General features: G+C 72.0%; 52 protein-coding genes (1 of these 52 running past the window's edge). 35 read left to right on the top strand and 17 right to left on the bottom strand.

Annotated features, from left to right (window positions below; all coding sequences use genetic code 11):
* From JXZ78_RS36410 to JXZ78_RS36380, 7 genes are all read left to right on the top strand, one after another.
* Positions 1–324 carry the 3' portion of a helix-turn-helix domain-containing protein gene (locus tag JXZ78_RS36410; RefSeq protein ID WP_030025205.1) on the top strand. It extends 57 nt beyond the left edge of the window, so 324 of the gene's 381 nt are visible here — the last part of the coding sequence; its start codon lies beyond the left edge, outside the window; the stop codon is at positions 322–324.
* 171 nt (positions 325–495) lie between these two features.
* Positions 496–1038: a 2-oxo-4-hydroxy-4-carboxy-5-ureidoimidazoline decarboxylase gene (gene uraD / locus JXZ78_RS36405; protein ID WP_030025204.1), complete on the top strand. Its 543-nt coding sequence runs from the start codon at positions 496–498 to the stop codon at positions 1036–1038.
* Entirely contained in the window at positions 1035–1451 is a 417-nt protein-coding gene (gene uraH, locus JXZ78_RS36400; RefSeq protein ID WP_030025203.1) for a hydroxyisourate hydrolase, read from the top strand. The genes uraD and uraH overlap by 4 nt, the downstream gene beginning before the upstream one ends.
* Before the next feature lie 7 nt (positions 1452–1458).
* On the top strand, positions 1459–2415 hold the full coding sequence (pucL, locus tag JXZ78_RS36395; protein WP_030025202.1) for a factor-independent urate hydroxylase: 957 nt from the start codon (positions 1459–1461) through the stop codon (positions 2413–2415).
* Between the two features lie 86 nt (positions 2416–2501).
* Positions 2502–3905 (top strand): nucleobase:cation symporter-2 family protein, encoded by a 1404-nt coding sequence (locus tag JXZ78_RS36390; RefSeq protein ID WP_030025201.1) that lies wholly within the window; start codon positions 2502–2504, stop codon positions 3903–3905.
* A 75-nt stretch (positions 3906–3980) separates the two neighbouring features.
* The gene (locus JXZ78_RS36385) at positions 3981–5384 is read left to right on the top strand and encodes an 8-oxoguanine deaminase (RefSeq protein WP_030025199.1); all 1404 of its coding nucleotides are present in this window, start codon (positions 3981–3983) and stop codon (positions 5382–5384) included.
* A gap of 303 nt (positions 5385–5687) precedes the next feature.
* Positions 5688–7103, top strand: coding sequence for a nucleobase:cation symporter-2 family protein (locus JXZ78_RS36380; protein ID WP_030025197.1), 1416 nt, complete (start codon positions 5688–5690; stop codon positions 7101–7103).
* Positions 7104–7183: 80 nt separating this feature from the next.
* Here the strand turns inward: JXZ78_RS36380 and JXZ78_RS36375 are convergent, their stop codons facing one another.
* The 3 genes from JXZ78_RS36375 to JXZ78_RS36365 all read right to left on the bottom strand — a co-directional run bounded on the left by JXZ78_RS36375 (position 7184) and on the right by JXZ78_RS36365 (position 9672).
* A complete protein-coding gene (locus tag JXZ78_RS36375) occupies positions 7184–8050 on the bottom strand; it encodes a chitosanase (RefSeq protein WP_030025195.1) in 867 nt (288 codons plus the stop codon).
* A 130-nt stretch (positions 8051–8180) separates the two neighbouring features.
* Positions 8181–9023: a GNAT family N-acetyltransferase gene (locus JXZ78_RS36370; protein ID WP_050503116.1), complete on the bottom strand. Its 843-nt coding sequence runs from the start codon at positions 9021–9023 to the stop codon at positions 8181–8183.
* A gap of 67 nt (positions 9024–9090) precedes the next feature.
* Entirely contained in the window at positions 9091–9672 is a 582-nt protein-coding gene (locus JXZ78_RS36365; protein ID WP_030025192.1) for a TetR/AcrR family transcriptional regulator, read from the bottom strand.
* Between the two features lie 67 nt (positions 9673–9739).
* Between JXZ78_RS36365 and JXZ78_RS36355 the strand changes: the two genes are divergently transcribed.
* The 3 genes from JXZ78_RS36355 to JXZ78_RS36345 all read left to right on the top strand — a co-directional run bounded on the left by JXZ78_RS36355 (position 9740) and on the right by JXZ78_RS36345 (position 14049).
* Positions 9740–10819, top strand: coding sequence for an FAD-dependent monooxygenase (locus JXZ78_RS36355; protein WP_275128566.1), 1080 nt, complete (start codon positions 9740–9742; stop codon positions 10817–10819).
* 102 nt (positions 10820–10921) lie between these two features.
* Complete coding sequence (locus tag JXZ78_RS36350; RefSeq protein WP_372498477.1) at positions 10922–12448, top strand: M20/M25/M40 family metallo-hydrolase; 1527 nt, start codon at positions 10922–10924, stop codon at positions 12446–12448.
* 8 nt (positions 12449–12456) lie between these two features.
* Positions 12457–14049: a YfcC family protein gene (locus JXZ78_RS36345; protein WP_050503115.1), complete on the top strand. Its 1593-nt coding sequence runs from the start codon at positions 12457–12459 to the stop codon at positions 14047–14049.
* Between the two features lie 21 nt (positions 14050–14070).
* On the opposite strand, the gene JXZ78_RS36340 is transcribed toward JXZ78_RS36345, so the two are convergent.
* From JXZ78_RS36340 to JXZ78_RS36325, 4 genes are all read right to left on the bottom strand, one after another.
* The gene (locus JXZ78_RS36340) at positions 14071–14334 is read right to left on the bottom strand and encodes an SCO5918 family protein (RefSeq protein WP_030025184.1); all 264 of its coding nucleotides are present in this window, start codon (positions 14332–14334) and stop codon (positions 14071–14073) included.
* A 95-nt stretch (positions 14335–14429) separates the two neighbouring features.
* Positions 14430–15221, bottom strand: a complete 792-nt coding sequence (locus JXZ78_RS36335; protein ID WP_030025182.1) for a VOC family protein — start codon at positions 15219–15221, stop codon at positions 14430–14432.
* Positions 15222–15367: 146 nt separating this feature from the next.
* Positions 15368–16996: a malate synthase A gene (aceB, locus tag JXZ78_RS36330; protein ID WP_238783619.1), complete on the bottom strand. Its 1629-nt coding sequence runs from the start codon at positions 16994–16996 to the stop codon at positions 15368–15370.
* Between the two features lie 222 nt (positions 16997–17218).
* Positions 17219–17881, bottom strand: a complete 663-nt coding sequence (locus JXZ78_RS36325; protein ID WP_030025177.1) for a nucleotidyltransferase family protein — start codon at positions 17879–17881, stop codon at positions 17219–17221.
* A gap of 223 nt (positions 17882–18104) precedes the next feature.
* Between JXZ78_RS36325 and JXZ78_RS36320 the strand changes: the two genes are divergently transcribed.
* A complete protein-coding gene (locus JXZ78_RS36320) occupies positions 18105–18422 on the top strand; it encodes a DUF5955 family protein (protein WP_030025176.1) in 318 nt (105 codons plus the stop codon).
* Positions 18423–18475: 53 nt separating this feature from the next.
* Here the strand turns inward: JXZ78_RS36320 and JXZ78_RS36315 are convergent, their stop codons facing one another.
* Positions 18476–19276, bottom strand: coding sequence for an IclR family transcriptional regulator (locus JXZ78_RS36315; protein WP_030025175.1), 801 nt, complete (start codon positions 19274–19276; stop codon positions 18476–18478).
* A 438-nt stretch (positions 19277–19714) separates the two neighbouring features.
* On the opposite strand from JXZ78_RS36315, the gene allB reads away from it, so the two are divergent.
* On the top strand, positions 19715–21049 hold the full coding sequence (gene allB, locus JXZ78_RS36310) for an allantoinase AllB (RefSeq protein WP_030025174.1): 1335 nt from the start codon (positions 19715–19717) through the stop codon (positions 21047–21049).
* A 112-nt stretch (positions 21050–21161) separates the two neighbouring features.
* Here the strand turns inward: allB and JXZ78_RS36305 are convergent, their stop codons facing one another.
* Positions 21162–22559 carry an inositol monophosphatase family protein gene (locus JXZ78_RS36305; protein WP_078624744.1) on the bottom strand — a complete coding sequence of 466 codons (1398 nt, stop codon included), beginning with the start codon at positions 22557–22559 and terminating at the stop codon, positions 21162–21164.
* A 109-nt stretch (positions 22560–22668) separates the two neighbouring features.
* Here JXZ78_RS36305 and JXZ78_RS36300 point away from each other — a divergent pair, with 109 nt between their 5' ends.
* Positions 22669–23376 (top strand): RraA family protein, encoded by a 708-nt coding sequence (locus tag JXZ78_RS36300; RefSeq protein ID WP_030025170.1) that lies wholly within the window; start codon positions 22669–22671, stop codon positions 23374–23376.
* A gap of 53 nt (positions 23377–23429) precedes the next feature.
* Here the strand turns inward: JXZ78_RS36300 and JXZ78_RS36295 are convergent, their stop codons facing one another.
* The 5 genes from JXZ78_RS36295 to JXZ78_RS36275 form a co-directional block, all read right to left on the bottom strand.
* On the bottom strand, positions 23430–23870 hold the full coding sequence (locus JXZ78_RS36295; protein WP_063726204.1) for a DUF732 domain-containing protein: 441 nt from the start codon (positions 23868–23870) through the stop codon (positions 23430–23432).
* A gap of 124 nt (positions 23871–23994) precedes the next feature.
* Positions 23995–24690, bottom strand: a complete 696-nt coding sequence (locus JXZ78_RS36290; RefSeq protein WP_050503113.1) for a hypothetical protein — start codon at positions 24688–24690, stop codon at positions 23995–23997.
* A 101-nt stretch (positions 24691–24791) separates the two neighbouring features.
* On the bottom strand, positions 24792–26762 hold the full coding sequence (locus JXZ78_RS36285) for a glycoside hydrolase family 84 protein (protein ID WP_050503112.1): 1971 nt from the start codon (positions 26760–26762) through the stop codon (positions 24792–24794).
* 278 nt (positions 26763–27040) lie between these two features.
* Entirely contained in the window at positions 27041–27217 is a 177-nt protein-coding gene (locus tag JXZ78_RS36280; RefSeq protein ID WP_238783618.1) for a DUF6126 family protein, read from the bottom strand.
* A 20-nt stretch (positions 27218–27237) separates the two neighbouring features.
* Positions 27238–27867 (bottom strand): helix-turn-helix domain-containing protein, encoded by a 630-nt coding sequence (locus JXZ78_RS36275; RefSeq protein ID WP_030023708.1) that lies wholly within the window; start codon positions 27865–27867, stop codon positions 27238–27240.
* 170 nt (positions 27868–28037) lie between these two features.
* On the opposite strand from JXZ78_RS36275, the gene JXZ78_RS36270 reads away from it, so the two are divergent.
* The 4 genes from JXZ78_RS36270 to JXZ78_RS36255 all read left to right on the top strand — a co-directional run bounded on the left by JXZ78_RS36270 (position 28038) and on the right by JXZ78_RS36255 (position 31239).
* Positions 28038–28481: a ribonuclease gene (locus JXZ78_RS36270; protein ID WP_030023707.1), complete on the top strand. Its 444-nt coding sequence runs from the start codon at positions 28038–28040 to the stop codon at positions 28479–28481.
* Between the two features lie 445 nt (positions 28482–28926).
* Entirely contained in the window at positions 28927–29595 is a 669-nt protein-coding gene (locus JXZ78_RS36265; protein WP_030023706.1) for a bifunctional 4-hydroxy-2-oxoglutarate aldolase/2-dehydro-3-deoxy-phosphogluconate aldolase, read from the top strand.
* 141 nt (positions 29596–29736) lie between these two features.
* Entirely contained in the window at positions 29737–30969 is a 1233-nt protein-coding gene (locus JXZ78_RS36260; RefSeq protein WP_030023705.1) for a cytochrome P450 family protein, read from the top strand.
* A gap of 18 nt (positions 30970–30987) precedes the next feature.
* Entirely contained in the window at positions 30988–31239 is a 252-nt protein-coding gene (locus JXZ78_RS36255; RefSeq protein ID WP_238783617.1) for a hypothetical protein, read from the top strand.
* 416 nt (positions 31240–31655) lie between these two features.
* Here the strand turns inward: JXZ78_RS36255 and JXZ78_RS36250 are convergent, their stop codons facing one another.
* Positions 31656–32882 carry an MFS transporter gene (locus JXZ78_RS36250; RefSeq protein ID WP_050502920.1) on the bottom strand — a complete coding sequence of 409 codons (1227 nt, stop codon included), beginning with the start codon at positions 32880–32882 and terminating at the stop codon, positions 31656–31658.
* Between the two features lie 143 nt (positions 32883–33025).
* On the opposite strand from JXZ78_RS36250, the gene JXZ78_RS36245 reads away from it, so the two are divergent.
* From JXZ78_RS36245 to serC, 13 genes are all read left to right on the top strand, one after another.
* Positions 33026–33925, top strand: coding sequence for a LysR family transcriptional regulator (locus JXZ78_RS36245; protein ID WP_030023701.1), 900 nt, complete (start codon positions 33026–33028; stop codon positions 33923–33925).
* Positions 33926–34061: 136 nt separating this feature from the next.
* Entirely contained in the window at positions 34062–34913 is an 852-nt protein-coding gene (locus JXZ78_RS36240) for a transporter substrate-binding domain-containing protein (protein ID WP_030023700.1), read from the top strand.
* 206 nt (positions 34914–35119) lie between these two features.
* Entirely contained in the window at positions 35120–35893 is a 774-nt protein-coding gene (locus JXZ78_RS36235; RefSeq protein ID WP_030023699.1) for a GntR family transcriptional regulator, read from the top strand.
* Between the two features lie 179 nt (positions 35894–36072).
* Positions 36073–36270: a hypothetical protein gene (locus tag JXZ78_RS36230; protein ID WP_157851722.1), complete on the top strand. Its 198-nt coding sequence runs from the start codon at positions 36073–36075 to the stop codon at positions 36268–36270.
* 281 nt (positions 36271–36551) lie between these two features.
* A complete protein-coding gene (locus JXZ78_RS36225) occupies positions 36552–37565 on the top strand; it encodes a sugar ABC transporter substrate-binding protein (RefSeq protein WP_030023697.1) in 1014 nt (337 codons plus the stop codon).
* Entirely contained in the window at positions 37562–38632 is a 1071-nt protein-coding gene (locus JXZ78_RS36220) for an ABC transporter permease (protein WP_030023696.1), read from the top strand. The genes JXZ78_RS36225 and JXZ78_RS36220 overlap by 4 nt, the downstream gene beginning before the upstream one ends.
* On the top strand, positions 38629–39513 hold the full coding sequence (locus JXZ78_RS36215; protein ID WP_372498476.1) for an ATP-binding cassette domain-containing protein: 885 nt from the start codon (positions 38629–38631) through the stop codon (positions 39511–39513). The genes JXZ78_RS36220 and JXZ78_RS36215 overlap by 4 nt, the downstream gene beginning before the upstream one ends.
* A gap of 389 nt (positions 39514–39902) precedes the next feature.
* Positions 39903–41024 (top strand): ROK family glucokinase, encoded by a 1122-nt coding sequence (locus JXZ78_RS36210; RefSeq protein ID WP_030023694.1) that lies wholly within the window; start codon positions 39903–39905, stop codon positions 41022–41024.
* A gap of 209 nt (positions 41025–41233) precedes the next feature.
* Positions 41234–41785 carry a hypothetical protein gene (locus tag JXZ78_RS36205; RefSeq protein WP_030023693.1) on the top strand — a complete coding sequence of 184 codons (552 nt, stop codon included), beginning with the start codon at positions 41234–41236 and terminating at the stop codon, positions 41783–41785.
* Between the two features lie 815 nt (positions 41786–42600).
* On the top strand, positions 42601–43764 hold the full coding sequence (locus JXZ78_RS36200) for an amidohydrolase family protein (protein WP_030023692.1): 1164 nt from the start codon (positions 42601–42603) through the stop codon (positions 43762–43764).
* Positions 43764–44453 carry an O-methyltransferase gene (locus JXZ78_RS36195; RefSeq protein WP_030023690.1) on the top strand — a complete coding sequence of 230 codons (690 nt, stop codon included), beginning with the start codon at positions 43764–43766 and terminating at the stop codon, positions 44451–44453. The genes JXZ78_RS36200 and JXZ78_RS36195 overlap by 1 nt, the downstream gene beginning before the upstream one ends.
* Before the next feature lie 47 nt (positions 44454–44500).
* A complete protein-coding gene (locus JXZ78_RS36190; RefSeq protein ID WP_030023689.1) occupies positions 44501–45886 on the top strand; it encodes a glutamate-cysteine ligase family protein in 1386 nt (461 codons plus the stop codon).
* Positions 45887–45983: 97 nt separating this feature from the next.
* The gene (gene serC, locus JXZ78_RS36185; protein ID WP_030023688.1) at positions 45984–47132 is read left to right on the top strand and encodes a 3-phosphoserine/phosphohydroxythreonine transaminase; all 1149 of its coding nucleotides are present in this window, start codon (positions 45984–45986) and stop codon (positions 47130–47132) included.
* A gap of 66 nt (positions 47133–47198) precedes the next feature.
* Here the strand turns inward: serC and JXZ78_RS36180 are convergent, their stop codons facing one another.
* Together JXZ78_RS36180 and JXZ78_RS36175 are read right to left on the bottom strand one after the other, a co-directional pair.
* A complete protein-coding gene (locus JXZ78_RS36180; RefSeq protein WP_030023687.1) occupies positions 47199–47993 on the bottom strand; it encodes a methyltransferase domain-containing protein in 795 nt (264 codons plus the stop codon).
* Positions 47990–49540 (bottom strand): class-II fumarase/aspartase family protein, encoded by a 1551-nt coding sequence (locus JXZ78_RS36175; RefSeq protein ID WP_078624594.1) that lies wholly within the window; start codon positions 49538–49540, stop codon positions 47990–47992. The genes JXZ78_RS36180 and JXZ78_RS36175 overlap by 4 nt, the downstream gene beginning before the upstream one ends.
* A gap of 62 nt (positions 49541–49602) precedes the next feature.
* Here JXZ78_RS36175 and JXZ78_RS36170 point away from each other — a divergent pair, with 62 nt between their 5' ends.
* From JXZ78_RS36170 to JXZ78_RS40530, 5 genes are all read left to right on the top strand, one after another.
* Positions 49603–50340, top strand: a complete 738-nt coding sequence (locus JXZ78_RS36170; RefSeq protein ID WP_078624593.1) for a cation-translocating P-type ATPase C-terminal domain-containing protein — start codon at positions 49603–49605, stop codon at positions 50338–50340.
* Positions 50341–50881: 541 nt separating this feature from the next.
* On the top strand, positions 50882–53494 hold the full coding sequence (locus tag JXZ78_RS36165) for a YfhO family protein (RefSeq protein WP_238783614.1): 2613 nt from the start codon (positions 50882–50884) through the stop codon (positions 53492–53494).
* Positions 53491–54462: a glycosyltransferase family 2 protein gene (locus JXZ78_RS36160; RefSeq protein ID WP_238783613.1), complete on the top strand. Its 972-nt coding sequence runs from the start codon at positions 53491–53493 to the stop codon at positions 54460–54462. Before JXZ78_RS36165 ends, JXZ78_RS36160 begins: the two co-directional genes overlap by 4 nt.
* Positions 54459–54917 (top strand): GtrA family protein, encoded by a 459-nt coding sequence (locus JXZ78_RS36155; protein ID WP_238783612.1) that lies wholly within the window; start codon positions 54459–54461, stop codon positions 54915–54917. The genes JXZ78_RS36160 and JXZ78_RS36155 overlap by 4 nt, the downstream gene beginning before the upstream one ends.
* A 115-nt stretch (positions 54918–55032) precedes the next feature.
* On the top strand, positions 55033–56894 hold a 1862-nt coding region (locus JXZ78_RS40530), incomplete at its 3' end, for a PIG-L family deacetylase (RefSeq protein ID WP_308281074.1).

The following is a 56894-nucleotide window of genomic DNA, read 5'->3' as shown; positions in this document are numbered from 1 at the left end:
ATGGGCGCGGAGATGGTCGCACCGGACCAGGCGCGGGGTGACGATGTCGTCCTGGCCTGGGAAGGGCAGGACCGGGTCGCGGTACGGCTGCCGCACCTGTCCGAGTCGCTGGACCACCTCCTCGCCGAGCTGGAGCGCCGGCACGGGGTGCCGCTCAGCGATCTGGACCGCCGCACCAAGCAGTCGGTGGTCCGCATCCTGGAGGCGCGGGGCGCGTTCTCCGTGCGCCACGGGGTCGAGACGGTCGCCGGCGCGCTCGGTGTCAGCCGCTTCACCGTCTACAACTACTTGAACAGGGAGAATGCCGCGAAGGGGGCCGACTGACCCGGAAGCGGTGCCCGTTGGGCACTTGCGGGCGAGCCGCCGTACGGGCGAACCGGACGGCGGCTTTCTTGTTGCCGAGTTTTCAACAAAGTGTTGACGTGATGTTGCCGGAGGTCTTAGCTGTTTCCAGCCAAGCAGAGCCCGTACCGCACCAGGCCACGGAGGCTTCCCGTGTCTTCGAATCCGACGCCGGGTCTCGCCCGGTTCAACGCCGCAGCCGACCGTACGGCCCGTGCCGCACTGCGCGAGGCGTGCGCCAGCGAAGCGTGGGGGAGCCGACTCCTCGACCGACGCCCGTACCCCAGCACCGACGCCCTGTTCGCCGCCAGCGACGCCGCCATGGCCGAGCTGACCGCGGCGGACCTGGCCGAGGCGATGGCCGGGCACCCGCCCATCGGCCGGCCCACCCCGGGCGACGCGACCTCCTCCCGTGAACAGCGGGGGATGTCGGCGGCCGGGGACGACCTCAAGGCGGAGATGCTCGAACTGAACCTCGCCTATCAGGAGAAGTTCGGGCACGTCTTCCTGATCTGCGCCACCGGCCGGACCGGTGAGCAGATGCGGGACGCCGCCCGTAACCGGCTGGACAACACGCCGGAACAAGAACGCGAGATCGTCCGTACCGAACTGGGCAAGATCAATCGCATCCGGCTGGGCCGCCTCGTCGAGGACGCGGCGGACCCGGCAGACGCCGCAGAAGGAGCACGACCATGAGCAGTGAGACGGCCCGGCACGATACCTCGGTGTCCACGCACATCCTGGACACCAGCACGGGCCGCCCCGCGGAAGGCATCGCCCTCACGCTCTCGGTGCGCTCCGGACGCGGCGGGACCTGGGACGAGCACGGCGCCTCCAAGACCGACGCGGACGGACGCTGCAAGGACCTGCCGGCGCTGCCGCAGGGCACCACCCACGTACGCCTCGACTTCGAGACCGAGGCGTACCTCGCCAGCAAGGCCGCAACGGCCGACCAGCAAGCCGAGGAACAGCAGGACGCCCCCCGCGTAAGGGACAGCGGAGCTTTCTTCCCGGAAGTGGCGATCACCTTCGCCGTCCAGCCGGGTGAGCACTACCACGTACCGCTGCTGCTCAACCCGTTCGGCTACTCCGTATACCGAGGGAGCTAGCACCGACATGACCAACTCGTCCCGCTCCGCCCGCCCGGCGATGCTCGGCCAGAACCAGTACGGCAAGGCGGAGAACCGCGTCGTCCGCATCACCCGGGACGGCGACACCCACCACATCAAGGACCTCAACGTCTCGGTCGCGCTCTCCGGCGACCTCGAAGAGGTGCACCTCTCCGGCTCCAACGCCCACTGCCTGCCGACCGACACGACCAAGAACACCGTGTACGCCTTCGCCAAGGAACACGGCATCGAGTCGGCCGAACAGTTCGGCATCCACCTGGCCCGGCACTTCGTCACCAGCCAGGAACCGATCCACCGGGCCCGCATCCGCATCGAGGAGTACGCCTGGGAGCGCATCGAGACCTCCGAGGCCAACGCGAAATTCATCGGCGCCGACGAGGTCAGGCACTCCTTCGTCCGCAAGGGCCAGGAGACCAGGCTGACCCAGATCACCTACGACGGTGAACGCTGGCAGGTCATCTCCGGCCTGAAGGACCTGGTCGTGATGAACTCCACCAACTCCGAGTTCTGGGGCTACATCAAGGACCAGTACACGACGCTCAAGGAGGCGTACGACCGCATCCTGGCCACCGAGGTCTCCGGTCGCTGGCGCTTCAACTGGACTGACGACGACCAGCGGATGCCCAACTGGGAACGCTCCTACGCCCAGGTCAGGAAGCACCTGCTGGACGCCTTCGCGGAGACCTACAGTCTCTCGCTCCAGCAGACCCTGTACCAGATGGGCTCGCGGATCATCACCCACCGCGCGGAGATCGACGAGGTGCGGTTCTCCCTGCCGAACAAGCACCACTTCCTGGTGGATCTGGAGCCCTTCGGCCTGAAGAACGACACCCCCGACAGCGCCGTCTACTACGCGGCGGACCGCCCGTACGGCCTGATAGAAGCCACTGTCCTGCGCGACGGTGTCGAAGCCGGGATCCCGATGGATCTGACCAACCTCTGACGGCTCCCGACGCAGCGCCGTGCCTCGCCGGCCCTCCCCGTCCCGCAGCGGGGAGGGGCCCGCGAATCCTGTGAGGGGAACGACCCATGGCACAGCCACCGCACGTTGAGAAACACCCCGTCCCACCGGTTCACCCGGTGGACGAGAAGCCGGCTCCCAAGCGGCTCGTCCCCGCCGCTCTGCAGCACATCGCCGCCATGTACGCCGGCGTCGTCACCCCTCCGCTCATCATCGGCCAGGCCACCGGCCTGGACACCTCGGGCCGCACCCGGCTGATCGCCGCCAGCCTGCTGATCGCCGGCCTCGCGACCCTGCTGCAGACCCTCGGCGCCGGCCGGTTCGCCGGCAACCGCCTGCCGTTCGTCAACGCCGCCTCCTCGGCAGGCATCACACCGATGCTGGCCATCGCCGAGACCACCGCCAAAGGACACCAACTGCCCGCCATATACGGGGCGGTGATGGTCGGCGGCGCCTTCTGCCTCACCGTCGGCCCGTTCTTCGGCAGGCTGCTGCGCTTCTTCCCTCCGCTGGTCACCGGCGTCGTCATCACCCTCATCGGTGTCACCCTGATGCCCGTACCGGTCGGCTGGGCGCAGGGCGGCGACAAGGAGGCCGCCGACTTCGGCTCCATGAAGTACCTGGCGCTGGCCGCCTTCACGCTCGTGGTCATCCTGCTGATCCAGCGCTTCACCCGCGGCTTCGTCAAACAGATCGCCCTGCTGCTGGGGCTGGTCGCCGGTACCCTCGCCGCCGTGCCGTTCGGCATGGCGAGCTTCGACGCGCTGCGCGAGGCGCCCGTCGTCGCGCTGCCCACCCCCTTCGCCTTCGGCGCGCCGGAGTTCCAGCCCGCCGCCGTACTGTCCCTGTGCATCGTGATGCTGGTCCTGATGACCGAGTCCGCCGCCGGGATGCTCGCCCTCGGTGAGATCTGCGAACGGCCCACGACGGGACGGACCATCACCCGCGGGCTGCGCACCGACGGCCTCGCCACCCTCGTCGGACCGGTCTTCGGCGGCTTTCCCACCAGCGCCTTCGCGCAGAACGTCGGTGTCGTCTCGCTGACCCGGGTACGCAGCCGCTACGTCGTCGCCGTCGCCGGAGCCACCCTGCTCGTCCTCGGTGCCTTCCCCGTCCTCGGCGCGGTCGTCAACCTCGTCCCGATGCCCGTCCTCGGCGGTGCCGGCATCGTGCTGTTCGGCTCGATCGCGGTCAGCGGCATCCGTACGCTCGCCGAAGCCGGCCTCGACGACAGCTCCAACATCATCCTGGTGGCCGTCTCGCTGGGCGCGGGCATCATCCCGCTCGCCGCCCCGACGTTCTACGAGGACTTCCCCGCCTGGGCACAGACCGTGCTCGGCTCCGGCATCAGCGCCGGCGCGCTCGTCGCGGTCCTGCTCAACCTGTTCTTCCACCATCTCGGCACCCGGAGCACCAAGGGAGCAGCGGTCCTGTCAGCCGCTTCGCCCGGCTCCGGCACTCAAATCCCGTAGGGCCATGCCGTGCCCTCCCTCGGGCTCCCGACGAGCACGGGGGAAACCCATGCCGCATCTTCTAGGAGAACCACCATGGCAGCACCGGCATCCCCTGACAGCGCGGCGACGCGACGCATCGTCATCGAGAACTGCGCCATCGCGACCGTCGACGCCCACGACACCGAGTACGCCTCGGGCCATGTCGTGGTCGCCGGCAACCTCATCGAGTCGGTGGGCGCGGGCCGGGCCCCCGAGGGCCTGGCGAACGTCGTACGCCGTATCGACGGCACCGGCCACCTCGTCACCCCTGGCCTGGTCAACACCCACCACCACTTCTACCAGTGGATGACCCGGGGCATGGCCACCGACCACAACCTCTTCAACTGGCTGGTGGCCCTCTACCCGACCTGGGCCCGCATCGACGCGGCGATGCTCGCGGCCGCCACCCAGGGCTCGCTGGGCATGATGGTCAAGGGCGGCGTCACCACCGCCTCCGACCACCACTACGTCTTCCCGCGCGGCGCCGACGACCTGGTCGGCGCCGAACTGGCCGCCGCCCGCGAGATCGGCGCGCGCATCACCCTGGCCCGCGGCTCGATGGACCGCAGCGTCAAGGACGGCGGACTGCCGCCGGACTTCGCCGTCGAGACCACCGAGGGCGCGCTGAAAGCCACCGAAGAGGCCATCGACACCCACCACGACGCCTCCTTCGGCTCGATGGTGCACATCGCCGTGGCCCCCTGCTCGCCGTTCTCCATCTCCACCGAACTCCTGCGCCGGGGCGCGGAGTTGGCCCGGCGCAAGGGCGTGCGGCTGCACACCCACGGCTCGGAGACGGTCGAGGAGGAGAAGTTCTGCCACGAACTGTTCGGCATGGGCCCGACCGACTACTTCGAGTCCACCGGCTGGCTCGGCGAGGACGTGTGGATGGCGCACTGCGTCCACATGAACGACTCCGACATCGCCGCCTTCGCCCGGACGAGGACCGGCGTGGCGCACTGCCCGTCCTCCAACGCACGGCTCGCCGCCGGCATCGCCCGCGTACCCGACATGCTCGCGGCAGGCGTACCGGTCGGCCTCGGCGTGGACGGCACCGCCTCCAACGAGTGCGGCGAACTCCACACCGAACTGCGCACCGCGCTGCTGATCAACCGGCTCGGCGCGCACAAGGAGGCGGCCCTCGACGCCCGCAAGGCACTGCGCCTGGGCACCTACGGCGGCGCCCAGGTCCTGGGCCGGACGGCCGAGATCGGCTCCCTGGAGGCCGGCAAGCTGGCCGACCTGGTGCTGTGGAAGCTGGACGGTCTGGCCCACTCCACCATCGCCGACCCGGTGACCGCGCTGGTCTTCGGCGCCGCCGCGCCCGTCACGCTGTCCCTGGTCGACGGCGCGCCGGTGGTCGAGGACGGCCGGCTGGCCAACGTCGACGAGGAGACCGTCGCACGCACCGCGCGGGCCGAGTCCCAGCGCCTGGTCCGTATCGCCGCCGAGGGCTGATCCCCGCCCGGCGGCCCGAGAACTCGGCCGGGGGGACGGCCCCGGCCGGGGGCTTGTGGATCCGAGCGGGATCCACAAGCGCCGGAACCCGGGGGCACGGAGGCCTCTCTCCGTGCCCCCGGCCCGGTACCGCTGCACCTCGTCGCCCCCCAACTACTGTCCTATGTACGTCATGTGACTGACCGTCACACCGTTCCACGCGCCACGAGCGCGGACCGCTGCACCACCGCACCGACGCACGCCCTCCGTGACAGGCTCGCGCCGCCGCCCCCCTCGCGGCGCAGAAATCGAAGGAGGCCCGCAGTGGCCGCACCCTCAGGGCGGACGGCACAGGGCGACCGGAAGCATCCGGTCGACGAGACCCTCCCGCCCTTCAAGATGTTCACCAGCGGCCTGCAGCACGTGGCCGCCATGTACGCGGGCGTGGTGGCCCCGCCGATGATCGTGGGCCCGGCCTGCGGGCTGAGTCCCACCGAGACCGCGTTCCTGATGGGCGCCAGCCTCTTCACCGCGGGCATCGCCACCCTGCTGCAGACCCTCGGCTTCTGGAAGATCGGCGCCAAGCTGCCGTTCGTCAACGGCGTCTCGTTCGCCGGGGTGACGCCGATGGTCGCCATCGGCACGGCACAGGACCCCGGCGACGCGCTGCCCGTCATCTTCGGCGCGGTGATCGTCGCCGGTGTCCTCGGTTTCCTCCTCGCGCCCTACTTCTCCAAGCTGGTGCGGTTCTTCCCGCCGGTCGTCACCGGCACCGTCATCACCCTGATCGGTGTCTCCCTGCTGCCCGTCGCCTTCAACTGGTCCCAGGGCGGCGACGCCCGGGCGCACGACTACGGCTCCCTGACCAACATCGGCATGGCGGCGCTCACCTTCGTCGTCGTACTGGTGCTGCGCCGGGTGCTGCGCGGCTTCCTCCAGCAGATATCCATCCTGCTCGGCCTGGTCGCCGGCACGCTGATCGCGATACCCGTCGGCATCACCGACTTCGGAGCGATCACCGAGGCGGACCTCGTCGGCTTCCCGGCGCCGTTCCACTTCGGCGCGCCGCAGTTCGACATCGCGGCGATCATCAGTATGTGCATCGTCATGCTGGTCTGCATGACCGAGTCCACCGCCGACATGCTCGCCCTCGGCAAGATCGTGGGCCGGCCCGCCGACGAGCGCACCATCGAGGGCGGCCTGCGCGCCGACACCCTCGGCACCGCCCTCAGCCCGCTCTTCAACGGCTTCGCCAACAGCGCCTTCGCGCAGAACATCGGCCTGGTCGCGATGACCAAGGTGCGCAGCCGGTTCGTCGTGGCCACCGGTGGCCTGATTTTGATCGTGCTGGGCCTGTGCCCGGTCGCCGCCTCGGTGATCTCGCTCGTCCCGCTGCCGGTGCTGGGCGGCGCGGGCATCGTGCTGTTCGGCTCGGTCGCCGCCAGCGGCATCCAGACGCTGGCCACGGCCGCGATGGACAAGGGGGAGAACGCGCTGATCGTGGCGGCCTCGGTCGGCATCGGCCTGATCCCGATCGCGGCGCCGCGGTTCTACCACGACTTCCCCAAGGACATGCTGGTCGTCCTGGACTCCGGCATCAGCATCGGCTGCCTCGTCGCCATCGTGCTCAACCTCGCCTTCAACCACCTCGGCAAGCGGCGCGGGGATCCGCCGCTGGGGGTGGTCCCGCAGCAGCCGGAGCGGGGCGCGGCGGGCCAGGAGGCGGCTCCGGCCCACTGATCCGCACAGCCCGGCGGCCCGTACCGCACCGGATGTCCCGGTACGGTACGGGCCGCGCAACTGCTCGGCCGACGCCTCGCTCAGCCGATGTGGAACGAGTCCCCGTACACCTTCCAGTCCAGCGGCGGGTTCAGGTTCAGGTTGCCCTTCTTGAGGAAGACGCGCTGCGCGGTGTCCACGCGGCTGGTGTCGCTGTGCGCCTCCTCCTGCTTCATCGCCCACACCCGGGCGTCCAGGAAGGCGTTGAGGTACGCCTTCTCGTCGCCGCCCTGGGCCGGGGCCTTCGCCTTGGCCAGGGCCCGCTTGCGGATGTTGGTGAAGCTGGTCTTGTCGCTGCCGTCACCGTGCATGACGAGCGCGTCGTAGTACGCGAACTGGCCCAGCACGCCGATCTTGTCGGCCTTGCCCTGCTTGACCGCCGGGTTGAAGTAGACCCGGTCCCGCTCGTCGTTCTGCGCCTTCTGGAAGTCCTTGTCCTGGGCGGCCTTCTTCCAGTCCTTCTCGAAGGCGGAGCCCAGGCCCGCGTGCGAGTCGCTGCCGTTGACCTTGCGCAGCGCGGGCAGGTACTTCGCCAGGACGTTGCCGGGCTTGCGCTGGGTGTACAGCTCGACCAGGTCCAGCATGTCGCCGGTGCCGGAACAGAAGCCGATGATGCCGGCGGTGTAGCCGCGGCCGTCCTTGATGTCCTCGATGTAGGCGTACTGCTTCTTCCAGTCCAGCGAGGAGTTCTCGGCGCTGGAGACCAGCTGCATGGCGATCTCCTTCTTCGCCGGGTCGTCCAGGCCGGCCGCCGCCTTGGCGGTGGCGCGGGCCGCGGCCGGTGCCTGGCCGGTGGCGGCGACCGCCGTACCGGCGACGGCGGTGGCGGGCACGGCGAGCAGGACCAGGCCGAGGGTCAGTCCGGTGGCGGGCTTGCGGAGCGCCTTGCCTATGGATCGGGCACGCATGGTTGTCCTCCAGTGGGGAGCGGGCCGGGTGAGGGCCGGGGTGCGGTGAGGGATCCCAATCGTTAGGAAGCTTTCCTATCAGACTCCGGCGAGGGCCGTCACCGGTCAGATCGCGCCAACCGTCGGCGTATCAGACACCTTTCGCCGCGTCGCCGGACGGCCGCCAGACGTACGGCACGGTCGTGGCGGCGCTGATCAGGCCCAGCCGGTTGAGGATGGGACGGCTGGTTTCCATGGCGTCGACCTGCACGTACCGGAAGCCGCGGGCCACCGCGAGCGCCGCCCGGTGTGCCACCAGGGCGCGGTAGACGCCCTTGCCGCGCCAGTTGGGCAGCGTCGAGCCGCCCCACAGCGAGGTGAAGGACGTGCCCTGGTGGAAGCGCATCCACGCTGCCGAGACCACCTCGCCGGCCAGCGACTCCGCCACGGTCACCGTGCAGGGGTCGCCGTCCCGCCCCGCCACCCACTCCTCCATGGCCGGCGCCAGCCAGCTCCGGTCGTCGGCCCAGACGGTCGCGGCCAGTTCCCCGATGCGGTCGAAGTCGGCGCGGCCGGTGACCTCGCGCAGCCGTACGCCCTCGGGCAGCGGCGCCCCGCCGGGCGGCCCGGCGATCTCCGCCGCCTCGCCGATGACGACCGTCTCCGGTTCGTCCGGTACGAATCCGGCGGCGGTCAGCCGGTCCGGCAGGTCGGCGGGCAGGTCGTGGCCGTGGTACTTCCACTCGACCGGCAGTCCGCGGGCGGCGAAGTGGTCACGCTGGGCGGCGATGAAGGCGTCCAGCTCCGCCCCGTCGAGTCCGCCCAGGTCGCGGTAGAGGATCAGGCCGCCCTGGGCGGGAAGGGTCCTGCGCAGTACGGGGCCGATCCGCTCGGTGTCCTGAGTGTCCGGCGCGAAACCGCGGTCCCGCATCTGCTCGTCGTACGCCGCGCGGTAGGCGGCGGCTCGCACTGACTCGGTGTCTTGTGTGGTCACCGGCGTCACTCCACCACAGGCCGCGGCCGGCGGCCATCGAATTCGGCCGCGGCGTGGCGCATCGGCGTCAGGCCGTCGCGGCGGGCTCCGGGGGTGTGCCGAGCAGCCGGGTGAGCAGTTCTCTGATGCCCGGGCCCGGGTCGAAGACATCGGCGGGGAAAGAGAGTTGGTGGAAGGCGATGCCGTCGAGGTAGTCGAAGAGGATTTCGCAGTGCCGCTGCGGCGCCGACGACCCGAAGCGTCGCATCCACTCCGTGCCCCAGCCGACGACGGCCTCGCGCCCTCGGGTGAGGGCGGGCCGCAGCTCGGGCCGGGCGGAGGCTTCCAGGTAGAGGGCGTAACGGGCGGCGGTCCTGGCGCGCTCGGGGCCGGTCGCGTACAGGAGGAACCGGGTCACGGCGTCCGCGAGTTCGGGCACGCCGGCCGGGTCGCTCTGCCGGGCGAACTCCTCCCAGTCGCGCCGCTCCAGCGCCTCCAGGTGGGCGACGATGCCGTCGATCAGGGCGCCGCGGTTGCGGAAGTAGTTGGAGGTGGTGCCCGACGGTACCTCCGCGGCGGCGTCCACCGCCTGGTAGGTGAGCCGCCGGGGCCCCTCGGTGCCCAGTACCGCGATCGCCGCGTCCAGGACCTGCTCCCGCCGTCGTGCCACCCTGACGCACCTCTCGTTACTATGTTTGTAGTGTCGATTCACTATAAACATAGTAACGTGGTCGGGCATGAAGCTGACACCACGCACGGCAGCTGTCGTCGGCGGCGGCATCGGCGGTCTCGCCACCGCCCTCCACCTGCGCGAAGGCGGCTGGTCGGTCGACGTCTTCGAACGCGCCCGCCGCCTTCCCGCAGCCGGCACCGCCCTCGGGCTGTGGCCCGGCGCGCTCGCCGCCCTGGACACCCTCGGCCTCGGCGAACAAGTGCGGGACCGGAGCCGGCCGCAGACCGCCGGCGCCTTCCTGCGCCCCGACGGCGGGCGCATCGCCACCCTCGACGTCGCCGCCCTCCAACGGCGCACCGGCGATGTCGTCCGCCTGATCTCCCGCCCCGAACTGCTGGCCCTCCTGTACGAGGCGGCCGGCGGCGAGGGATCGGTCGCCTTCGGCCGCCCGGTCGACGACATCCGGGCACTGGACGGCGCGTACGACGTGGTGATCGCGGCAGACGGCCTCAACAGCGGCGCACGCACGGCCCTGTTCGGGCCGCGGTACCGCGCCCGCTACGTCGGCGCGTCGTCCTGGCGCGGCACGGTCGACGGCGACACCGGCGCCGTCACCGAGACCTGGGGCGAGGGGCTGCGGTTCGGCGTCACGCCCGCCACGGGCGGGCGCACCAACTGGTTCGCCTGCGCGGTGGCGCCGGAAGGGCAGCGCGAGCCGGGCCGCGAGGCCGCCGTGCTGCGCTCCCGCTTCGGGCACTGGCACGCCGGTGTACGGCACGTACTGGAGCGGCTGGACGAGCCCGGGGTGCTGCGGCTGGATCTGTACCACCTCGATCCGCCGCTGCCTTCGTACGTCCGGGGCCGCACCGCGCTCATCGGGGACGCCGCCCACGCCATGACGCCCGACCTGGGGCGCGGGGCCTGTGAAGCGCTGCTCGACGCCGTGGAGTTGGCCCGGGCCCTGCGGGTGTCGTCCGACGTGACGACGGCCCTCCGTACGTATGATCATGAACGGCGTTCCGCGACCCAGCGGCTGGCGCGCACGGCGCGCCTGATGAACCGGATGGCGCACGCGCGGCGGCTGACGGGCCTGCGGAACGCGGCGATGCGGGCCGCGCTGACGCTCGGCGGGCCGCCGGCCTGAGGGGTGGCGGGTGCCGAGAGTGCTGGCGTTTTGCCCGATACGCTGCATTCGTCCTGACCGTCAGTCAAGTGCGCGCCCGACGCCACGGAGAGGGGTTCCGCGGTGGACCCGAACGCTCAGCACCCACACGCCCGGCAGCCGGACACCGAGCCCTCGCGCAGAGCCGCCCCCGCGCCCGGAGGCGTACCCCCGGACACGCGGTCCGCGTCCCCGGACGCACGGTCCGACCCCCCGGGCGCGCGTTCGGAGCCCCCGGCCGCCGACGACCTGGAAACCGCCGTCGACCGCCTGATGCCCGGCATCCGCGACGACCTCAAGCGGCTCGCGGCGATCCCCTCGGTCGCCTTCCCCGGCCACCCGCCCGAGCCGGTCCTCGCGGCACGCGACGAACTCCTCGCCCTGCTGCGCGCCGCCGGCGTCACCGACCTCGGACAGCTCGACCTCCCGGGCACCGCGCCGGTCATCACGGGCACCGTCCCGCCGCCGTCCCCGGATGCCCCCACCGTCCTCCTGTACGGCCACTACGACGTCCAGCCCGCGGGCGACCTCCGCCTGTGGACGTCGCCGCCCTTCGAGCCCACCGACTTCGACGACCCGCACGGCGGCCCTGCCATCCGGGCCCGCGGCATCGCCGACTGCAAGGCCAACCTCCTGGTCCACCTCGGCGCGCTGCGCGCCCACGGCGGTCGGCCCCCGGTCGGCATCAAGATCGTCTTCGAGGGGCAGGAGGAGTACGGCAGCCCCTTCGACGACTACCCGCCCACCGACCCCGAACGCTTCGCCTGCGACGCGATGGTCATCGCCGACGCGGGCAACCTTCGCGCCGGTACGCCCACCCTCGTCACCGGCCTGCGCGGCGCCGCCGAACTGACCGTGGAGGTGCGCACCCTCGACGAGGCCGTGCACAGCGGCGAATACGGCGGCGCCGCCCCGGACGCGCTGCTCGTCCTGCTCAACGCCCTGGCCACCCTGCACGACGTGCACGGTGACGTCGCCGTGGAAGGGCTGCGCCGCGAACCGTGGACCGGTACCGCCCTCACCGAGACGGAGTTCCGCGAACTGGCCGGCGTACGGGAAGAACTGCCGCTCCTCGGCTCCGGCAGCCTCGGCGAGCGCCTGTGGAGCGGCCCGGCCGTCACCGTCATGGGCCTGGACGCCCCCTCGGTGGACCAGGCCGCCTCGGCCGTCGTGCCGTACGCCCGCGCCAAGCTCAACCTGCGCTGCCACCCGCGCCAGGACCCGAAGGAAGCGCTCGACGCGCTCGTACGGCATCTGGAGCGGCTGCGTCCGTTCGGCGTTCCGCTGACCGTGACACCCGGCGACGCGGGCGCCGGCTTCGAGGCCCGTACCGGTGGACCCGCCTACCGCGCCGCCGAGGCCGCGATGCGCCGCGCGTGGGGCGCCGAGCCCGTGCACACCGCGGGCGGCGGCTCCATCCCGCTCGTCAACGGCCTCGCGCGCGCCGTACCGGAAGCCGAGGTGCTGATCTTCGGCGCCGAGGACAAACAGTGCAACCTGCACGCGCCCGACGAACGGGTGCTGCTCTCGGAGCTGCGCGCCGCCGTCCTGGCGGAGGCCGTCTTCCTGCGCGAGTACGCCGCCGCCTTCCGTACCGGGGCCGCCGCGTGAGTGTCCCGATGCCCGACGAGAACCCCCGGCCCGCCGAAGAAGCCCCGACCGCCGGACAGCCCCGGTCCACCGCGACGGCCGACGCCGGCCCCGGCAACGGGCCGCGGCGCCCCCGGCGCGGGTTCACCTTCCCCAGCGCCCTGACCGTCCTGGTCGTCGTGACCCTCGCGGTCTGGCTCCTGGCCTTCTTCATCCCCTCCGGCACCTACGACCGCGACGGCGACGGCACCCCACAGCAGGGCACCTACCACCGCACCCCCTCCGGCCAGTCCTTCACCGACCGCCTCAACGACCTCTTCCTGTCCCCGGTCAACGGCCTCTACGGAGTGCAGGACGCCAAGACCGGGCAGGTCGGCCCGACGCTGGCCGGCGAACTCTACGGCAGCGCGGGTGTGTTCCTGTTCGTGCTGGCCATCGGCGCGTTCATCACGGTCGTCTTCTCCACCGGGGCCCTCGACCGCGGCATCGGTCGGCTGGCCCACCGCCTCCGCCACCGCGGCGCCCTGCTGATCGCGGGCGTGATGGCGGTCTTCTCGCTGCTCGGCACGGTCGAGGGGTTCGCCGAGGAGACGCTCGGCTTCTACGGTCTGGTCGTACCGCTGATGCTGGCACTCGGGTACGACCGGATGGTGGCCACCGCGACGATCATCCTCGGAGCGGGCATCGGCGTCCTGTGCTCCACCGTCAACCCCTTCGCCACCGGCGTCGCCTCCTCCGCAGCGGACATCTCGCTCGGCGACGGCATCGCGCTGCGGGTGGTGATGTGGCTGGTGCTGACCGCCGTCACCATCGGCTACGTGGTGCGCTACGCGCGGCGCGTGCGGGCCGACCCGGACCGCTCCCTCGTCGGCTTCCTGCCCGGCGACCGGGACCGCGCGCGGGCCGCCGACGACGCGGCGGAACCGCCGCCGCTGACCGGGCTGCACAAGACCGTGCTGGTCACCGTCGCGCTGGTGTTCGCCTTCATGATCTTCTCGGTGATCCCGTGGGCCGGCGCGCTCACCGGGGACGCCGACGCCGCGCCGTACGCCTTCGAACTGGGCTGGTCCTTCCCCCAGCTGGCCGCCCTGTTCGTCGCGGCCTCGATCCTCGTCGGGGTCCTCGCGCGGATGGGCGAACAGAAGCTCAGCTCGACGTTCGTGCAGGGGGTCGCCGAGTTCATCTCACCGGCCCTGGTGATCGTGCTCGCCCGGGGGGTGACGACCATCATGAACAACTCGCGCATCACGGACACCGTTCTGCATGCCGTCGAGGGCGCGGTCTCCGGCACCCCGTCGGCCCTGTTCGGCATCATGGTCTACGTCGTCAACCTGCCGCTGGCCTTCCTCATCCCGTCCACGTCGGGCCACGCCACCCTCGCCATGCCGATCCTGGCCCCGCTGGCCGACTTCGCGCACGTCTCACGCGCGGTGGTCGTCACGGCCTGGCAGGCGGCCAGCGGGTGGATGAACCTGTGGGTACCGACCACCGCCGTCATCATGGGCGGTGTCTCGCTGGCCAAGGTCGGCTACGACAAGTACCTGCGCTTCGTCTGGCCCCTGCTCGCCCTCCTCGCCGTTCTGATCTGCGGCTTCGTGGGGCTGGGGGCGGCGCTGACCTGAGCGGGCCGGCCGGCCCGCGCGTCACAGGAGAGCGGTCGGCTCCGGTGACGCGGGCCGCGGCTTGCAGGTGAAGCCGAGCCGGCGCAGCGCCCGTACCATCTCCCCGGCGCTGAAGTCCCGCGGGTCCTGGCCGGTGACGATGCGGCCGACCTGTTTGACGGGGTAGGCGACGGAGCCGACGAGCACGGAGTCGCCGGTGACAGGCTCCGGTTCGACCCCGCTCATCTTCTGTTCCACCTCGTTCGCCTGAAGGTAGAAGAAGACGCCGGCGATGGTGACACGCATACTGCCTCGACAAGGGTGAGCAGGAATGGAGCCGAGCCCCCACCTTCTCACGTGGCCCGCTCCTCCGGTGCCCCGATCGCCGCCGGATTCCGGGGTCACGGGGAACCCGGGGCACCGTTCCGGGCCCCGCGCACCCGCAGTCCGGCGATCTCGGTGTGCGGCGGCCGGTCCCCGGCCAGCAGCAGGGTGGTGATGCGGTCGGCGGGCCCGGCGGCGAAGTGCACCCGGCCGCCTTCGAGCGGTACGACGGTGCCGCTCGCGTCCACCGGGACGCCGGTGAGCGCGCTGAGCCAGGTGGCGGCGCCGTGCGGGTCGGGCGTCTCGACCACGAACCCGGCGAGGTCGAAGGCGCCCCGGTCGACACGGCCGGAGGCCTCGTGCTCGCGGCGGAGCGCGGGGTCGGTGTGGACGGTGATGAAGAACGGGGCCCAGGGCGGCACGCCGGAGCCCGTGAGCATCACCTCCTGGAAGGTGACCCGGCCCTCCAGGAAGGAGAAGTCGTGCACGTCAAGGCCGTGGCCCGCGCGGCGCAGCCGCTCGGCCGTGGCGGCGGAGTCCACGACGTGCACCGCGAAGTTCAGCGGGCCGCCGCCGGCCGCCAGGAGCGCGTCGATACGGGGCTGCCACTGGGCCGTCGCCCGGCCGAAGGCGGAGAGCGCGTACGTCGCCGGGTCGACGACGGTGAGGATTTCGACGTACCGGTCGTCCAGCCGCCACGCGCCGTTCTGGAAGCCCTCGTGCACCGGGTTGGTGTGCGCGGGCAGCCCGGCGGCCGTGTAGTCCCGTACGGCGGCGGCCACGTCCGGCACGCAGTGCAGCAGGTGGTCGAAGCGCGGTGCTTCGGTCGGGCGGAGATCCGGGGTACGGATCGGCTGTGTGGTGGTCATGGACACCCTCCCCAAGTAGGTAAGGGCACCCTAACCGTACCGGGTTGAGAGGGCCCGTGCGGGTGGCACGGACCCTTGGGCCCGGCCGACCGCCCCTCGACGCGGTGACCGCCCCTCAGGACGGCCGTTCCGAGGGGCGTCCGAGGTCAGTCCAGCAGCTCGTACGCCGGCAGGGTCAGGAACGCGGCGTAGTCGGTGTCCAGAGCCACCTTCAGCAGGAGGTCGTGGGCCTGCTGCCAGGTGCCGGAGGTGAAGGCCTCGTCGCCGATCTCGGCGCGGATCGCGGCCAGTTCCTCGCCCGCGATCCTGCGGACCAGGTCCGCGGTGGCCTTCTCACCGTTCTCGAACACGACCCCTGCGTCCACCCACTGCCAGATCTGCGACCGGGAGATCTCGGCGGTGGCCGCGTCCTCCATCAGGCCGAAGATGGCGACCGCGCCGAGGCCGCGCAGCCACGCCTCGATGTAGCGGGTGCCGACCCGGACCGCGTCCACCAGGCCCTGGTACGTGGGCCTGGCGTCCAGGGAGTCCACGGCGATGAGGTCGGCGGCCGAGACCTCGACGTCCTCGCGCAGCCGGTCCTTCTGGTGCGGCTTGTCGCCGAGCACCGCGTCGAAGGAGGTGCGGGCGACCGGGACCAGGTCGGGGTGGGCGACCCAGGAGCCGTCGAAGCCGTCACCGGCCTCGCGGTCCTTGTCGGCGCGGACCTTGGCCAGCGCCGTCTCGTTGGCCTCGGGGTCACGGCGGTTGGGGATGAACGCCGCCATGCCGCCGATGGCGTGCGCGCCGCGCTTGTGGCAGGTGCGCACGAGGAGTTCGGTGTACGCGCGCATGAACGGCGCGGTCATGGTGACCGCGTTGCGGTCCGGCAGCACGAACTTCTCGCCGCCGTCGCGGAAGTTCTTGACGATGGAGAACAGGTAGTCCCAGCGGCCCGCGTTCAGGCCCGAGGCGTGGTCGCGCAGCTCGTAGAGGATCTCCTCCATCTCGTACGCGGCGGTGATGGTCTCGATGAGGACCGTCGCGCGGACGGTGCCCTGGGCGATGCCCAGGTGGTCCTGCGCGAAGACGAAGATCTCGTTCCAGAGGCGGGCCTCCAGGTGCGACTCGGTCTTCGGGAGGTAGAAGTACGGGCCCTTGCCGAGGTCCAGCAGGCGCTGGGCGTTGTGGAAGAAGTACAGCCCGAAGTCGACCAGCGCGCCCGGGACCGGCGTGCCGTCGAGCTGGAGGTGCCGCTCGTCCAGGTGCCAGCCGCGCGGGCGGACGACGACGGTCGCCAGCTCCTCGGCGGGCTTCAGAGCGTAGGACTTGCCGCTCCCCGGGTCGGTGAAGTCGATCCGGCGCTCGTAGGCGTCGATCAGGTTCACCTGGCCGCCGATGACGTTCTCCCAGGTGGGGGCGGAGGCGTCCTCGAAGTCGGCGAGCCAGACCTTCGCGCCGGAGTTGAGCGCGTTGATGGTCATCTTGCGGTCGGTGGGGCCGGTGATCTCCACCCGGCGGTCGTTCAGCGCGGCGGGCGCCGGGGCGACGCGCCAGCTGTCGTCGTCGCGGACGTGGGCGGTCTCCGGCAGGAAGTCCAGGCTGCTGGTGCGGGCGATCTCGGCGCGGCGCGCGTCGCGGCGGGCGAGCAGTTCGTCGCGGCGCGGGGTGAACCGGCGGTGGAGTTCGGCGACGAAGGCCAGGGCGGCCTCCGTGAGGATCTCGTCCTGGCGGGCGGGGGCCTTGCCGGGGTCGACGTCGACGATGGCCAGCGGGGACGGCGCTGGTGCGGACATGAGCTGTCACTCCATTCAGCGGCGGTGCCCGGGGGCCGCCGGGCGGGGTGCGGCACGGGGTGCCGCGGCCCGCGACAGGCGGTGGCGGGCGCCGTTGGGGTTCAGGGCGCTTCTGACCAGTGGAGAGTAGTTTCCTTATCGCGGAACTTCAATGGTTTGTTGACGTCGAGATTCTCTCCGTCGACAGAAGCAGTGACCGGATGACTCGGAGTGCCACCGCGGTCACCGTCCCTCATCTGCCCGTGGCGCGTCCGGTGACGCCAGGCGGCACAGGTCCCCCGGGGTGTCGATGTCGTACGGCTCGGCCACGTCCGCGCACTCGACGAGGGTGAGGGCAGCCGCGTGCTCCTTCAGGTACGCGCGCGCCCCGCGGTCGCCCGTGGCGACGGCCGCGACGGCCGTCCAGCGGTCCGCCCCGAACAGCACCGGATGCCCGCGCTTCCCGCCGTACGCGGCCGCGACCAGCCCCGCCCCGCTCTCGTACGCGGCGATCACTCGCGCCACCGCCGCCGCGCCGATGCCCGGCTGGTCCACCAGCGAGACCAGCGCGGCGCCCGCCCCGGAGCCCGCCAGGGCGGCCAGTCCGACGCGCAGCGAGGACCCCATGCCCTGCGCCCAGTCCGGGTTCTCGGCCGTCTCGTACGCCGCGAGGTCGGCCCGCTCCCGTACTGCTTCGGCCGCCGCGCCCAGGACGATGTGCACCGGACCGCAGCCGCCCTCCCGCAGGACCCGGGCCGCGTTCTCGACCAGCGGCCGCCCGCGGAAGTCCAGCAGGGCCTTGGGGCGGCCGCCCAGCCGCCGTCCGCCGCCCGCGGCGAGCAGCAGCCCGGCGACCGGGCGGCGTACGGAGGGGGCGGCCGGGGCGGAAGGTGAGGTGTGTGCCATGGGGCCTGCTTACCTCATGGCCGGGGCCGGCGGGGTGGCGCGGGGCCGGGTGTGGCGGCGGGGAGCGGGGGCGGGCCGAGAACGGTACCGCACGGCGGCGGCCGGTGCGTACCGGAATTCGGTGATCCTGATTTCGCTCTGCGTATGGCGCGGACCGCGCAGGGTGGCGTTAACTGGCCCGCGTCGTGGAGCGGGGACAACGGCCGTGGAGGGTACCGTCGTTGTGGAGCAGAGGCAGAAGCACAGGCGAGTCGCAGGAGCCGGAGACGACCCGCGGGGCGTCGCCCTGTGCGGGGCGGTGGCCCGGCTACGCCGTGAACTGGCCGTTCACCCGGCGGAGTTGCCCGACCGCGCGGCCGCCGACGACGAACTGGCCGCGCTGCACGCCCTGGTGAGCGCCGGCGACCCCGAGGTGCCCCGGCTGCGCCGTTCCCTGCTGCTGATCGCGGGAGCGGTCGGCTCGGTCAGCGCGCTGGCGCCGGCGCTCGCCGACGTGCGCGACCTGATCGGCATGTACGGGGAGGAGCCGCGCCGGTTCTGAGCCCCGGTCGGGCCGGGGAGCCGTACGGCCGGCCCCGCACCCCGGCCGGAGTGTCACGCCGGGTTCTGGTTGGCCAGCGCCACGGAGAGCTCGGCCGCGATCTCCTGGAGCACCGGCACGATCTTGTCGATGGACGCCTCGGTCACCCGGCCGGTCGGGCCGGAGATGGAGATGGCCGCCGCGGTGGGGGAGTCGGGCACCGGCACCGCGATGCAGCGGACGCCGATCTCCTGCTCGTTGTCGTCCATCGCGTACCCGAGCCGGCGGACCTCCTCCAGGGCGTCCAGGAAGCTGTCCGGGTCGGTGATGGTCTTCTCGGTCGCGGCCGGCATGCCCGTACGGCCGAGGAGCGCCCGTACCTCCTCCGGCGGGTGGCCCGCCAGCAGCGCCTTGCCCACGCCCGTGGAGTGCGGCAGCACCCGCCGGCCGACCTCGGTGAACATCCGCACCGCGTGCCGGGACGGCGCCTGCGCCACGTACACGATCTCGTCGCCGTCCAGCAGCGCCATGTTGGCGGTCTCGCCGGTCTCCTCGACCGCGCGCGCCAGGTAGGGCCGGGCCCAGGTGCCGAGGAGGCGCGAGGCACTCTCGCCGAGGCGGATCAGCCGGGGGCCGAGCGCGTACCGGCGGTTCGGCTGCTGGCGGACGTAGCCGCAGGCCACGAGGGTGCGCATGAGCCGGTGGATGGTGGGCAGCGGCAGTCCGCTGCTCGTCGACAGCTCGCTCAGACCGACCTCGCCACCGGCGTCGGCCATCCGCTCCAGCAGGTCGAAGGCGCGCTCGAGGGACTGGACGCCACCGCCGGCGGCTGCGGGTTTGGCGGCGGCGGAAGTGCTGGCGCTGGACGGCGGCACGACGCGTTCCTTTCGGGGCAGGTGGTGGCGGATCCGGCGCAGGGCTGGGTGTACGGGTGCCGGGGCCGACCCGGAGCAGCCTACCGGTCCCCTCCGGTGGACACACGGTCTGTCGCACACTCGTTCCCGCCGGTCAGGGACCCGTGCCCCGACCGCGCCCGGGCGCTACCCGCCCGCCCCGGACCCGGCCAGTGGCCGGAGCTACGTTCTGCTCAGCGAAAGTACATATCCATTCTGTGGAATCCTCCAAGCGCCTGGCCGGGTGCGTGATCGCGCCATGAGCCCGCGTCCGCCGTTTTCCCGTACGGCGCGATCTGTGCCACCGGCCCGCGTCCGGTGGGGTCTTGACGGGCCGCGGTGCCGGGGTGAGACTCCTTCAACAGAAAGTTGAATTCCGTGGTGCGGAAGCCCGCGGAGACCGCACGAGGAGGGGACCGGGTGTCCGAGATCGATCTGGTGCTGCGCTCCACCCGCGTCGTCACCCCCCGGGGGACCCGCGCGGCGACCGTCACCGTACGGGACGGGAAGATCGCGGAGCTGCTCCCGCACGACGCCCCCGCGCCCGCCGGGGCACGGGTCGAGGACTTCGGCGACGACGTGCTGCTGCCCGGCCTCGTCGACACCCATGTCCACGTGAACGACCCCGGCCGCACCGAGTGGGAAGGCTTCTGGACCGCCACCCGCGCGGCCGCCGCCGGCGGCATCACCACCCTCGTCGACATGCCCCTCAACAGCCTGCCGCCCACCACCACCGAAGCGAACCTGCACACCAAGCGCGAGGTCGCGCGCTCCAAGGCGCACATCGACGTCGGCTTCTGGGGCGGCGCCGTGCCCGGCAACGTCAAGGACCTGCGGCCGCTGCACGACGCCGGTGTCTTCGGCTTCAAGTGCTTCCTGTCCCCGTCCGGCGTGGAGGAGTTCCCGCAGCTGGACCAGGAGCAGCTGACCGCCGCGCTCGGCGAGATCGCCGGTTTCGGCGGCCTGCTCATCGTGCACGCCGAGGACCCGGTCCACCTGGAGGCCGCGCCGCGGCCGCACGGCCCCAAGTACGCCGACTTCCTCGCCTCCCGCCCCCGGGTGTCCGAGAACGACGCGATCGCCGGGCTGATCGCGCTCGCCCGACGCCTGCGCGCACGGGTGCACATCCTGCACCTGTCCTCCTCGGACGCGCTGCCGCTGATCGCCGACGCCCGCGCCGAGGGCGTACGCATCACCGTCGAGACCTGCCCGCACTTCCTGACCCTGACCGCCGAGGAGATACCGGACGGCGCCACCGAGTTCAAGTGCTGCCCGCCGATCCGCGAGGCAGCCAACCAGGACGCCCTCTGGCAGGGCCTCGCCGACGGCACGATCGACTGCGTCGTCTCCGACCACTCGCCGTCCACCGCCGACCTGAAGACCCCCGACTTCGGCGACGCCTGGGGCGGCATCTCCTCCCTCCAGCTCGGCCTGCCGGCCGTCTGGACCGCCGCCCGCGAACGCGGCCACACCCTGGACGACGTCGCCCGCTGGATGGCCACCGCGCCGGCCGCACTCGTCGGCCTGCCCCACAAGGGCGCTGTCGAGCCCGGCCGCGACGCGGACTTCGCGGTCCTCGACCCGGACACCACGTTCACCGTCGACCCGGCCGGCCTCCAGCACCGCAACAAGATCACGGCGTACGCCGGGCGCACCCTGCACGGCGTCGTACGGTCCACCTGGCTGCGCGGCCGGCGGATCAACGAGGGCGGGACGCTGTCGGCGCCTGCCGGGGAGTTGCTGGATCGGCCTTAGCGGGATGCTGTCCGTGCCTGCGGGGAAGCTGCTGGTCCGGCCATAGCGGGGGAGGCCGTCCGTGCCTGCGGGCGTGCTGCCGGACCGGCCTCAGGGGGCGTCCGGCGCCCCCTCAAGGGCGCCACCCCGTCTCCGCGGCCCACACCTCCGCGACCTCGGCCACCAAATCCACGACCGGGTCCTTGACGTCCGCGTAACTCCCCAGGTCCGCCAGCTGGTGGGCGAGTTCACGCTTGAAGCGCGCGTACGCCGGTACCGCCTCCGGGTGGGCGCGGAACCAGTCGCGGAACAGCAGCGCCAGCCGCTCGTTGGGCGAACCCACGCACCGTACGTGCAGATTGACGTCCGGCCCGGGGCCGCCGCGCCGCGACCACAGCCGCTTCGCCCACCGGGCCGGGTCGTCGTCCCGGCCCGCCGGTACGTGGTCGCTCTCGTACGGCGAGCGGACGAAGCCACGGGCCGCCAGCGGCGCATCGAAGGTGTCCGCGGCCTCCGCCAGGTCGGTCACGCTCACCTGGAGGTCGAAGACGGGCTTGGCGGCCATACCGGGCACGGACGTGCTCCCGATGTGCTCGGCCCGCCGGGCCACCGGAGCGAGCAGCGCCAGCAACTCCTCGGTGATCGCCTTTCCTTCGGCCGCCCATCCCGGATGGGCGTCGACCAGGAGGGCCCGCGCCTCGTGGTCCTCCCCGGACTCCGCCACCGTTTCCAGGAACGCGTCGTGCAGCGGGCCGTTCGTGATCAGCACCGATCCGTCCCCCGTCAGGACGGGCGCTCCGGTGAGGTCCGTGATCCGGCCGCCGCCCTCCGCGACGATCACGGGCAGCGGCGCGATGTCCTCGTACCGCATCGCGGGGCCCGCGATCACCCAGGCGTCCGCCCGGCCGGCGAGGACGTCCAGCACACCGCCGCCGGTCGGTACGAGCATCACCCGCCGGTGCAGCGCCGTCAGCAGCGACTCCGGCCAGCCCGCGATGTTGTGCGCCTGCGTCGTGGCCCCGCTCAGTTCCGTACGGCCATGGGCGTGCAGCCGGCCCCGCCCCGAGCGCAGCGCTTCCAGCGGGTCCGGGTCCTCGCCCAGCAGCAGCCAGCAGCCGAGACCGCGCCCGGCCGCCACCGTCTGGCGGCTCATCGGCAGGTGGACCACACCGATCGCGGGCCCGTGCTCGTCCTCGTACGCCAGGTCGCAGGAGAAGGTCGGCACCCGGTTGGTGAACTGCTGGGTGCCGTTGACCGGGTCGATCACCCAGCGCCGCCCGGACGTCCCGGCCCGCAGCCCGGCCTCCTCGCCGAGCACCGCGTCCTCGGGACACGCCGCCGCCAGTTCCTTGCGTACGAGCTCCTCGACGGCGAGGTCCACCGAGGTCACCTCGGTACCGTCCACCTTGCGTTCGGACGACCAGCCGGCGTGGAACCCTTCGGCACTCAGCCGCCCGGCGCGCGTGGCCAGCCGGACAGCGAAGGTGAACAACTCCTGGGAGACGGGCGGTACGCCGGTGAGGTGATCCATGGGCCCAGCCTGCCACAGCCTCTGGCGTGCCCTGGCGGCGGCGGAGGAAGGTGTGCGCACGGTGTCCGTCCGGCACCGGGCACCGGCCCGGCCGGGGGAGGAGCGCGGTATGAAACACGAAGAGCTGCAAAGGCGGTTCGCGGCGCTGACCACGGCTCATCTGGCGGACGCGTGCCTGCGCGCCCGGACACCGGTGCGCTGCGCGCCCCCGCCGCTACAGGCGTTGGTTCCGGGTGCCCGGCTGGCGGGCCGGGTGCTGCCCGCCCGGCACGTGGGCAGTGTCGACATCTTTCTCGAAGCGCTGGACGCCGCCGCGCCCGGCGATGTGCTGGTGGCCGACAACGGCGGCCGGACCGACGAGAGTTGCATCGGCGACCTCGTCGCGCTGGAGGCGCAGGCCGCCGGGCTGGGCGGCATCGTCATCTGGGGGCTGCACCGCGACACGGCCGACCTGCGGGAGATCGGCCTGCCGGTCTTCAGTCTGGGCGCGACACCGACCGGGCCGCGGCGCCTGGACGCCCGTCCGGACGGTGCGCTGGACAGCGCCACGGTGGGGGAGTGGACCGTAGACCGCGCGGACCTGGTGATCGGCGACGACGACGGTGTGCTCTTCCTGCCCGCCGCGGAAGCCGGTGAACTCCTCGCGCTCGCGGAGTCGGTCCGTGACACCGAACGCCGCCAGGCCGACCGCATCCGGGACGGCGAGCCGCTGCGCCGGCAGCTGGCGTTCGCCGCCTACCTCGCCGGGCGCCGGCGCGATCCGGCGCTGACCTTCCGCGCGCATCTGCGGGCCGTGGGCGGAGCCGTCGAGGAATGACGGCCCCGCGCCGCATCACACGGAATGTGTACGGCGGAAAAGGCCCGCGCCGGTCAATTCTTCGGACACAGATGGGTGTGCACGGCCTGCAGAATCTTCTCCGCCTGCTCCGGGGTGAATTGTGTCGCCCCGGAGAAACGCTGCCGGGTCAGGTCCACCTGCTTGGCGTGGTCCTGCGGGAAGGAATGGATCGTGCCGCAGGTGCTTCTGCCGCGGCTCACCGCGCGCTCCGGCTTCCCGTTCACGATCTCCCGGGAAATCTTGTCGAGGGCGGCGGTGTAACGCCGCTGGGTGGCGGGGTCGGGCTTCGGAGGGATGCCCAGCCGTGCCTCCGCGTCGGCGATCGCCTTGGACGGTGCCTGCTCCGACGGGGCACCGGAGCCCGACGGCGCGGCGGCCGGCCGGCTCTCGCTCTTGGCACTGCCGCCGCACGCGGTGAGTCCCGCGGCGGCGATGAGAGCGGCGGAACAGGCGACGACGGTGCGGTGCTTCACGATTCTCCCCTGGCCGGTGGGCATGAGCGGTCATTCTGGCAGGGAAAACGCCTGCTGCTAAGGGGCATTGGAAAAAAATGCGGCTTTCGGTTTTCCGCTCCCACGGGGGCCGCGCGCGGGCGGGTCATTCCGCGAGCGCCGCCCAGAACATCAGCTCGTACTCCTGGAGCAGTCGGCCGTGTCGGTGCGCGAGGCCGGGTGTGACCCGCGACGCGTCAAGGCCGTGCCGCACCGCGTCGTGCGCCAGGACGTCGAGTTCCGCGGCGGGCTCGGCGAAGAAGTCGAAGAAGGCGCACGCCGCCTCGGGAAAGGCGTAGCGGGTGCGCAGGGCGTGGGCGACAGTGGCGCAGTAGCCGCCCCAGGCCGCGAAGTTGGCGGTCAGGGCGATCACCACGTCGGCGGGCTCGGCCTCCAGCGCCAGCCGCGCCACGTACGACGGATACGCCTGGCACCCGGCCCGCGGCTCGTACTCCCGCAGCGCGCCGGCGTCGAGCCCGCAGGCCTCCTCCAGTCCGCTCAGCGCGCCGAGCGCCATCGACTCGCCCTCGGCCAGCGCCCCGAAGAAGGCCGCCACCGGCGGATCGCCTTCGGAGCGCCGCGCCAGGTGGCGGAAGCTGCCCCGGTCGGCGGTGATGATCTGGTGCTGTTCCAGGGCGAGCACGGTGAACACCTCGCGCGGCGCCTCGCCCGCGGCGATCCGCGCCACGAGCGGGACGTCCGCCGGGCCGGGGGCCGGTTCCCGTGCCGCGGCTGCCAGGATGCCGTCGGCGGTGGGCGTGCCCGGCCGCCCCGGAGCGGGCGCGTCGTTCTCAGGGGCCATGATCGTGCCTCCCCGCGTGCGGGCTGGTGGGTGGACCTGCCGGGGCGTGTACGTACCGGGAGTCTAGGGCTTCGTACGGCCCGCACGGGGGAGGCCGCCGGTCAGCGGAGGGGCGCGCCGCCTTGCGTACGGTCCTGCCGGGCGGCCGCGCCGCGCCCCCGGCCGTCGTGTTCGGCGATGGCGTCCGTGACGAAGGTGTCCACCACGCCGTTGGCGACGAGGACCGGCACGCGCTTGCCGTTCATGTCGACATAGACGTACGACTTCGCGACCGCGACCTGTGCCGCGAGCCGGGTGCGCAGCCGCTGGGCCGCCGCGTCGTCACCCGCGCGCGAGGCCTCGACGAGGCGCAGCGCCGTGCGGGCGGCGCCGCCCCACGCGGCGGTCGCGTCCAGCCAGGGCCCGCTGTCGGCGATGAAGCCGCGGTCCGGGAGGGAGTCGCGGAGCACTCCCGGCGCGCGCTGGAGTGTGCGCAGGGCCGCGTCCAGGGACTTCGCGCTCCCGCCGTCCCGGAAACGACGTATGGCAGCGGCCAGTTCGGGCGACTGCTGGGGGTTGAGGGCCGAGCTGTAGTGGGCGTCGGCGAAGGCGCGCAGGGCCCGTTCCGTACGGGCGGAGCCGCCGGACAGTTCCTTGAGCGCCGCTGTCCAGGAGGCGCGGGCGTCGTAGGCGCCGTCGTTCCACGCGTAGTCGGCGACCGTGAACAGGGCGATCTTGGAGGCGGCGGGCTGGATCATGGGATTGGCGGTGATCCCCGCCAGCCGCCCGGGCAGCCCCTTCTCGCGCCCGTTGAAGGGGCCGAGCAGCAGCCGGTTGGTGACGTAGTCGTTGACGGGGTAGTTGTCCCAGGTCAGGATCGGGTGCCCGAAGACCTGCCGGGCCGCGTCCGCCTGGGCGCCGGTCATCACCGGCGCGATGACCCCCACGCCGGTCCACTCCACGAGCACGTCCGGGTCGAGCTGCTTCTTCAGCGCCGCCTTGTAGGGCGTCGCCTTCACGTCGTAGTACTCGGTCGGCACCATCTGGAGCGGCTGCGCCCCGGCGTCCCGGTGTGCCGCGATGAACTCGCGGTTCAACCGGTTGAGGAGATGCGCCTGGGCGGTACCGGCGGCGCCTCCGCCGGTGCCGAACCGCTCCTTGTCGGCGGCACAGTTCCAGTCCGTGTAGCTGATGTCGTCCAGCGGCACCGCGAAGGTCCGTACGCCGATGTCCCACAGCGCCTGGAACTTGCCGGTCAGCGCCTTGAGGTCGGCGTCCGAGCTGTAGCAGACGGACAGGCCGGGGGAGAGCGCGTAGCTGAACTCGACGTGCCGGGACCGCGCGCGGTCCACCAGTTCCTTGAGCTGCGCGAGCTGCTCCGCCGGGTAGGGGGAGCGCCACTTCTCCCGCAGGTACGGGTCGTCCTTGGGCGAGTAGACGTACGTGTTCATCTTGTGCGCGCCGTAGAAGTCGAGCTGGTCCAGGCGCGCGGCGTGCGACCAGGGAGTGCCGTAGAAGCCCTCGATGACGCCGCGCAGCGGGGTGGCGGGCCAGTCGCGTACGGCGGTGCCGCGTATGCGGGCGCCGGGGCGGTCGCGCCGCGGGAGGAGCTGGCGCAGCGACTGGGCGGCGTAGTACGTGCCGGTGGCGTCCGCGCCGGCCAGGGCGATCCGGCCGCCGCCTACGGCGAGCGCGTACCCCTCGGCGGGCAGCCCGGCGGTGCCGCGCGCGCCGAGGTCCGCCAGGGTCCGGTCGGCGCCGGGGCCGTCCACGTACACGGTCAGGCCGCGGCCTGCCTTCCCGGCCCGTACGACCCGGTCGGCGCCGGCTCGCTCCAGTGCCCGTTCGACGACCTCCAGCGCCGGTCTGTCGGCGTTCGGACCGGCGACGACGGTGACGGTCGGGGTGATGGTGACCCGGCCGCCGAGGGCGCGGACGGACTGCGGTACCGGAGTGATGGCGGGTCCGGCGGACGGCGGTCTGTCCCGTCCGCCGCCGTCCCGCTGGCCGGCCCCGGCGGGCGGGCCGGTCAGCGGGACGGCGGCCAGGGCCAGGGCGAGGGCGGCGGTGGCGACGGTGCGCGTACGGTGCATCCTTCGAGTCCTCCTCGGTGCCACGAGGTGCGCGGATCAGCCGTGGTGCGTGCGCTGCGAGCGACAGCAGGGTTCACCCGTCGCGGGCGGAGGACAATGGACTTTTGCGCCGGGTGGATGGACGTTCCGGCGGCGGCGCACCGCTCGGGGGCGCCGGGCGGGGCCCCTCGGCGGTGCTGCGTGGTGACTTCCAGGGGCCCTGCGTGATGCCTTTCAGTGGCCCTGAGTGGTGCGTCTCAGGGACTGCGCGGCGCCTCTCGGGGCCCCGCGCGGCACTGTCAGCGGTTCTTCGCGATGATGAAGATGATGCTCATGAAGGCCAGCAGGACGTGGGTGGCCACGACGTAGATGAAGACGCGCACGTAGACGCCGCGCGGCGGCTTGTTCTCCACGTACTTGCGCGCGGGGGCGGGGGTGGCCCCGGGGGCGGCTTGGGGGGTGGGGTCGTCGGACATGGCAGAGGTTCCTTCCTCGGTCACAGGCCGCGGCGCGGAGCGGCGTCGCCGAGGCACAGCTCGGCCGCGCCGCTCTGCAGCAGTGTGTGGACGAACAGCAGCTCCGTGCCGCCGCGGGTGGCGGCGGCGATGCGGTGCGGGGTCAGCGAGTCGAAGTGGGCGGCGTCACCGGGGTCGAGGACGTGGGCCGTCTCGCCGAGCGTGAGCCGCAGCCGCCCCTTGAGGACGTAGAGCCACTCCTCGCCCGGATGCACCCGCACCAGGTCGCCCTGCGCGCGCTGCGGCACGTGCACCCGCAGGGCCTGCATGGCCCGCCCGGCGCCGCCCAGGGTCCAGTACGTCCAGCCGCCCGCCTCGGACGGCTCGGCGCGGCCGGCCCGGATGACCGGGTCCCGTTCCGGCGCCGCCTCGCCCAGCAGATCGGATACCGTTGTTCCGTACATACGTGCCAGGGCCAGCAGCATCGGCAGCGACGGCTGGCGCTGATTGGTCTCCAGCCGCGACAGATGCGCGGGCGACAGGCCCACCCGCCGGGCGGCCGTCTCCAGCGTGAGGCCGGTACGGCGCCGCAGCTCGCGCAGCCGGGGCGCGACGGAGGGCAGATCCTCGGGCAGCTCGCCCGGGGCGGGCTCGGCAGTGGTGTCGCTCATGCAACCGGTATAGCCAGGTTTCGCCTCTCGGGCAAAAGTTTTGCCTCACAGGCAAGTGGATGATTTCAGGGCATTCCGCTCACTCGGTCGGGTGATCTCCGGTGAACTCACGGGGAACATCCGCCCGTTGCCATTGACAGGTACCTGTCTACGCGCGTCATGCTGTGTCCATGAAGATCCCCCCACGCATCACCCGGTTCGGCGCCGTCGGCGCCCTCGCGTCGGCCCTGCTCGTCGGCGGGCCCGCCATCGCCGCCACACCCGCCACGACGGCCGCCGCCCCCGTGGCGCACACGGCCACCGTCCGCCCGGCCGCGCACATCAACGCGGTCGGCGACATCTGCTACTCGAAGCTGCCCTCGCAGGCCCACGACACCCTGGGCCTGATCGCCAAGGGCGGCCCCTACCCGTACCCGAAGGACGGCACGGTCTTCAGCAACCGGGAGGGCATCCTCCCCAAGCAGCAGAGCGGCTACTACCACGAGTACACCGTGAAGACGCCGGGCTCCCCCGACCGCGGAGCCCGGCGCATCGTGACCGGTGAGAAGAAGAACGAGGACTACTACACCGCCGACCACTACAAGTCGTTCGACCTGGTCGACCGGAGCTGCTGAAACGATCGGCCGGCAGCCGCTGAAACGATCAGCCGGAGCTGCTGAAACGATCAGCCGGCCGGCGTGGCGGGGGCCGGGGCGATGCCCCGGCCCCCGTTGGCGTCCGCCCCGCCGCCGCGTACGCGCTCCGTCACCCCTTCGAGCGCACCGCCCTCGCACCGGGGCGGCTCGGCCCGGAAGCCGTCAGCATCGGTGTCGCGGCCCTGTCGCCGGGCCGGTTCCCGGCGTTCGGCGGGCAGCGGGACGTACCCCCGCGAGAGGATTGTCAGTGGTCCCCGGTAGCGTTTCGGTAGAAACGACGAATGGGCGGGCAACGGTGGCAAAGGGACCAGGATCCGTGGTCACCTGCGACGCGGCACGGCCCAGGAGGCGCCGTGTGCCCGGCCGTTCCGCGGGTGCACCGCGACGGGTTTGGCGATAGAGACAAGGAAGGCGGCGAACTGCCGTGTACCGCTGGGAGATCACCCGGGCCGCTCTGGCGCAGCGTGTTTTCGCCGTCGTCCGCAGCGAGACCTACGACGAGGCCAGCGCCACCGCTGACACCCTGCTGTCCGCCGGGATCACCAGCCTGGAGATATCGCTGACCACGCCGTTCGCGCTGGAGGCGGTCACCACCCTCAGCCGCGAACTGGGCAACGACGCCGTCATCGGCGCCGGCACGGTCCTGGACGCCGTCTCGGCGCGGATGGCGGTCGACGCCGGCGCCCGCTTCCTGGTCTCGCCCAGCCTCGACGCCGAGGTCATCCGCACCGGCCACCGCTACGGCGTACCGGTCTTCCCGGGCGTCGCCACCCCCACCGAGATGGTGCGCGCCCTGGAGCTGGGCGCCGACGCGCTCAAGCTCTTCCCCGCCTCCGCCCACCGCCCGGACTGGCTCCGGGACGTACGCGCCGCCCTGCCGCAGGCGCCGGTGCTGCCCACCGGCGGTGTGACGGTCGAGACCGCGCCCGAGTGGATAGCCGCCGGCGCGGTGGCCGTGGGCATGGGCTCGGCGCTCTCGGAAGGCGACCGCGAGACGGTCGCCAAGCGCGCCACCGACCTGCTCGCCCGCCTCGCGGACGCCGCGCCGCAGCCGCCCGCCGGCCCGGGGACGCCGGGTCTCTACGAGGTCTGAGACCGCTCCGCCCGCGCCGGTACCGCAGGTGAAGCACTCCGTACGGAGGATGCCGGGGTCCCCGGCTCCTCCGTGGGACCGATGTCCCCCGCCCCCGGCGAACGTACGGTGACGAAAACGTCTACGAGGGGCGGACAGACCATGCCGGAAATCATCGATCTGAGCGCATACGGCCCGGATTTCGTCGCCGACCCCCACCCGTACTACGCCAAGCTGCGCGCCCAGGGGCCGGTCCACCGGGTCCGCGTCCCCGAAGCCGAGGCCATGGACGTGTGGCTCGTGGTCGGGTACGAGGAGGCGCGGGCCGCACTGGCCGACCCGCGGCTCGCCAAGGACTGGACCCACTCCGCCGCTCCCGTCCTGGGCCCCGGGGAGGACACCGACTGGCAGCTGATGAACATGCTCGACGCCGACCCGCCGCAGCACACCCGGCTGCGCAAGCTGGTGGCCCGCGAGTTCACCACCCGCCGCGTCGAGGCGCTGCGCCCGCGCGTCCAGCAGATCACCGACGAACTCCTGGACGCCATGCTGGCCGCCCCCGACGGCCGCGCCGACCTCGTCGACGCGCTCGCCTTCCCGCTGCCGATGACCGTCATCTGCGAACTGCTCGGCGTGCCCGACATCGAGCGGGAGTCCTTCCGCGTCTGGTCCAACGAACTGGTCTCACCGACCAGTCACGAGGCGTCGATGGCCGCCGCCCGCGACATGGCCGCGTACCTGGACGGCCTGATCGAGGCGAAGCGGCGGTCGCCGGGCGAGGACCTGCTGAGCGCCCTGGTGCGGACCAGCGACGAGGACGGCGACCAGCTCTCCCAGCAGGAACTCCTCGGCATGGCCTTCCTGCTGCTGGTGGCCGGCCACGAGACCACCGTCAACCTGATATCCAACGGCGTGCGCGCACTGCTCCAGCACCCCGCGCAACTGGCCGCCCTGCGCGACGACTTCTCCCTCCTCGACAACGCCGTGGAGGAGATGCTGCGCTACGACGGCCCCGTGGAGAACGCCACCTGGCGGTTCGCCGCCGAGCCCGTCGAGATCGGCGGCACGGTCGTCCCGGCCGGCGCGGTCGTCGTCGTCGGCCTGGCGGCGGCCGGCCGTGACGACGAACGCTTCGAGGCCCCCGACACCTTCGACATCACCCGCGAGACGCGCGGCCACGTCGCCTTCGGCCACGGCATCCACTTCTGCCTCGGCGCCCCGCTGGCCCGTATGGAAGGCCGCATCGCGATCCGCACCCTCCTGGAACGCTGCCCCGACCTGGCCCTGGACGCCGACCACGACGCGCTGACCTGGCGCCCGGGCCTGACGATACGCGGGCCCCAGCAACTGCCGGTGCGCTGGCGCTGGTGTGATGCGCCGGACATCGCGGGCTGAAGTCCGTAGCCTGTTTTCATGCCTCGGGGTCTTCGTGCTGTTGAAGACGATTTGCACGGCGACGAGTTCGCTGAGTTGTCGCGCCGGGCGGACGGTGCGGTAGAGCCCCGTCTTGCCGAGCGGGCCCAGCTGCTGCGCTGGGCCCGGCGGGCGAAGACCGCACAGTTCCTGGCCGTGCACGCGGAGATCGTCCTGCGGTGCGCGGAAGGCGGGACGAACAAGCAGGTGGCGGCCGAGCTGGGTGTGCACGAGCAGTCGGTGAACCGCTGACGGGCCCGGTTCGTCACCTGCAGGACGCCTTCAAGCTCTCCACCGACCCGCACCTGGATCAAGACCGCCGACGAGACCCTTCATTCTCTCGCCGACCACCTCACCAAGATCGCCCCACCCACCACCGGAAACCAGAGGAGGACTTCAGCCCGCGATTTCCGGCGTATCACACTAGGTGTGCGTTCGGCGAGGTGCGGGCCCCGCGGTGAGCGGCGGGCCCCGCGCCGACGCGCCTACTCCGTCTCGATCGGACCCACGTACTCCAGCGTCCAGGTCTCCTGGAACTCGGGCTCCGGCGGTACGAGTGCGATCTGCGCGCCGCGGTGCCCAGGGCGACATGCGGCCAAGTCGGCTACGGCGCGGAGTGTTCGGTCATAGGTGCTGGTTGTGCATTCGGGCGCACCGGCCCGGCGTGCTCACCGCCCCCGTGCGCCGGGCCGCAGGCGCGCACCGCCCGGGACGGCGAGCGCGATCAGTGCCGCGACGGCCCCGAACGCGCCGCCGGCCCCCAGCCAGGGCGCGGCCAGGCCGACGCCGGCCGAACCGAGCCCGGTGCCGCCGTCGTACGCCATGTTCCACGCGGTGCCTGCGGCGCCGCTGCCGTGCGGCCCGGCCCGGCGGAACATCAGTACCAAGGTCTCGTTCTGGAGGGCGCCGTCGGCCAGCCCGTACAGCGCCACCATCGCGAGCGCCACCGGTACGGTCTTCTCGTGCCCTGCCGTCAGGGCGAGCACGGCGACAGCCGGCGCGCAGAGCGCCGCGGCCGGCAGCACCAGCCGCCCCGGGCCCCGCCGGTCGCTCCACACCCCTGCCGCCCACCGGCCCACGATCATCGCGACGAAGAGCACGAGCAGCGCGGTGGGCGCCAGGTCCGGGCGCGCCAGCACGAACGGCAGGAAGGACGTGAGCCCGCCGAGCGCGACCGAAGCGGCGGCCAGTAGGAGCGCAGGGCGGAGCAGCGGGCGGTAGCTCGCGGACCCCGACGGCTCCGGAGACCGGGACGGACGCGAGGGTGCCGTGGTCCGCCCGGACATCGCCGCCACGAGCGGCACCGCCGCCACGCTCAGCGTGCCCGCCGCTGCGAAGACGGCGCCGAAACGCCCGTCGGCGGCGAGCCACGCCCCCAGCGGCAGTAGCACCACTTGGGGCAGCCCCACCGCGACGCCGTACCAGCCGACGGCCCGCCCCCGCTGCTCCGGTGGCACCAGTTCGGCGACGAGCGCGCTACCCGTCACCGCCACCACGCCGAAGCCCGCACCCCGTACGGCCGAGACCGTCAGCACCCACGCGAGCCCGGACGACAGTACGTACCCGAACGTCGGCAGGCCGAGCAGCAACGCCCCCGCACACAGCAGGCGGCGCAGGGTGAAGCGCCGTGTCAGCCGCCCCATGCACAGCTGGACGGCCACGGTCGTCGCCATCGTGACGGCGGTCGCCGCGCCCGCTCCGCCCTCGCCCGCCGCGCCCCGGGCGGTCCACAGCGGGACGACGGTCAGCATGGGCGCGTAGTTCGCGAAGGTGCCGAGGGTCGCGAGCAGCAGGAGCAGGAAGTCCCGGCCGGCCAGGCCTGTCGCCGGCCGCCGGTCCCGGCGCGGCGGCCGCTGTCGGCGCCGGGCCGGGAAGAGGGAGGTGAACGCAGCCATGCCTGCCGTTCTACGGCCCCCGGAACCATCGCGTCCAACGAATGTTTCCGATCCGAAGCATCGTGGGGGGCGATCGCTGACCCGACTTCCTGCCGTCCCGGCTCGCCCGTCCCGGCTCCCGCGGTCCGTCCTACGATCCGCCCATGGAGCTGAAGCACCTGACGACCTTCCTGGCCGTGGCCCGGCAGTTGAGTTTCACCCGCGCCGCCCAGGAACTCGGCTATGTCCAGTCCAGCGTCACCGCGCAGATCAAGGCCCTGGAGAAGGATCTCGGCACCCGCCTCTTCGAACGGCTCGGGCGGCGTGTGGTCCTCACCGAGGCAGGGCGCGAACTGCGCGGTCACGCCCGCAGGATGCTCGCGTACGCGGACGAGGCCCGGGACGCCGTACGCGGCGCCGACGACCCGGCGCAGGTCAGCGGCACCCTGCACATCGCCGCCCCCGAGACGCTGTGCGCGTACCGCCTGCCGCCCGTACTGCGCGCCGTTCAGGACCGCTTCCCGCGCCTGCGCATCGTGTTCGGCCCCGACAGCAGGACGACCCTGCTCGCCAACCTTCGCGACGGCACCCTGGACGCGGGGTTCCTGCTGGAGGAGTCCGTACGGGACCCGGTGGCGCGCGCGGAACGCCTCACGGACGAACCGATGGCCCTGATCGGGCACTCCGGCCACCCGCTGGCCCGCCGCACCCGCGTCCGTACCGCCGACCTGGCCACGCAGACACTCCTGCTGATGGACCACACCTGTGCCCAGCGCGAGCTGATGGACCGGGAGTTGCGGTCGGCGGGTGTCCGGCCGGCCGTGATGGAGTTCCTGAGCGTGGAGGCCCTCAAGCGCTGTGCCGCCGCCGGTCTCGGCGTGGCGCTGCTGCCCGCCGTCGCGGTGGCGGACGAGGCGGCGCGCGGCGAGGTGGCCGTACTGCCGTGGACCTGCCGGCCCGCGCTCGGCGTCCATCTCGTACGGCACAAGGACCGGAACCCGACCGCGGCCCTCACCGCGCTGGCCGGCATCGCCCGCGAACACTGGGCCGCAGACGTGAAGTGACGCCCCTCGCTCCCGTCCCACCAGCCGGGCACACCCTTCACTCCCGGCCCGCCCTCTGCCACGCTGACGGCCCGTCCGGCCCGTCCGGCCCGTTCCGCCCGTTGCCCGTACCCTCGCCGCGTACAGGAGCCGCCCCATGCGCCGCGCCGTCGCCCTCTCCGCCCTGACCTGCGCCCTCGCCCTCACCACGGTCGCACCGACGACCGCCCCGACCGCTCCGGCCACCCGCCCGGACCGGCCGGCCACCCCCGCACACTCCACGACACGCCCCACCCCCGCCTCCCTCCTCGACACCATCCCCCGCCGCGGTGTCCTCCGCGTCTGCACCACCGGTGATTACCGCCCCTTCACCCACCGCGACCCCGCGTCCGGGGCGTACAGCGGTGTGGACATCTCGATGGCCCGCGACCTGGCCCGGAGCCTGGACGCCAAGCCCAGGTACGTACCCACGACCTGGGCGAAACTGGTCGACGATCTGGTGGCGGGGCGCTGCGACATCGCCATGGGCGGCGTGTCGATCACCTTGCCGCGCGCCCGGAAGGTGGCCTTCGGCGAGGCCGTCCGCACCGACGGGAAGACCCCGATCGTCCGCTGCGCCGATCAGGACAAGTACCGGACGCTGGAGGAGATCGACCGCCCGGGCACCACGGTGATCGTCAACCCGGGCGGCACCAACGAACAATTCGCCCGTTCCGTCATCAAGCGCGCGACCATCAAGCCGCACCCCGACAACACCACCGTCTTCGACGAGATCATCGCGGGCCGCGCGGACGTGATGATGACCGACGCGAGCGAGACCCGCTACCAGGCCAAGATCCACCCCGAGCTGTGCGCGGTCCACCCCGACCGGCCGTTCACCTTCTCCGAGAAGGCCTACGCCGTACCGCGCGCCGACTTCCCGTTCAAGGAGTACGTCGACCAGTGGGTCCACCTGGCGAAGCACGACGGCACGTACCAGAAGTACGAGGACAGCTGGATGGCGAAGTGAGGGCAGGGGAGCGGTGGGGAGCGGAGGGGAGCGGAGGCGAGGAGGAGGGTCGCGGTGCGGGTGACGGCGGCGGTGGTCGGTACCGGCCGCCGGTACCGGTGACCGGTGGCCGAAACTACTGGTACGTACCAACTGCGGACGTGATTGTCCGGACAATGTGACCTCTGGACTTCCCGTCATCTTCGCGGCCGGATACGCTCCCGCCCGTGGGGAAACGCGATACAGACTCCAAGGGCGCCGAGAGCCCCGTCCAGTTCAGCGTGGACCGGAGCAGCCCGGTCCCGCTGTACTTCCAGCTGTCCCAGCAGCTGGAAGCGGCGATCGAGACCGGCAGGCTGGCCCCGGGCAGCCTGCTCGGCAACGAGATCGAGCTGGCCGGACGGCTCGGGCTGTCCCGGCCGACGGTCCGCCAGGCCATCCAGTCGCTGGTGGACAAGGGGCTGCTGGTGCGGCGCCGTGGCATCGGCACGCAGGTCGTGCACAGTCAGGTCAAGCGTCCGCTGGAGCTGAGCAGCCTCTACGACGACCTGGAGACCGCAGGGCAGAAGCCCGCCACCCGCGTGCTCCTCAACACCACCACCGAAGCCACCGCCGAGGTCGCAGCCGCGCTCGGGGTCGCGGAAGGGGCCGAGGTCGCACTCGTCGAACGGTTGCGTCTCGCGCACGGCGAACCTGTCGCCCACCTGCGCAACCACCTGCCCGTCGGACTGCTCGACCTCGGTACCGAGCGGTTGGAGGAGACCGGCCTGTACCGCCTGATGCGAGCGGCGGGCATCACCCTGCACAGCGCCCGCCAGTCCGTCGGCGCGCGCGCTGCGACGGCGGAGGAGGGGGAGCGCCTCGGCGAGCCCGAGGGCGCCCCGCTGCTGACGATGCAGCGTACGACCTTCGACGACACGGGCCGAGCGGTCGAATTCGGCTCGCACGTCTACCGGGCTTCCCGGTACGCCTTCGAGTTCCAGCTGCTCGTACGGCCCTGACGGCGCCGCATGCGGAGATCCGGTCGCGCATACGGGCCGGAGAGTGCCGCGCGCCGGAAATCCGGCCACCCGGGTCGTGCCCGGGTAAGAATGTTCTGACAAAGCATTGACGGGGCTCGGTGCGCACCGCTAGAACTCCTCCAGCCGCCGTCGGGCGGCACGGGAGAGAGGACGGTCCCATGAGGTGTACCGTGCGCACGGCCCGTACCACCACCGGGCCCGACATCGCCGAGCCGGACATCGCCGAGCCGGACATCGCCGAGCCCGATGCCACCGAGCCCGATGCCACCGAGCCCGATGCCACCGAGCCGGATGTCACCGAGCCCCGGACCGCTCCCGCCGTCCGCCGGGCCCGGCTCCCGGCGATCCGGCGCTGACCGGCCCGGCCGCGCGGTCACCGGTACGGGCGTACGGCGGCCGGACCCGGGCGTGTCGCGGCCGGACGCGGGTGTACCGCGAGCGGGTACGGCCGTACCGCAGGCGGACACGGCCGTACCGCAGCCGGAGGAGTGCCCGAGGCACGGGACCCGATGACCCCACGCGGAACAGGCGTAACGGATACTTGGGCGGCCGGGACCGATCATTTTCGGCCCAAACCCGGCACAGCGCCCCAGGCGCACAGTGACAGCAGCAACAGCAACGAGAAGGGCTCGACCTCGTGGCAAGGGTTCGGACAGGGGTACGCGCGGTGACCGCGGTGCTGGCAGCGGTGCTCGCCGCGTCCCTGGCGGGGTGCAGCAGCACCGGCGGCAAGCGCGCCGAGGAAGCGCGCGCCGCCCAGACCGCGGGCGGCAAGGCGGCCGTCAACACCCCGAGGTGGACCTTCGCCATGGTCACCCACTCGGGCGACGGTGACACCTTCTGGGACATCGTGCAGAACGGCGCCCGGCAGGCCGCCGACAAGGACAACATCAAGTTCGTCTACGGGCACGACAAGGAGGCCCAGCGGCAGAGCCAGCTGGTGCAGTCCTACATCGACCAGAAGGTGGACGGGCTGATCGTCACGCTGGCCAAGCCCGACGCCATGAAGGACGTGGTCGCCCGGGCCGAGAAGGCCGGCATCCCGGTGATCACCGTGAACTCGGGCGCCGAGGCGTCCAAGGCCTACGGCGCCCTGACCCACGTCGGCCAGGACGAGACCGTGGCCGGCGAGGCCGTCGGCGAGGAGCTGAACGAGCGGGGCCGCAAGAAGGCGCTGTGCGTCCTGCACGAGCAGGGCAACGTCGGCCATGAGCAGCGCTGCGACGGCGCGCAGAAGACGTTCAAGGGCGAGATGCAGAAGCTGTACGTGGAGGGCACCAACATGCCCGACGTCCAGTCCACCATCGAGGCCAAGCTCCAGTCGGACCGCGGCATCGACTCCGTGGTGACGCTGGGCGCGCCGTTCGCGCCGACCGCCGTCAAGGCCAAGGAGCAGGCCGGCAGCGACGCCGAGATCGACACCTTCGACCTGAACGCGAAGGTCGCCGACGGCCTGAAGGACGGCTCGCTCGGCTTCGCCGTCGACCAGCAGCCGTACCTCCAGGGGTACCAGGCCGTCGACCTGCTGTGGCTCTACAAGTACAACGCCGACGTCCTCGGTGGCGGCAAGCCGGTCTTCACCGGCCCCCAGGTGATCACCAAGAAGGACGCGGCGGCATTGCAGGAGTACACGAAGCGGGGGACCCGATGAGCACCGCGGAGACCCCCGTACGGGACAGCGGACCGCAATCCGGCGGCGGACCGGACGAGCGCCTGGTGCACCGGTCACCGGCGCGCCGCCTGATGAGCCGCCCCGAGCTGGGCGCGGTGGTCGGCGCCGCGGCCGTCTTCCTCTTCTTCTCCTTCGCCGCCGACACGTTCCTCCAGGCGTCCAGCCTCTCCACCGTGCTCTACGCCTCGTCGACGATCGGCATCATGGCCGTGCCGGTGGCGCTGCTGATGATCGGCGGCGAGTTCGACCTGTCGGCCGGCGTCATGGTCGTCAGCTCCGCGCTCGTCTCGTCGATGTTCAGCTACCAGATGACGGCGAACGTCTGGGTGGGCGTCGGGGTGTCCTTGCTGGTCACCCTGGCCATCGGAGTCTTCAACGGCTTCCTGCTGACCCGTACGAAGCTGCCCAGCTTCATCATCACGCTGGGTACCTTCTTCATGCTGACCGGCCTCAATCTCGGCTTCACCAAGCTGATCAGCGGCACCGTCTCGACGAAGTCCATCGCCGACATGGAGGGCTTCGACTCGGCCCGGGCGCTCTTCGCGTCCCACCTGAGCGTCGGCGGCGTGGACATCCAGGTCACCATCCTGTGGTGGATCGGCCTGGTCGCGCTCGCCACCTGGGTCCTGCTGCGCACCCGCGTCGGCAACTGGATCTTCGCGGTGGGCGGCGGCTCCGACGCCGCGCGGGCGGTCGGTGTCCCGGTCACCCGGACCAAGATCGGCCTGTACATGGGGGTCGCGCTGGCGGCCTGGATCTCCGGACAGCACCTGCTGTTCTCGTACGACGCGATCCAGTCCGGCGACGGCGTCGGCAACGAGTTCCTCTACATCATCGCCGCCGCGGTCGGCGGCTGCCTGATGACCGGCGGCTACGGCTCGGCGATCGGCGCCGCCGTCGGCGCCTTCATCTTCGGCATGGCCAGCAAGGGCATCGTGTACGCCCAGTGGAACCCGGACTGGTACAAGTTCTTCCTCGGAGCGATGCTGCTGCTGGCCACGCTCCTGAACGCATGGGTCCGCAAGCGCGCGGAGGCGACGAAATGAGCAGTCCGGAGAGGCCGGAGGAGACGGGGAGCGAGCCGGGCCCGGAGCCCGCCACCCCCTCCGACGGCGCGTCCCCGCCCCTCGTGGAGCTGGTGGACGTCAGCAAGTTCTACGGCAACGTCAAGGCCCTGGAAGGCGTCTCGCTGGAGGTGCACGCGGGGGAGATCACCTGTGTGCTCGGTGACAACGGGGCGGGCAAGTCCACCCTCATCAAAATCATCGCGGGGCTGCACCAGCACGACGCGGGCCGCTTCGCGATCGAGGGCGAGGAGACCCGGCTGTCCTCCCCGCGGGAGGCGCTGGACCGCGGTATCGCCACCGTCTACCAGGACCTGGCCGTCGTCCCCCTGATGCCGGTCTGGCGCAACTTCTTCCTCGGCTCCGAGCCGACCAAGGGCGCCGGCCCCTTCAAGCGGCTCGACGTGCAGCTGATGCGCGAGACCACCCGCGCCGAGCTGCTGCGCATGGGCATCGACCTGCGCGACGTGGACCAGCCCATCGGCACCCTCTCCGGCGGCGAGCGGCAGTGTGTGGCCATCGCCCGCGCCGTGTACTTCGGCGCGAAGGTCCTGGTGCTGGACGAGCCGACGGCGGCGCTCGGGGTCAAGCAGTCCGGCGTGGTGCTCAAGTACGTCGCGGCCGCGCGGGACGCCGGGCTCGGCGTGGTCTTGATCACCCACAACCCGCATCACGCCTACCTCGTGGGCAACCGTTTCGTCCTCCTCAAGCGCGGGACGATGGCCGGCCGCCACACCAGGTCGGAGATCGCCCTGGACGAGCTGACACGCCAGATGGCAGGCGGCAGCGAGCTCGAACAGCTCAGCCACGAGCTGGCCCGCGCGCCCGAGCCCAGCCACCTCGGCGGCCACCCCACGCACTGAGCGGGGCCGGCCCACGGGCGGGGGCGCGGGTTCCGCGGGGCCCGCGCCGCCATGCGCCGCGCCGCGCTGTTAGGGCACAATCGCACCGGACCGTGCACGTCACCGCCGCCGGCACGGCCACCGCGCGCCCTCGGGGTCCGGCCCCGCGAGCGCCCGTACGCGTACGGCACCGTACGAACACGGCCTCGTACGCGTACGACACCGCACGAGCACGACCCGTACGCACGGACGGCACGGCACGAGCGCCACCCCGTACGCGCGTACGGCACCGAACGAGCACCACACCGGACCATGCACGCCCGAGGCCCCGGCCTCCCGACACCCGCAGGGACGAGACGACTCTTGCGAGCACGCAGCCGCCGCCACCGCAACGGCGAAGAGGTGGGTCGATGAGCACGTACCGGGACCGGGTGCACCGAGGATCCGCCAGAGCGACCGTGCTGCGCACGGTGGGCACCCGCGAGCGGCGCTCCCACCTGAGCGCGCCGCGCGTGCCGACCGTCGGCATCGACATCGGCGGGACGAAGGTGATGGCCGGCGTCGTCGACGCGGACGGCACGATCCTGGAGAAGGTCCGCACCGAGACTCCCGACAAGTCCAAGAGCCCCAAGGTCGTCGAGGACGTCATCACCGAACTGGTGCTGGATCTCTCCGACCGCCACGATGTGCACGCGGTGGGCATCGGCGCGGCCGGCTGGGTCGACGCCGAACGCAGCACCGTCCTCTTCGCACCCCACCTGAACTGGCGCAACGAGCCGCTGCGCGACCGCCTCGCGGGCCGCCTGGCGGTCCCCGTCATGGTCGACAACGACGCCAACACGGCCGCCTGGGCCGAATGGCGTTTCGGCGCGGGCCGCGGCGAGGACCACCTCGTCATGATCACGCTCGGTACCGGCATCGGCGGCGCGATCCTGGAGGACGGCGCGGTCAAGCGCGGCAAGTACGGCGTGGCCGGCGAATTCGGCCATATGCAGGTGGTTCCGGCCGGCCACCGCTGCCCGTGCGGCAACCGCGGCTGCTGGGAGCAGTACAGCTCCGGCAACGCCCTGGTCCGCGAGGCCCGCGAGCTGGCCGCCGCGGACTCCCCGGTCGCGTACAACATCATCGACCGGGTCGGCGGCCGCGTCACCGACATCACCGGCCCGCTCATCACCGAGCTGGCCCGCGAGGGCGACGCCATGTGCGTCGAGCTGCTCCAGGACATCGGCCAGTGGCTGGGCGTCGGCATCGCCAATCTCGCCGCCGCGCTGGATCCTTCCTGCTTCGTGATCGGCGGCGGCGTCAGCGCCGCCGACGACTTGCTCATCGGCCCGGCCCGGGACGCCTTCCGGCGCACCCTGACCGGCCGCGGCTACCGCCCCGAGGCCCGTATCGCCAAGGCCCAGCTGGGCCCCGAGGCCGGCATGGTCGGCGCCGCCGACCTGGCACGCCTGGTGGCCCGCCGCTTCCGGCGCGCCAACCGCCGGCGCGTGGAACGCTATGAGCGGTACGAACGATCGGGCCGGCGATGACGGAGCTGGACACCCCACCCATGACCGAGGAACACGATCCGCCCCGGCCCGGCCCGGGGCCGGCCGCGCGCGAGACCCCGGAGCGTCCGGAGGCACCGGCCGGGGCTTCGGGCGGGTCCCTGAACGGATCTCCGAGCGGTTCTCCGAGCGGGCCCCTGAACGGCGCTCCCAGCGGCCCTCCGCCCGGTCCTCCGTCCGGCCCCCCGCCCGTGCCCTCCGCCGGCGCGTCCGCGGCACCTCGCCCGCCGAGCCGGCGCCGCCGCTGGCTCACCGCGCTGGTCATCTTCCTGCTGATCGCCATCCCGGCGGGGTACATCGTCATCTCCGCCGAGCAGAGCCGGGACAGCGGCCAGAGCAAGGAGGAGGAAGCGGCCTCCACCGGCCTCTACAACGACTACCCCTCCAAGGTGCAGCAGCGCATCTACAACGTCCCGGTCCCGGCCGGTGCCACCCCCGTCTACTACTACGAGTCCAACGCCTGGCACCGCAGCTCCCTGTACGTCCAGTTCCGCACCAACGACTGGGGCCTGGACCACTACCTGAAGTGGATCGGCACCAGCCGCGACGCCCTCAAGGACGGCGAGATCACCATTACGGGCGCGCAGGCGGCGAAGGTCGGCTGGGACCTCAGCGGCGGCCAGTGGGCCGGCACCTCCCTCAAGGCCGAGGACCCCCACCCCAGCCAGAACATCACGGTCAACTTCGACGAACCGGGCCAGCCAGTGGTGTACGTCGTCTCGACGGTCCGCTTCGAACGCTGAGCGCCGTACTGGCGCGGGTGGGCGGGGCGACCGGCGGCTGCCCAGCGGCGATGGCTGCCTGGCGCGGCCTCGCCCACGGCGGAGCGCTGCGAGAACCCGAGGACCAGCAGCGGAACAACGGCGGCAACGCCCGCGGCCTGCGCCGACACCACACGTACGGCTACGCGGTGACCGGGAGGCCGCAGAACCAACGTGACCACATGCGCGGCCACCAGCAGCAGCCCCGTCACGTTGAACCGGCCCACCAGCTGCGCCCGGACCGCCGAGCCACATCCATGGTGACGATCTCGTCGGTCCACGCGGCGGGACCCGTGATCCCCCGCAACCCGCAACCCGATACCGAGCCCGGCAACAGCCGGTGCCCACTTCCCCGGGCTGGGCAGCAACTGACGAGGAACCCCAAGGATGAACGTTCTCCCAGCGACCGGCGGCCATGGAACTACAGGCTCACGAAGCGGCCTCGGGTGCTCCTCGTCCGCCCCTCGGGAAGGCGCGATCACCGGGCCCGTCTCCCGGCGTCCCCGGAGGCCCGCACCCACCCACACCACCCCGTGCTCACGCCACCCAACCGCCCACAGAAGAGGCCGGAAGAGGCCAGCGAGACAGAAGTAACGACAGCAACCCACTGAGGTTTCATCGACCAGGCGGCGCTCTTCCCTTTCCCCGTGAGGCGGCCACAATGGTCCGGAGTCTCGGACGCGGGGACGACATCCGTACGGGCGCGCGGGCGGTGGTCGGCCTGGGCGTGGGTGCGGGGCCGCGGGCCGGGTGCGCCGACCGACAGACCTTCCCGGGATCGCCCGAAGGAGTGGTACATGGTCGCTCATCGTGACTACCCCGTCATCGACGCCGACAGCCACATCGTGCTGCCCGATTCCGACGACTGGTGGCGGGGGAGGCTGCCCGAGAAGTATGCCGCCTGGATGCCGTCCTATCAGGACGATCGGCTGACCGCCGAGGGGCGGGTCATCGAACAGCCCTCGTCCACCTTCCACGGCCGGCCCACCCAGGCCGCCTGGTTCGGTGGCAGCCAGGGGGCCACCTACACCCCCGGCAGCTGGAAGTTCGACGACCCGGCCGCCGTGGACGTGCTCGGCGCCCTGCGGCGCGGCGGTCTGGATCCGAAGGACCGGCTCACCGCCATGGAGCGGGAGGGGATCAGCCGCGCCTACATCTTCCCGTCCAAGGTGCTCGGCCTGCTGCCGGCCCTGCGCAGTTCTGCTTTCGCGTACGAGGTCGCCAAGGCGTACAACGACTGGGTGCTGGCCTACTGCGCCGAGGACCGGGAGCGGTTGTTCCCGGTCGCCGCGCTGCCGCAGCACGACCTCGTGCTGGCGGTGGACGAGGCGCGCCGGGTCCTGGAGGAGGGTGTGCGCACCGTCATCCTGCGGCCCAACACCGTGGTCGGCACCAACATCGACGACCCGGTCTACGACCTGCTGTGGGAGTTCTGCCAGGAACACGGCGTGGCGGTCTGCTTCCACGAGGGGTTCGGGGTCGCGCGCATCCCCCGTATCGGCACCGAACGCACCCACGACACCATGCAGGGCCACCTGGTCAGCCACACCTTCGAGCACATGATGGCGGTCATGCTGCTCATCACCGGCGGTGTCCTGGAGCGGTTTCCCGGCGTGCGGTTCGCCTTCATGGAGAGCGGCGCGGGCTGGGCCCCGTTCTGGCTGAACCGGATGGACGACCACGCCGAGCAGTTCGCCAAGGACCGGCCGCCGCTTCCCGAGCGGCCCAGTACGTACTTCAAGCGGCAGTGTTACCTGGGGGTCGAGCCGGAGGACCCGCTGCTGCCCATGCTGATCGAGCAGGGGCTGGCGGAGAACCTGCTGTTCGCGAGCGACTTTCCGCACTTCGACGCCAAGTTCCCCGGCGCCGTCACCGCTCTGGCCGACCGGAAGGACATCGACGAGGCGGCCAAACGGCGGCTGCTGTGCGACAACGCCCGCCGCTTCTTCGGGATCGACTGATGGGGCGGGTTCCGGCGGAGCCGGACAGCCGGTTCGAAGCTGTCCTGGCGGGGCTGGAGGAACGGTCCCTCAAAGAGCAGCGGGAGCTGGAGGCGTTGCGTGCGGAGGGCGGCACCGCCCTGCGTGCACGTGCCGGCTCGTTCATGCTCGACGTCGGCCCGGACGTCGGGCAGCTGCTGAACTCCCTGGTCCGGGCGGCGGCCGCGCGCCTGGTCGTGGAGGTCGGCGGTTCGGTCGGCTACTCCACGCTCTGGCTCGCCGAGGCGGTGCGGGCCACCGGCGGACGTCTGTACTCCATCGAGGTCGACCCCGCGAAACAGGCGGAGCAGCGGGACAACGTGGCGGAGGCGGGTCTCGCCGACGTCGTCGAGCTGACCGCGCTGGAGGCGCCCGACCTCGTCCCCACCCTGCCCGGTCCCATCGACCTCGTCCTCCTGGACCACTGGAAGGAGCTGTACGTACGGGACTTCGACGCCTGCTGGCCGGCGCTGCGGCCGGGGGGCCTGGTGGTGGCCGACAACATCCTGGTCCCGAAGAAGAACGCCGAGGTCATCGCCGCGTATCGGCGGCATGTGGACGGCGTGCCGGACGCGCGGAGCCAGGTGCTGAAGATCGGGGACGGGGTCGAGTTCACCGTAAAGCGTGAAGCGCGGCCCGGCGTTCGGCGAGGTCCCGGTTCCGGGCCCTAGCGTGGCCCCGCCACCGACGCCCCCTCTTCCGACGGAGAGCTTGGAACATGAAGATCGGCATCGAGTCAGAACTGCCCGTGGTCGACCGCCGGGGGGCCGCGGCCGACCGCCCGGCCACCCGGGCCGTCTTCGAACGGCTCGCCGCCCGCCCGGACTTCGTCCCGTACCACGACGCCACCACCGGCACGCTGGTCGGCGCCCGGTCGGCGCGTGACCACGGGGCCCTGGACGTGGGCAACGACTACGGCTTCTGCACGGTCGAGGCGGCCCTGCCGCCGGAAGAGGGGTTCGCCGCCGCCAAGGCCGCCTGGCACCGCACGCTCGACGACGTGGTGTTCCCGGCCCTGGCGGCCGAGGGGCTGTCCGCCCTCGCGCACGGCTGCCAGCCGCTGACCGAGACCCTCGGCGGCCCGTACCTGGCCGACAAGGCGCACTACGGTCTGTGGCTGGCACAGGCGGAGCGGTATCCGGGGCACTACGCCAGTGACGCCTGGCCCGGATTCGCCGCCGTCCAGTTCAACGTCGACGTCCCGCTGCCGCGGGTGATCGACGCCTGCAACACGCTCATCAAGATGACGCCGCTGATCTTCGCGTGGGGCGCCAACTCCGCGGTCTTCGGCGGCCGTGTACAGCCCTGGCGGTCCCTGCGGCTGCGCGGCTACACGGAACTGTCCGAGACCAACCCGTTCTTCGCCCACCGCCTGCACTACCCCCACCACCTCTACGGCAGTCTGGCGGACTACATGCGTGCGGCGTGGGCGCTGCCGATCTTCGAAGTCACGCGGCACGGCATCCTCCACACCCCGCTGGTGCCCGAGCTGACGACGCAGCAGTTCGCCGAGGCGGGCCACGCCGAGTTCGTGGACCCGGACGGCACCAAGCGCATCCTGCACTGCACCATCGCCGACCTGGCGTCCGGCCTGGTCTTCTGCTGGCCGGCGGTACGGGTACGGATGCGGCTGGACGAGTCGTGCACCGTCGCCGAGGCGCTGGAGGCGGTGGCGGCGGACCGGGGCGAGGCGGTGCTCCGGGACGGCGGACGCGGCACCTTCGTCGAGATCCGCCATCTGCCCACGATGAACCGGGAGGAGACGTTCGCCTGGCTGGCCGTCCTGCTGGGCTGGCTGGGCGACATCGAGGGCTGCCGCGACCTGTTCGGCGGCTGGTCGCTCCAGGACGCCCGCACGGCCGCCGCCGAGGTCCAGACCCGCGGCTGGGCGGCCGAGGTCGCCGGGGTGCCGCTGACGGAGTGGGGCCGGCGCTCCCTGGACCTGGCGGCCGCGTCGCTGCGCCGGGAGCCGGTGGCGCCGGCCGAGGAGCTGGAACCGCTGGCCCGGCGGCTGCGGGACCGGACGAGCCCGGCGACCGACGCCGTCGCGCAGGTCCGTTCCGAGGGGATCGAGGCGTTCGTGGAGGGGCTGCGGATGTGCTGAGAGAGCCGGCGCGGGGCCGTACGGCTGGAGGCGGGGGCCGTACGGAGGGGCGGCGGCCGGGAGGCGAGGACGTACGGACGACCGGGAGGGCTACGGGATGGGACGGCGGCAGACGCGAGAAGGGGATCGGCGGGGCGCGCCCGGCAGGCCGCCGGAGCCCCGGGACGCGTACAACTTCTCCGCGGGGCCCGCGACGCTGCCCCGGCCGGTGGCCCGGCGGGTGCGCGAGGAGTTCGCGGCGCACGTGGGCGACGGCGCCTCGATCATCGAGATCAGCCACAAGCACCCCCGCTTCACCGGAGTGCTCGACACCGCCGTGACGCTGTACCGGGAGGTGACCGGGCTCCCGGAGGACCACCATGTGCTGTTCGTGCACGGCGGCGCCCGGATGCAGTGCGCCGCCGTGCCGCTCAACCTCGTCGGCCGGTCACCGACCCGTACCGCCGGGTACGTCGTGACCGGCCTGTTCGCCCAGCAGGCGCAGCGGGAAGGCGCCCGCTACGGCACCGCGGTGACCGTCGCCGGGAGCGAGGGCACCGGCTTCGACCGGATACCGGAGGTGACCGCACGGCACTGCCCGCCGGACGCCGCCTTCCTCCACCTCACCAGCAACAACACCGTCTACGGCACCCGCTGGAACGATTTTCCGCGGGACTGCCCCGCCCCGCTGGTGGCCGACGCCACCAGCGACATCCTCTCCCGGCGGCTGGACCACGGCCGGTTCGGCATCGTCTACGCCGGGTTCCAGAAGAACCTGGGGCCCGCCGGCACGGCTCTGGTGACCGTACGGGACGACCTGCTCGGCCACGCGCTGCCGGAGACCCCCCGACTGCTGGACTACTCCGTCCACGCGGCGTCCACATCCCTCGACAACACCCCGAACACCTTCGCCGTCTTCGTCCTCGCCCTGACGCTGGAGTGGATACGTGACCAGGGCGGTCTCGCGGCGGTCGAGCGGACGAACCTGGCCAAGGCGCGGCTGCTGTACGAGGAGCTGGACCGTACGGCGTTCTACCGCCCCACCGCCCACCCGGACCACCGCTCCGTCACCAACATCGTCTTCCGGCTCGCCGACGAGTCGCTGACCGGGGAGTTCCTGGACCGGGCGCGGGAGGAGGGGCTTCTCGGGCTGGCCGGGCACCGTCTGGTGGGCGGGGTGCGGGCGTCCGTCTACAACGGGATGCCCCTGGAGGGCGTACGGGCGCTGGGGGGCTTCCTCCGGGAGTTCGCGCGCGTACGGGGGTGAGGCGGGGCCGCGCGGACGGATGGACGAGGGCCCGGCCCAGAGCGCGGCCGGGCCCCGCGGGCCGGTTCAGTCGCCGGGCTTGACCACGGTGAACGCGTACCGGCCGAGGCTGAAGAAGTACCGGCCCGCCGCGTCCAGTTCGCGCAGCTCCCGGGCCCAGTCCCTGGTCTCCTCCGGGTCCGCGCCGGGATGGCCGGCGAGGAACGCCTCGATGAAGCCGACCTGCCAGTAGCTGTAGGCGTCGCGGTGGCACCGCCGGTTCAGGAAGGTCAGCGTGGTCAGGCTCTCCTCGGTGAACCCGGCCTCCTGGAGCAGCGGACCGAGCCGCCGGGGCAGCCGGGGGTCGGCGACGTGGTCCTCCCACAGGGTGAGGATCCGCCGCATCCGGGGGCGGTCGGCGGAGTGCCACACCAGGGAGTCCCAGTCGGTGTCGAGCACCACCGCGCGGCCTCCCGGGCGCAGCACCCGGTACAGCTCGGCCAGCGCCCGTTCGATGTCGCCGACGTACTCGTAGACCTGCGAGGAGACGGCAGCGTCGAACGACGCGTCGGGGAACGGAATCTCCTCGCAGCGCCCCGTCACCAGGTTCACCCGCGCGCCGGCCGGCGCGCACCGCGCCCTGGCCAGGTCCAGCATCGACGCGCTGATGTCGATGCCGCACACCGCGCCGTCCGGGCCGACCGGGTCCACCAGCTCCGAGATCAGGTAGCCGGGGCCGCAGCCGACGTCCAGCACCCGCTGCCCGGACGTCACGGCGAGCTGCCGGAGCAGGTGCTGCCGCTGCCCGCGCATCTCGGGGGTGTGCGCCTCGATGTCGGCCTCGCAGGCCCGTTCGCCGTCGAAGCGCAGGAGAGCGGTCATGAGGGCACCCCCTCCTCCGTACGGGCCACCTGCGGCGCGCCGGTTTTCCCGGGAGCGGCGGGCCGGTGCCGGGCGCGGGCCAGCGCCCGGTCGGTCAGGGCGCCGGCCTCGCCCACGTAGCGGGCGGGGTCGAGCAGGTCGTCGAGCGTGGTGGCGGAGATCTGCGAAGTGATGTCCGAGCACTCGCGCACGCAGGCGCGCAGCGGGCGGCCGTCGCTCTGCGCCCGCTGGCTCACCGCGTAGACGAGGGCGTGCGCGCTCTGCTTGCCGATGCGTTCGCCCAGCGCCAGCATCAGGGCCTCCGTGCACAGGAATTCCGCCACGGAGGCCGCGTTCGCCGCCATCCGTTCGCGGTGCACCTGGAGCCCGGCGAGGACCTCGTTCAGGATCGCCAGGGCCGCCAGCGTGTAGTGCGAGACGTCGGCGACCGTGACCCACTCCATCCGCAGGCCCCGCGCGTCGCGCTCGTGCTCCTGCACCATGCCCTCGACGCCGAGCGCGGCGGCGGAACGGGCCAGCCGGGCCAGCAGGACGACCTGCTCGGAACGTTCGGGATTGCGCTTGTGCGGCATGGTGCTGCTGCCCACCCGCCCGTACTCCCAGCCTTCGGACAGTTCGCCGACCTCGGCGCGCGAGAGGACCCGGATCTCCTCGGCGATCCGGGCCAGCGTCCCCGTCAGCAGGGCCAGCGTGGTGCCGTACTCCGCCACCCGGTCCCGGGCCACGTGCCAGCCGACGACGGGCTCCCCGAGCCCGAGGCGGGCGGCGAAGTCGGTGAGCAGTTCCTGCCCGCGCCCCTGGAACCCGGCCATGGTGCCGACGCCGCCGTGCAGTTGGGCCACCAGGGCCCGTTCGCGCAGCTGGGCCAGCCGCTCACCGTGCCGCCCCAGTTCGTCGAGCCAGCTCGCCACCTTGAGGCCGAAGGTGATCGGCAGCGCGGGCTGGGCGTGGGTGCGGCCCACCATCAGGGAGTCGCGGTGTGCCCCGGCCAGCGCGATCAGCCGTGTCGTCATGGCGGCGAGTTCCCGGTCCGCCTCGTCGAGCACGTCGCGCATCTCCAGGGACTGCGCGGTGTCCTGGATGTCCTGGGTGGTCGCCCCCAGGTGCACCATCTCCCCCGAGCCCGCCTCGCACGCCGCCGCCAGGCCGCGCAGCAGCGGCACGAGCGAGTGGCCCGTACGGCGGAACTCGGGCTCCAGGGCAGCCAGGTCGATCCGGCCCGGCTCGCAGGCCCGCGCCACCCGCGCCGCAGTACCGGGGGCGATCATGCCGAGCCGTTCCTGACTGGCCGCCAGGGCGGCCTCCACCCGGAGCCATCGGTGCAGCCGACATCGGTCGCAGAAGATACGGCGGCTGGTGGCCGTGGCGTACCCCTGCCCGTGGAAGGCGGAGTCCAGTACGTGCCCCCGCTCGTGCCCGCACTCCGCCGCCGCGCGGCCGCCGTCGCCCTCGAACACCGGTGGCGCGGGCGCGGGGCCGGCGGGTCCGTGGGGGAGGCCGTCCCCGTTCGTGGCGGGTGCCTGCTGGTGCCTGCGAGAAATAGCCATGAATCCTCGCGTTCAGTGAGTCGCTTCTAGATCACTTGGGTCATCCCGGCAGAACTCGCCTCATGGCACCACATGGGGGAGTCGGGGCCAATAGGGTGCGCGGGGGGTGTTCCGGGGACGAGGAGAAGGCGACCTTTCAGCGCCGGCTGCGCGGTGTCCGGAAGGCGGCTTCCCGCTCCGGGCGCTGCCGACGGCGGGCCCGGGGCGGGAGGCCGCCGGGCGGACCGCCGGTGGTTGACGCCAAGACGTGGGGATGTGGGATGGACGTCCGGTCCGCGGTGACCTGCCAGAAGGACACGAACGCAGCCACACCGCGCTCCAGGCGAAGACGGTCCAGGACCTGCGTCGCGGGCGGCGCGGCACCCGGTCGGCGAACGCGCGCGCCCGTGCTCACGACCGGGGTGATGGCCACAGTCGGATCGGCGGGCCTGGCCATCAGCGTCGGCCTGCTCTGCATGATGCAGCTCGGCCAGTCCCTCTTCGGCAGTCTCGCGATCGGCAATTCCATCGCGTTCACGGCTTTCGACCTGTGCCTGATCGTGGCCGCACTCGAATGCCGCAGCGAGACCGGCACCGCGCTGACGACCGCCAGTTTCGACAGCAAGCAGATGAACCGGGCCGTCCTCGTCGAAGTCGTCCTGGCCGTCGTCATCGCGCAGATGGACCTCTTTCACCGCCTGCTGGGGACCACCGACATCGACATGAAGCATTTCGCGTGGGCCCTCGTGCCCGCCCTCGCGCTGCTGTTCCTGTGGGAACTCGGCAAGCTCATGGCCCGTGGGCGAGGCCGTGTCGAGTGACGGCCGGGGTTACGCGACTGCCCGAAAGGCCCTGTCGGATGCCCGGCAGGGCAGAGTGCGGAGCAATACCCGATGCGCTGGATCCGCGCCCCGCCCGAAAGCGTCCTGACATCGAAATGATGAACCCTCGCAGGTTCATGGAATGCGCTCCGTGAACAAGCGACTGCAAAACCTGCATGCGCGGCGGCAGGGGAAGCGACTCCGCAGGTGAGGGGTGGTAACGAAACGGCAACACTTTCGGTGTTCCGGCTCGTGTCGGGCAACCTTCCGGCCTGAGTTATTTCCGTGGAAGCGCTTCGGTGTCCGAGGGGTGCTTCCGCCTTCCCCGGGCGTTACATGCCCACGCCATCCCCCGAAGAGATTCACATCACATTGGCCGGGTTTGGGGAACCTGTCCGCAAACAAGGCCCTCTGTACGTGCATGACGCAGGTGAGCAGAGAAGTGCGGGGTTCCGTGGCAGTGGCGGTCAAAAGACTGGCCTCGCCTGCGGAGCGGCTCACCCCGTCGCGGCTCGCGCCGTCTTTCGCGGCGCTACTGGCCATGGGGTCCTATTGCCTCGGTATGGCGATGCTGGGCAGTTATCCGTTCGGCTCCCGTTCCCGTGCCGTCAACGACCTCGGTAATCAGTTTGTGCCGTTCCACGCTCATCTGTGGGACCTGCTGCACGGCAAGGCCACGGGCGACTTGGCCTTCAACTGGAACAGCGGCTACGGCGTCCCCTTTCTCGCGGACTTCCTCACCTATCTGATGAATCCGTTTTCCTGGCTCGTCGGCCTGTTTCCCCGCGACCTGGTCGAGCTGCCGGTCTTTCTCGTCACGCTGGGCTGCATCGGGCTCGGTACGGCGCTGATGACCGTCTTCCTCGGGCGCCTGCACCCCGGTTCGCCGTGGCTGCGCGCGCTGCTCGCGGTGGGCTACGGGACCTGCGGCTGGGTGGTGAGCGACGGCACGGCGGACCCGATGTGGATGTGGGGGCTGGTCTCGCTGCCGCTGACCGGCATCGCCGCCGACTGGTGCCTGCACCGGCGCCGCTGGGTGATCGGCACCCTGTTCGTCGGCGTGTCGTGGGCGGGGAACTTCTACACGGCGGCGATGGCGACCCTCGCCATGGCGCTGGTACTGGTTGTACGCCTGCTGCTCGCCACGGACCTGCCCGTACGGGACCGGCTGCGCTCCCTGGCCCGCGCGGCCACCATGGCGCTGACCGGCATCCTGCTGGCGGCCCCCGCCGTCATCGTCAGCTTCAAGGCCAGCAAGGCGTCCCAGCCTGCCCCGGAGGCGGTCTTCCGGGGGCGGCCGCCGACGCTGGACTTCCTGGCGGAGCTGCTGCCCGGCGGGCGGGGTGCGGTGAACGCGCCGCACCTGTTCATCGGAGTGCTGGGGCTGCTGCTGGTGGCGGCCTTCCCGTTCATCCGTGCCATTCCGGTCCGTACGCGGGTCGCCTGGTACGTCCTGGCCGCCGGTGTCGCGGTCTCCTTCGTGTGGAAGCCGACGCTGCTGCTCTGGCACGGTCTGGCGGTCCCCAACGGCAGCCCGTACCGCGCCTCCTTCGTGCTCAGCGCGGTGCTGGTGATGATCGCGTGGCTGGCGCTGGCGCACCGGCCGCGCCCGCGCGAGCTGGCGGGCGGTGCTGTACTGGTCGCCCTGCTCGCCGTGCTGTGCCACGGCCGGCACGGGGTCGGCCCGGCCACCTGGATCCTGGTGCTGGGCTCCGGCGCGGTGGTGCTCGCGGCGCTGCTGGCGCTGGCCCGAAAGCGCGCGGGACGAACCCTGCATACCGTCGTCGCCGCCGCGCTGACCTGCGCCGTCTTCTTCGGCTCGGCCTATGCGGCGTTCTCCGTGACGGGGGCCAGGGACAAGCTCAAGTGGTTCAAGCCGAAGATCACTCTGAGCGCGGAAGCACTCAAGACCCACCGCGAGCTCGGACAGCGAAACGACTGGCCGCACTCCCGCACCGACCCCGGACCGCACGAGTTCGCCAACAACGACCCCCTGCTGCTGGGCGGCGAAGGCGGCTCGTACTACAGCAGCTACCTGCCGAAGCAGACCGCGCGCACCCTGCGCGAGATGGGCGCCGGCTGGTACATCCAGGGCCGTCACACACTCAGCGTCCAAGACCCTGTAAGCCGGGCGATCATGGGCGTGAGCAGCTTCCGCACCGGCCCGCAGGCAGGCCCTGTCCGGGTAGGACAGTCCGCCGCCGCGCCCCTGCTGACCGTACGGTCGGGACTGACGGCGGACGGTTTCGACCAGCACCGGAGCGGGGCCGCCGCGCGAGGCATCGACGTACGGCACGACCCGCGGGTCGGCGGCGGCACGGTCTTCGCCCGCCAGGAACGGCTGCTCGGCGCTTCCCTCTACCAGGTGCCGAGCCTGCGCCCCACGGCCGGCCCCGCACCGCGGCGGCTCGACGGCGGCTGGCGCCTGCCCGCCGCCCCCAAGCGCAACGTGGTCACCTCCTTCAGCGCCCAGTGCACCCCCGGGAGCACGGCGTACTGGTACGCCCCCTGGTACGCAGGGCACGTCACCGGTCCGGGAGGCACCACACGCGGTGTCGGCCGGCAGCAGATGACGGCCAACAGCATCAAGCGCCTGGGCACGGTTCCCGCCGACGGGCGGCTGACGGTGTCCTTCAGCAGCCCGAAGGCCCAGCACATCCCGGAACACCCGATCGGCTGCCTGGCCCCGAAGAAGCTCGCCGCCGCCGTGGCGGACCTGCGCAAGAAAGCGCCCGTACGGCTCTCGTCGAGCGGCCACGGGCTGTCCGCCGAGCTGCCCGCGCACAGCACGGGCACGGCCGTCCTCGCGGTGCCGACGGTCACCGGCTGGGGCTGCCGGGTGGACGGTGGTGCCTGGCGCGCCCCGCACTCGTTCGGCGGTCTGATGGCCGTACCGCTCGGAGCGGGCGCCACGCGGCTGGACTGCTCGTACCGCACGCCCGGGCTGCTGCCCGGCCTGGCAGCGAGCGGCGGCGCCCTGCTGGCGCTGACCGCCGTGGCCGTCACCTGCGGCGTACGGCGGCGCACGGCACGCCCCGGCGCCCCGGCGCCATCCGCATCTTCTTCTCCCCAGAGCCCACTTCCGGGCTCCAGAACATCTACGGACGCGGTGCACGCTGCCGCGGCCCGCCCCGGTGAAAGGGCTGAGTCATGAAACTTTCGGTCGTTGTCCCCTGTTACAACGAAGAGGAAGTCATCGGCCGCTTCGACGAGAAGATCCGCGAGGTGCTCGGCCGGCTCGCCGTCGAGTACGAGCTGTGCTACGTCGACGACGGCAGCGCGGACGGCACGCTGCAGCGGATACGCACCCTCGCCCAGCAGAACGGCAGCACCACCCGCTACGTCTCCTTCAGCCGTAACTTCGGCAAGGAGGCCGCGATGCTCGCGGGCCTGAAGGAGGCGGGCGGCGACGCCGTCATCCTGATGGACGCCGACCTCCAGCACCCGCCCGAGCTCATCGAGAAGATGCTGGACCTCTACCAGCTCGGCCACGACCAGGTCATCGCCAGGCGCAGCCGGGAGGGCGACAAGCCGCTGCGGAGCATGGTCAGCAAGCTGTACTACCGCGCGGTCAACAAGTGGGTCGATGTGGAACTGACCGACGGGGTCGGTGACTTCCGGCTGCTGTCGCGCACCGCCGTGGACGCGCTGGTCTCGCTGCCCGAGTACAACCGCTTCTCCAAGGGCCTGTTCTCCTGGATAGGCTTCGACACCGTCACCTTCGACTACCGCAACGCCCAGCGCGAGGGCGGCGCGACCAAGTGGCGCTTCGGCTCGCTGGTCAACTACGGCATCGACGGCATGATCTCCTTCAACAGCCGTCCGCTGCGGGTGGCGATCTACGCGGGGCTGAGTCTGGCCGGGCTGGCCGCCGCGTACGCCCTGTGGATCATCGGCGCGGCGGTCGTCGGCGGTGTCACCGCGCCGGGTTATGTGACGCTGGTGGCGATCATCGTGGGCCTGGGCGGGCTCCAGATGGTGATGCTCGGCCTGATCGGCGAGTACATCGGCCGCATCTACTACGAGACCAAGCGGCGCCCGCACTTCCTGGTCAAGGAGACCAACGGGACGGCGCCCGCCCACCACCCCGAGGCCCGACTCGCCGGCCGGGCCGGCCGATGACCCTTCACGCACCCGCACCGGGCAGCGGTTCCCCGACCGCGGAGCGCCGCAGCCAACTGGCCCGGCTGCTGCGCTTCGCCGTCGTCGGAGGCGTCAACACCCTCACCTTCTACGGCTGTTACCTGGTGCTGCACCCGTGGATGGCGTACTTCGCCGCCTACACGATCGCGTTCCTGTTCAGCATGGTGGGCTCGTTCTTCCTGAACACCTACTTCACCTACCGCACCCGTCCCACCTGGAAGAAGTTCCTGCTCTTCCCGCTCACCCAGGTCACCAACTACGTGGTGCAGAGCGCGGGTCTGGTCGTGCTGGTCAACTGGTGCGGGCTCGGCACCCGTATCGCGCCGCTGGTCGCCTCGGTGATCGCGATCCCGTTCACCTACCTGGTGTCCACCCGCATTCTGGCGCCGAGGCGTAACGGCGGCTGGGAGAGCGTGCCCAGCACGTCGAACTGAGAACGGGGATCAGGGAACCCGGCGCGCCGCCACCCCCTCTACCCAGGTGGCTCATTTCGGTATGGGCCGGTCTAGTACGTCTTCGGTGCTGCTGGGTGCCGTGAAGGAGCAAGTTGTGTCAACGCCCCCGTCCCGTATGTCCAGGCGGCGGCTGCTCCAGGCTGCCGGGGGCGGCGCTGCCGCGGTGGCGGCCGGGGCCGGAGTGTGGGCCTGGTCGGGGCCGGGGATGCCGCTGTCGCAGGTGGCCGACCCGGCGCGGGAGCGGGAGGCCGCCGCGCACGGCGCGGAGCAGGCGTTCCTGCACATCGTCGCGCATGCCGACGATTCGCTGTACTTCATGAATCCGGCGCTGGAGCAGTCGGTGCGCAGTGGCGCCCGGTCGGTGACGGTGTGCCTGACCGGCGGTGAGTCGGACGGCCGCAACTATCCCGGACCCAAGAGCGGGGACCGGACGCCGCCGAGCGATCGTGCGGCGTTCGTGCGAGCCCGTATCAACGGACTGCGGGCCGCGCACGCCGTGATGGCCACCGGGGACCCGCTCAGCCCGTGGGATGTGGAGGCCATTTCCCTGCTGCCCGGCTTGCAGGTGGAGATGCAGACGCTGCGTGCCGCGCCGCAGAACCAGTTGGTCTTCATGGAACTGGTGGAGGCTCGGTCCGTCTCGCTGCCGCGCGCACAGAGCCTGCGCGGCCTGTGGCTGGGCGCCACCGACGGGCTGCCCACGCTGCTTCCGGAGGGCACTCCCGTACAGCGCACGTTCCGTTACACCCGTGAGCAGGTCATCGAGACGCTGATCGCCCTCTTGGAACGGGTGCGGCCCACCGTGGTGCGCACCCTCGACCCGAACGCGGTCCACGCCCCGCACCAGCCCCCGCCCACCGGCGACCCGAAACTGCGCGGCTTTCAGTACTACGACCACCAGGACCACACCAGCTCGGCGTACTTCGCGCAAGCGGCACTGGCGGGCTACTGGGGGCGCAAGCACAGCCGCCCGACGGTCGTGGAAAGTTACCTCGGTTATGAGTTGGGGGCACTTCCGAACAATGTCGATCTGTCGACTGCCCGGCGTAAGGGTGAGTTGTTGTCGGTGTACGGCTGGGCGGACGGTCGTGACTGCGGGGACCGGGCGGGGTGTGGTGACCGTAAGGTCGGCGGGTCGGCGTTCGAGGGGTGGTCGCGTAACTGGACGCGTAGTACCCGGTTGCGGGCTCCTGGGTCGAACAGCTGGTTGCGGCCGTTGAAGGACGGGCGGCTGGCGGCGTTCGCGGTGCTGGACGGTGCTGCGGTGTGCTGGGCCGAGACCGCGCCGGGCAACGGCAGCTTCAGTGGTCCGCACCGGCTCGGCGGCGGCTTCCTCCAGGGGCAGATCCATGTGGTGAGCCATCCGGGTGGGGCGTTGCAGTTGTTCGCCTCCCGGACGGTGCTGCCGGCCCGTAACCATGCGCACCGCCGGGAGCTGGTGACCGCGTTGCAGAACGGCACCGCGCGTAACGGGGTGCCGGTCTTCGGGGCGTGGGAGTCACTGGGCACTCCGGATGCCGCGCCGGCGAAGTCCCTGGAGACGGGCTTCCCGGTGGCAGTGGTCGGCCAGGACGGCACGGTGCACGTCTTCGCCCGTGACTGGAGCGGAGGCATCGCGTACCGCAGCGGCGCCCAGGGCGGGGACTGGTCGCTGTGGCGACAGCTGGACGCGCCCACCACCCACCGGGGAGCGAAGGGCCGGGTGCCGGGCGTCGTCGACGGGCTGGACGCGTGCGTGGATTCCGAGGGGCTGGTGCATGTGGTGGCGCCGGGCACTGACCGGGCCGTGCACCACTGGGTGTCGAGGGAGGCGGGGCAGATACCGGAGTCCACGGGGGAGACGGGTCTGCCCGAGCCGGGCGGTCCGTTGAGTGTGGTGGCGCTGGGGGAGGGGGAGGTGCGTGTGGCGTACCGGCAGAGTGTCACGGCCCAGGTGGTGCTGGCTGAGCGGCGGGC

Source organism: Streptomyces monomycini, from assembly GCF_022271435.1.
Lineage (GTDB): Bacteria > Actinomycetota > Actinomycetes > Streptomycetales > Streptomycetaceae > Streptomyces > Streptomyces monomycini.
Note: the sequence above shows the minus strand (reverse complement) of the source record. Positions and strands in the feature narration are given on the sequence as shown.

Bases quoted from the DNA above. Each gene is read 5' to 3' on its own strand.
- JXZ78_RS36375 (WP_030025195.1), bottom strand. From the start codon at position 8,050: ATGCGTGCCCGATCCATAGGCAAGGCGCTCCGCAAGCCCGCCACCGGA.
- JXZ78_RS36390 (WP_030025201.1), top strand. From the start codon at position 2,502: ATGGCACAGCCACCGCACGTTGAGAAACACCCCGTCCCACCGGTTCAC.
- JXZ78_RS36155 (WP_238783612.1), top strand. From the start codon at position 54,459: ATGACCCTTCACGCACCCGCACCGGGCAGCGGTTCCCCGACCGCGGAG.
- JXZ78_RS36385 (WP_030025199.1), top strand. From the start codon at position 3,981: ATGGCAGCACCGGCATCCCCTGACAGCGCGGCGACGCGACGCATCGTC.
- JXZ78_RS36240 (WP_030023700.1), top strand. From the start codon at position 34,062: ATGCGCCGCGCCGTCGCCCTCTCCGCCCTGACCTGCGCCCTCGCCCTC.
- JXZ78_RS36305 (WP_078624744.1), bottom strand. From the start codon at position 22,559: ATGGATCACCTCACCGGCGTACCGCCCGTCTCCCAGGAGTTGTTCACC.
- JXZ78_RS36335 (WP_030025182.1), bottom strand. From the start codon at position 15,221: ATGACCACCACACAGCCGATCCGTACCCCGGATCTCCGCCCGACCGAA.
- JXZ78_RS36260 (WP_030023705.1), top strand. From the start codon at position 29,737: ATGCCGGAAATCATCGATCTGAGCGCATACGGCCCGGATTTCGTCGCC.
- JXZ78_RS36300 (WP_030025170.1), top strand. From the start codon at position 22,669: ATGAAACACGAAGAGCTGCAAAGGCGGTTCGCGGCGCTGACCACGGCT.
- JXZ78_RS36215 (WP_372498476.1), top strand. From the start codon at position 38,629: ATGAGCAGTCCGGAGAGGCCGGAGGAGACGGGGAGCGAGCCGGGCCCG.
- aceB (WP_238783619.1), bottom strand. From the start codon at position 16,996: ATGTCCGCACCAGCGCCGTCCCCGCTGGCCATCGTCGACGTCGACCCC.
- JXZ78_RS36245 (WP_030023701.1), top strand. From the start codon at position 33,026: ATGGAGCTGAAGCACCTGACGACCTTCCTGGCCGTGGCCCGGCAGTTG.
- JXZ78_RS36285 (WP_050503112.1), bottom strand. From the start codon at position 26,762: ATGCACCGTACGCGCACCGTCGCCACCGCCGCCCTCGCCCTGGCCCTG.
- JXZ78_RS36220 (WP_030023696.1), top strand. From the start codon at position 37,562: ATGAGCACCGCGGAGACCCCCGTACGGGACAGCGGACCGCAATCCGGC.
- JXZ78_RS36355 (WP_275128566.1), top strand. From the start codon at position 9,740: ATGAAGCTGACACCACGCACGGCAGCTGTCGTCGGCGGCGGCATCGGC.
- JXZ78_RS36160 (WP_238783613.1), top strand. From the start codon at position 53,491: ATGAAACTTTCGGTCGTTGTCCCCTGTTACAACGAAGAGGAAGTCATC.
- JXZ78_RS36175 (WP_078624594.1), bottom strand. From the start codon at position 49,540: ATGGCTATTTCTCGCAGGCACCAGCAGGCACCCGCCACGAACGGGGAC.
- JXZ78_RS36230 (WP_157851722.1), top strand. From the start codon at position 36,073: ATGAGGTGTACCGTGCGCACGGCCCGTACCACCACCGGGCCCGACATC.
- JXZ78_RS36250 (WP_050502920.1), bottom strand. From the start codon at position 32,882: ATGGCTGCGTTCACCTCCCTCTTCCCGGCCCGGCGCCGACAGCGGCCG.
- JXZ78_RS36195 (WP_030023690.1), top strand. From the start codon at position 43,764: ATGGGGCGGGTTCCGGCGGAGCCGGACAGCCGGTTCGAAGCTGTCCTG.
- JXZ78_RS36170 (WP_078624593.1), top strand. From the start codon at position 49,603: ATGGCACCACATGGGGGAGTCGGGGCCAATAGGGTGCGCGGGGGGTGT.
- JXZ78_RS36280 (WP_238783618.1), bottom strand. From the start codon at position 27,217: ATGTCCGACGACCCCACCCCCCAAGCCGCCCCCGGGGCCACCCCCGCC.
- JXZ78_RS36270 (WP_030023707.1), top strand. From the start codon at position 28,038: ATGAAGATCCCCCCACGCATCACCCGGTTCGGCGCCGTCGGCGCCCTC.
- serC (WP_030023688.1), top strand. From the start codon at position 45,984: ATGGGACGGCGGCAGACGCGAGAAGGGGATCGGCGGGGCGCGCCCGGC.
- uraH (WP_030025203.1), top strand. From the start codon at position 1,035: ATGAGCAGTGAGACGGCCCGGCACGATACCTCGGTGTCCACGCACATC.
- JXZ78_RS36275 (WP_030023708.1), bottom strand. From the start codon at position 27,867: ATGAGCGACACCACTGCCGAGCCCGCCCCGGGCGAGCTGCCCGAGGAT.
- JXZ78_RS36325 (WP_030025177.1), bottom strand. From the start codon at position 17,881: ATGGCACACACCTCACCTTCCGCCCCGGCCGCCCCCTCCGTACGCCGC.
- JXZ78_RS36200 (WP_030023692.1), top strand. From the start codon at position 42,601: ATGGTCGCTCATCGTGACTACCCCGTCATCGACGCCGACAGCCACATC.
- JXZ78_RS36210 (WP_030023694.1), top strand. From the start codon at position 39,903: ATGAGCACGTACCGGGACCGGGTGCACCGAGGATCCGCCAGAGCGACC.
- JXZ78_RS36180 (WP_030023687.1), bottom strand. From the start codon at position 47,993: ATGACCGCTCTCCTGCGCTTCGACGGCGAACGGGCCTGCGAGGCCGAC.
- JXZ78_RS36290 (WP_050503113.1), bottom strand. From the start codon at position 24,690: ATGGCCCCTGAGAACGACGCGCCCGCTCCGGGGCGGCCGGGCACGCCC.
- JXZ78_RS36165 (WP_238783614.1), top strand. From the start codon at position 50,882: ATGGGGTCCTATTGCCTCGGTATGGCGATGCTGGGCAGTTATCCGTTC.
- JXZ78_RS36190 (WP_030023689.1), top strand. From the start codon at position 44,501: ATGAAGATCGGCATCGAGTCAGAACTGCCCGTGGTCGACCGCCGGGGG.
- JXZ78_RS36255 (WP_238783617.1), top strand. From the start codon at position 30,988: ATGCCTCGGGGTCTTCGTGCTGTTGAAGACGATTTGCACGGCGACGAG.
- JXZ78_RS36340 (WP_030025184.1), bottom strand. From the start codon at position 14,334: ATGCGTGTCACCATCGCCGGCGTCTTCTTCTACCTTCAGGCGAACGAG.
- JXZ78_RS36345 (WP_050503115.1), top strand. From the start codon at position 12,457: ATGCCCGACGAGAACCCCCGGCCCGCCGAAGAAGCCCCGACCGCCGGA.
- pucL (WP_030025202.1), top strand. From the start codon at position 1,459: ATGACCAACTCGTCCCGCTCCGCCCGCCCGGCGATGCTCGGCCAGAAC.